This is a genomic window from Actinomycetota bacterium (assembly GCA_014360645.1).
In the GTDB taxonomy this organism is placed as follows: domain Bacteria; phylum Actinomycetota; class Geothermincolia; order Geothermincolales; family RBG-13-55-18; genus Solincola_B.
The window spans coordinates 286,507-330,306 of the sequence record JACIXD010000001.1 but is presented as its reverse complement, the minus strand read 5'-3'; the positions used below and the strand labels follow the sequence as shown (position 1 = coordinate 330,306).

The 43,800-nt window shown below is 65.5% G+C and carries 38 protein-coding genes (1 of these 38 only partly in view); 5 read left to right on the top strand and 33 right to left on the bottom strand.

Translation table 11 applies throughout. From position 1 onward, the window contains the following. The 10 genes from H5T74_01455 to H5T74_01410 form a co-directional block, all read right to left on the bottom strand. Window positions 1-1,567: hypothetical protein (locus H5T74_01455; GenBank protein ID MBC7229042.1), on the bottom strand; the 1,567-nt coding region annotated here is incomplete at its 3' end. A gap of 160 nt (window positions 1,568-1,727) precedes the next feature. Next, a complete protein-coding gene (locus H5T74_01450; GenBank protein MBC7229041.1) occupies window positions 1,728-2,342 on the bottom strand; it encodes a V-type ATP synthase subunit D in 615 nt (204 codons plus the stop codon). Beyond that, window positions 2,343-3,725 (bottom strand): V-type ATP synthase subunit B, encoded by a 1,383-nt coding sequence (locus H5T74_01445; protein ID MBC7229040.1) that lies wholly within the window; start codon window positions 3,723-3,725, stop codon window positions 2,343-2,345. It lies immediately after the preceding gene. Window positions 3,726-3,775: 50 nt separating this feature from the next. After that, window positions 3,776-5,542 carry a V-type ATP synthase subunit A gene (locus tag H5T74_01440; GenBank protein ID MBC7229039.1) on the bottom strand — a complete coding sequence of 589 codons (1,767 nt, stop codon included), beginning with the start codon at window positions 5,540-5,542 and terminating at the stop codon, window positions 3,776-3,778. A gap of 79 nt (window positions 5,543-5,621) precedes the next feature. Further along, window positions 5,622-5,948 carry a hypothetical protein gene (locus H5T74_01435; GenBank protein ID MBC7229038.1) on the bottom strand — a complete coding sequence of 109 codons (327 nt, stop codon included), beginning with the start codon at window positions 5,946-5,948 and terminating at the stop codon, window positions 5,622-5,624. A 20-nt stretch (window positions 5,949-5,968) separates the two neighbouring features. After that, window positions 5,969-7,084, bottom strand: coding sequence for a V-type ATPase subunit (locus H5T74_01430; GenBank protein MBC7229037.1), 1,116 nt, complete (start codon window positions 7,082-7,084; stop codon window positions 5,969-5,971). After that, window positions 7,081-7,704 carry a hypothetical protein gene (locus H5T74_01425; protein MBC7229036.1) on the bottom strand — a complete coding sequence of 208 codons (624 nt, stop codon included), beginning with the start codon at window positions 7,702-7,704 and terminating at the stop codon, window positions 7,081-7,083. Before H5T74_01425 ends, H5T74_01430 begins: the two co-directional genes overlap by 4 nt. Before the next feature lie 18 nt (window positions 7,705-7,722). Further along, the gene (locus H5T74_01420; GenBank protein ID MBC7229035.1) at window positions 7,723-8,226 is read right to left on the bottom strand and encodes a V-type ATP synthase subunit K; all 504 of its coding nucleotides are present in this window, start codon (window positions 8,224-8,226) and stop codon (window positions 7,723-7,725) included. 12 nt (window positions 8,227-8,238) lie between these two features. Next, window positions 8,239-10,218 carry a V-type ATP synthase subunit I gene (locus H5T74_01415; GenBank protein MBC7229034.1) on the bottom strand — a complete coding sequence of 660 codons (1,980 nt, stop codon included), beginning with the start codon at window positions 10,216-10,218 and terminating at the stop codon, window positions 8,239-8,241. 32 nt (window positions 10,219-10,250) lie between these two features. Further along, window positions 10,251-10,574 carry a hypothetical protein gene (locus tag H5T74_01410; protein ID MBC7229033.1) on the bottom strand — a complete coding sequence of 108 codons (324 nt, stop codon included), beginning with the start codon at window positions 10,572-10,574 and terminating at the stop codon, window positions 10,251-10,253. A gap of 449 nt (window positions 10,575-11,023) precedes the next feature. Here H5T74_01410 and H5T74_01405 point away from each other — a divergent pair, with 449 nt between their 5' ends. Further along, window positions 11,024-11,194: a transposase gene (locus H5T74_01405; protein ID MBC7229032.1), complete on the top strand. Its 171-nt coding sequence runs from the start codon at window positions 11,024-11,026 to the stop codon at window positions 11,192-11,194. A 99-nt stretch (window positions 11,195-11,293) separates the two neighbouring features. Here H5T74_01405 and H5T74_01400 read toward each other — a convergent pair whose 3' ends face one another. The 10 genes from H5T74_01400 to H5T74_01355 all read right to left on the bottom strand — a co-directional run bounded on the left by H5T74_01400 (window position 11,294) and on the right by H5T74_01355 (window position 21,386). Continuing rightward, a complete protein-coding gene (locus H5T74_01400) occupies window positions 11,294-11,950 on the bottom strand; it encodes a TrkA family potassium uptake protein (protein ID MBC7229031.1) in 657 nt (218 codons plus the stop codon). After that, the gene (locus H5T74_01395) at window positions 11,947-13,380 is read right to left on the bottom strand and encodes an NAD-binding protein (GenBank protein ID MBC7229030.1); all 1,434 of its coding nucleotides are present in this window, start codon (window positions 13,378-13,380) and stop codon (window positions 11,947-11,949) included. The genes H5T74_01400 and H5T74_01395 overlap by 4 nt, the downstream gene beginning before the upstream one ends. Before the next feature lie 9 nt (window positions 13,381-13,389). After that, complete coding sequence (locus H5T74_01390) at window positions 13,390-14,058, bottom strand: NAD-binding protein (protein MBC7229029.1); 669 nt, start codon at window positions 14,056-14,058, stop codon at window positions 13,390-13,392. 4 nt (window positions 14,059-14,062) lie between these two features. Then, window positions 14,063-14,713 (bottom strand): TrkA family potassium uptake protein, encoded by a 651-nt coding sequence (locus H5T74_01385; GenBank protein ID MBC7229028.1) that lies wholly within the window; start codon window positions 14,711-14,713, stop codon window positions 14,063-14,065. A 123-nt stretch (window positions 14,714-14,836) separates the two neighbouring features. Beyond that, window positions 14,837-17,626 carry a cation-transporting P-type ATPase gene (locus H5T74_01380; protein ID MBC7229027.1) on the bottom strand — a complete coding sequence of 930 codons (2,790 nt, stop codon included), beginning with the start codon at window positions 17,624-17,626 and terminating at the stop codon, window positions 14,837-14,839. A 248-nt stretch (window positions 17,627-17,874) separates the two neighbouring features. Further along, entirely contained in the window at window positions 17,875-18,996 is a 1,122-nt protein-coding gene (locus tag H5T74_01375; protein ID MBC7229026.1) for a CoA protein activase, read from the bottom strand. After that, entirely contained in the window at window positions 18,993-19,979 is a 987-nt protein-coding gene (locus H5T74_01370; protein ID MBC7229025.1) for a hypothetical protein, read from the bottom strand. The genes H5T74_01375 and H5T74_01370 overlap by 4 nt, the downstream gene beginning before the upstream one ends. A 67-nt stretch (window positions 19,980-20,046) precedes the next feature. Then, complete coding sequence (acpP, locus tag H5T74_01365; GenBank protein MBC7229024.1) at window positions 20,047-20,292, bottom strand: acyl carrier protein; 246 nt, start codon at window positions 20,290-20,292, stop codon at window positions 20,047-20,049. A 204-nt stretch (window positions 20,293-20,496) separates the two neighbouring features. Beyond that, window positions 20,497-20,811, bottom strand: a complete 315-nt coding sequence (locus H5T74_01360; protein MBC7229023.1) for a hypothetical protein — start codon at window positions 20,809-20,811, stop codon at window positions 20,497-20,499. Further along, window positions 20,808-21,386, bottom strand: a complete 579-nt coding sequence (locus tag H5T74_01355) for a sigma-70 family RNA polymerase sigma factor (GenBank protein MBC7229022.1) — start codon at window positions 21,384-21,386, stop codon at window positions 20,808-20,810. Before H5T74_01355 ends, H5T74_01360 begins: the two co-directional genes overlap by 4 nt. 207 nt (window positions 21,387-21,593) lie before the next feature. Between H5T74_01355 and H5T74_01350 the strand changes: the two genes are divergently transcribed. The 3 genes from H5T74_01350 to recO are packed head-to-tail and all read left to right on the top strand — an operon-like array spanning window position 21,594 to window position 23,465. Then, entirely contained in the window at window positions 21,594-21,824 is a 231-nt protein-coding gene (locus H5T74_01350) for a hypothetical protein (GenBank protein ID MBC7229021.1), read from the top strand. Between the two features lie 11 nt (window positions 21,825-21,835). Continuing rightward, complete coding sequence (locus tag H5T74_01345; protein ID MBC7229020.1) at window positions 21,836-22,600, top strand: isoprenyl transferase; 765 nt, start codon at window positions 21,836-21,838, stop codon at window positions 22,598-22,600. Between the two features lie 7 nt (window positions 22,601-22,607). Next, window positions 22,608-23,465 carry a DNA repair protein RecO gene (recO, locus tag H5T74_01340; GenBank protein MBC7229019.1) on the top strand — a complete coding sequence of 286 codons (858 nt, stop codon included), beginning with the start codon at window positions 22,608-22,610 and terminating at the stop codon, window positions 23,463-23,465. 467 nt (window positions 23,466-23,932) lie between these two features. On the opposite strand, the gene deoC is transcribed toward recO, so the two are convergent. The 11 genes from deoC to H5T74_01285 form a co-directional block, all read right to left on the bottom strand. Continuing rightward, entirely contained in the window at window positions 23,933-24,685 is a 753-nt protein-coding gene (gene deoC, locus H5T74_01335) for a deoxyribose-phosphate aldolase (protein ID MBC7229018.1), read from the bottom strand. Window positions 24,686-24,707: 22 nt separating this feature from the next. Then, a complete protein-coding gene (gene mgtE / locus H5T74_01330) occupies window positions 24,708-26,057 on the bottom strand; it encodes a magnesium transporter (protein ID MBC7229017.1) in 1,350 nt (449 codons plus the stop codon). 31 nt (window positions 26,058-26,088) lie between these two features. Beyond that, a complete protein-coding gene (gene era / locus H5T74_01325) occupies window positions 26,089-26,985 on the bottom strand; it encodes a GTPase Era (GenBank protein MBC7229016.1) in 897 nt (298 codons plus the stop codon). 144 nt (window positions 26,986-27,129) lie between these two features. Then, window positions 27,130-28,305, bottom strand: coding sequence for a rod shape-determining protein RodA (gene rodA, locus H5T74_01320; GenBank protein ID MBC7229015.1), 1,176 nt, complete (start codon window positions 28,303-28,305; stop codon window positions 27,130-27,132). A 13-nt stretch (window positions 28,306-28,318) separates the two neighbouring features. After that, on the bottom strand, window positions 28,319-30,271 hold the full coding sequence (mrdA, locus tag H5T74_01315) for a penicillin-binding protein 2 (GenBank protein MBC7229014.1): 1,953 nt from the start codon (window positions 30,269-30,271) through the stop codon (window positions 28,319-28,321). 25 nt (window positions 30,272-30,296) lie between these two features. After that, on the bottom strand, window positions 30,297-30,797 hold the full coding sequence (mreD, locus tag H5T74_01310; GenBank protein ID MBC7229013.1) for a rod shape-determining protein MreD: 501 nt from the start codon (window positions 30,795-30,797) through the stop codon (window positions 30,297-30,299). A 7-nt stretch (window positions 30,798-30,804) separates the two neighbouring features. Beyond that, complete coding sequence (mreC, locus tag H5T74_01305) at window positions 30,805-31,668, bottom strand: rod shape-determining protein MreC (protein MBC7229012.1); 864 nt, start codon at window positions 31,666-31,668, stop codon at window positions 30,805-30,807. Between the two features lie 17 nt (window positions 31,669-31,685). After that, window positions 31,686-32,699: a rod shape-determining protein gene (locus tag H5T74_01300; protein MBC7229011.1), complete on the bottom strand. Its 1,014-nt coding sequence runs from the start codon at window positions 32,697-32,699 to the stop codon at window positions 31,686-31,688. A gap of 233 nt (window positions 32,700-32,932) precedes the next feature. Next, the gene (gene ndk, locus H5T74_01295; protein ID MBC7229010.1) at window positions 32,933-33,337 is read right to left on the bottom strand and encodes a nucleoside-diphosphate kinase; all 405 of its coding nucleotides are present in this window, start codon (window positions 33,335-33,337) and stop codon (window positions 32,933-32,935) included. Between the two features lie 193 nt (window positions 33,338-33,530). Next, window positions 33,531-34,844, bottom strand: a complete 1,314-nt coding sequence (locus H5T74_01290) for a bifunctional folylpolyglutamate synthase/dihydrofolate synthase (GenBank protein MBC7229009.1) — start codon at window positions 34,842-34,844, stop codon at window positions 33,531-33,533. A 103-nt stretch (window positions 34,845-34,947) separates the two neighbouring features. After that, window positions 34,948-37,581, bottom strand: a complete 2,634-nt coding sequence (locus H5T74_01285) for a valine--tRNA ligase (GenBank protein ID MBC7229008.1) — start codon at window positions 37,579-37,581, stop codon at window positions 34,948-34,950. A gap of 421 nt (window positions 37,582-38,002) precedes the next feature. Between H5T74_01285 and H5T74_01280 the strand changes: the two genes are divergently transcribed. After that, entirely contained in the window at window positions 38,003-38,341 is a 339-nt protein-coding gene (locus H5T74_01280; GenBank protein MBC7229007.1) for a hypothetical protein, read from the top strand. A 54-nt stretch (window positions 38,342-38,395) separates the two neighbouring features. Here the strand turns inward: H5T74_01280 and H5T74_01275 are convergent, their stop codons facing one another. Beyond that, window positions 38,396-42,208, bottom strand: a complete 3,813-nt coding sequence (locus tag H5T74_01275) for an IPT/TIG domain-containing protein (protein ID MBC7229006.1) — start codon at window positions 42,206-42,208, stop codon at window positions 38,396-38,398. Window positions 42,209-42,583: 375 nt separating this feature from the next. Further along, window positions 42,584-43,800 carry the 3' portion of an ATP-dependent Clp protease ATP-binding subunit ClpX gene (clpX, locus tag H5T74_01270; GenBank protein MBC7229005.1) on the bottom strand. It continues 46 nt past the right edge of the window, so 1,217 of the gene's 1,263 nt are visible here — the last part of the coding sequence; its start codon lies off the right edge, out of view; it ends in the stop codon at window positions 42,584-42,586.

Sequence of the window (43,800 nt, the reverse complement as noted above, 5' to 3'; positions counted from 1 at the left end):
CGGAGAGGATGCCGTCGAAGAAGTCGCTCTTTTCCAGGATGGACGTCCGCTCCCCCAGGGCGTAGTCCACCACCGCGTCCACGGAGGCGAGGTTGGGGCCGGCGGGGTTGTTGTAGAGGAAGCGGAAACCCTCGTCCTCCCCCACCTCGAGGACGTTATCTCCGGAGTGGCAGGCCAGGACCACGTTCAGGCCGTCACTGCCCTGCGGTTCGAGGTCGAAAGCGGCGTCGAACCCGGAATAGCCGCGCGGCACAAAGGTGTAGACGGGTTGGGAGCGGACCTGCGGAAAGCCCTGCGGAGGACTCCAGATCCATCCCGTATCTCCGATATCGCGATAATACCAGTTCACGCGCTCCGGCTCACCCACCGCCACCGCTTCCCAGAACTCGAAGAAACGCGAGTTGTTATCGGGGTTGACGTGGTTCTCCTGACCGTAGGTATAGCGCGAGGCGAACTTGTAACCCCGGGATCCCTTGAGGGAACGCGGAGATTTTTTACCCACGTTATCGTCCTTGTGTGTCCGCGCCAGCAGCAGCTCTCCCCTCACGGGCGTCTCACCCTGGTTGGCGAGGGAGATATCCAGGTAGAAGAAAGGCGCGGTGGATAGCTTGACCTCCCCGGGATAGAATGGCGCCCGTATGGTGACGGTGGCGGCGAAGGGCAATGCGGGGTCCCGGCAGGTATAGGAGACCCCGGTGAGGGTGAGCTCCTGGTCGATGGCGGAAAAAACGGGGTAGCGGTCGGTGAAGGGAAGGCACCTGATGTCTCCCTCCTCGTCCCGGAAAGCGATCACCAGCTCGGAAAGGTCGTCGGTCCAGGTCCCCAGGGGCGACTGGCGCCAGGCCAGGAGCTGGGGCGCCGGGTTGACCATGAAGCGGGACCCGAAACGGCCGAGGACCACCTCGAACAGGTCCTGTTCCCGGGAAGGCGAAAAACGAAGCGGGTAATGCGTCCAGTGGCGGGACTCGCCGGTGTCGATCTCGAGGTCCTTGGTCCCAGGGGCGCTGAGCCGGATGTGGCTTACCAGAGCCAGCCCTTTCTCCGCCTTGAAGCGCAGGTCCATGATGCCGCCGGGCGCCTCCACCGCAGGGATGGTGACCTGGTAAGCCAGTTCCTTCCGCGCCCTGGCGCAGAGGTCCACCGACCTCATGCCGGGAAGCGTGGCGCCGTTGCAGGAGACGTCGAAAACCCTCAATCCGGGGAAGGTGTGAGCATACTCGATGAAGCTGAGCTCTAGGTCGTAAGCCGTCTGCGTGAGCCCCGCGATGAGGTAATGGAAATCCTCTCCTTCGCGCACGGTACGAAACTTGTATTCCGCCTTGGTGCCTTCGTCGAAACCCCGCAGCGGTCGTCCCTCCAGAGTAACGGGCCAGGAGTTCCCCTGCAGCTCGATGATCACTCCCCCTTGGTAGGACAGGGGCCGCGATACCTCCTCCTCATCGCTCCCCCACCCGCTGTTGTGGATGAAGAGGATAGGGTACAGCGCGAGGATCCCCACCAGGATGAGGGCTATTCCCAGCCTGCTGGCTTTTACGGCGAAGTCCTGCTCTCTGTGAATATCTCCCATGAGCCTCGATCGCGAACCAGTTTTTTCTAGCCATTACCGGCAACATCATAAATCGTCCGCGCATACCGAACCCTTTAGCGGAGCGCGGAAAAGGCCTCCGGCGGCCTAGGCCGGAAGAAGGATGAGAAGGTGTCCCATGTCCGGGGCTGACCCCACTGTTTTATTGCATGCTCTTGATCTTCATGAGCTGGGTGCGGTAGGAGCGCTCCATCTCGTCGAGCTTCATGGTGATATAGACCACCGTCTCCTCGAGGGACGGGATGAGCACGTACTCCAGGGCGTTCACGCGGCGGCGCGTTCTTTCGATCTCGTCCGCCAGCAGCTTGAGGTTGTTCTCCAGTTCCGCTAGCGTAAGCAGCGACGGCATGAGCTCGCGGTAGTGCTGCAGGGCGGCGTCGAAGGCCATGGGGGCGGTGGAGAGGCTGTAGCAGTCGTACCCCCCCTCCTGCCTCAGCTCGAAATGCGGCACCTTCACGCCCACGATGTTCTCCCTGCTCACGTCCACCTCCAGGGTGGCGGGGCTCAACGCCAGGGATTCCCGCACCTCTTCCGTGGTGACCTCGGAGCGGGCGATGGAGAAGATGGTGTAGGCCTCGGCGAGCTTCTCCTCCACCTGGTCGCGCAGGGCGCCGCATTGCTTCACCAGGGACATGAACTGCTTCATGAGCTCGTCCAGCTTGTCCTTGAGCAGCTTGTGGCCGCGCCTGGCTATGGCCGCGCGCTTGCGGAGCTTGAGGAGCTCCATGCGGTTGGGGTTGACGTTTATGCGCGCCAATTAACCCGCCACCTCCGCCTTCATGTAGCGCTCTATCTGCTCCTCCTTGACCCTCTTCAGTTCAGAGCGCGGCAGGATCCTCAGCAGGTCCCAGCCGATGGAGAGCGTCTCCTCGATGCTGCGGTTCTCGTACTCTCCCTGGCGGATGAAGCGCTCCTCGAACTCGTCGGAGTACTTGACGAACAGCTTGTCCTCCTCGGAAAGGGCGGCTTCGCCCAGGATGATGGAGAGCTCCCTCGCCTCCTTGCCCCGCGCGTAGGCGGCGAAAAGCTGGTTGGAGAGCCCGGAATGGTCCTCGCGGGTCTTTCCCTCCCCGATGCCCTTCTCCTTGAGGCGGGAGAGGGAGGGCAGCACGTCCACCGGCGGATAGATGCCCCGACGGTGCAGGTCGCGCGAGAGGATGATCTGCCCCTCGGTGATGTACCCAGTGAGGTCGGGGATGGGATGGGTCTTGTCGTCGTCGGGCATGGAGAGCACCGGGATCTGGGTGATGGATCCCTTGGCGCCCTTGATCCTTCCCGCCCGCTCGTAGATGGTAGCCAGGTCGGTGTAGAGGTAGCCCGGATACCCCCGCCTTCCCGGCACCTCCTTGCGCGCCGCCGAGATCTCGCGCAGAGCCTCGCAGTAGTAGGTCATGTCGGTGAGGATGACCAGCACCTGCATGTCCTGCTCGAAGGCGAGGTACTCGGCCGCGGTGAGGGCCATGCGCGGCGTGGCTATGCGCTCGATGGCGGGGTCGTCCGCCAGGTTGATGAAGAGCACCGAACGCTCCAGCGCCGCCTGGTCGCGGAACTCGCGGATGAAGAAGTCCGCCTCCTCGAAGGTGATGCCCATGGCCGCGAAGACCACCGCGAACTCCTCGCGCTCGCCCAACACCCCCGACTGGCGCGCGATCTGCGCCGCCACGCGGTTGTGCGGCAGGCCCGCCCCGGAGAATATGGGCAGCTTCTGTCCCCTCACCAGGGGGTTCAGGCCGTCGATGGAGGAGATGCCGGTCTGGATGAAGTCGGTGGGAAAGTCGCGCGCGTAGGGGTTGATGGGGTTGCCGTTGATATCCAGCCTCTTCTCGGGCATCACCCGGGGACCCTTGTCCAGAGGCCTGCCCAGGCCGTCGAAGACGCGGCCCAGGATGTCCCTGCTCACCGGCAGCTCCAGGCTCTTGCCCGTGAAGCGCACCCTGGTCTGGGCCACGTTGAGGCCGCTGGTGGCCTCGAAGGACTGCAGCAGCACCACGTCCTCCTCCACCTCCAGCACGTTCCCGTAGCCCACCGACCCGTCGGGGAACTCCACCTCCACCAGCTCGTTGTATTTGGCGCCCTCCACGCCCTCCATGAGGATGAGGGGCCCCACGATCTCCCTTACCGTGAAATACTCTTTGGCCATTGTCTGGGCTCTCCTTCCGGTCCGCCTTGCTCACGCGCGCCCGCGGCGCGTCACGGCTGTCTCACCTCGGAGGCCGCGCCCGAGAGCTGCTCCTCGACCTCCTGCTCCAGTTTGGCAAATCTATCCAGATCATCCTCGGGGATGAACTTGGCCCGCGCGATGCTCTCCTGCACCGGCAGGTCCATGAGCTCGGCGATGGGCCTGCCCTTCTCCAGCTCGCGCATGGCCACGGCATGGAACTTCATGATCAGCTTCAACATCAGGAACTGCTTGCGCAGAGAGGTGAAGGCGTCCGCGTCGTCGAAGGCGTTCTGGTGCAGGAAGTCCTCGCGCAGGGATTTCGCCGTCTCCATGAGCAACCTCTCCTGGTCGGAAAGGGCCTCCACCCCGATGAGGCGCACGATCTCCTGCAGCTCTGCCTCCCGCTGCAGGACGGCCATGGCCTCCTCGCGCAGGCGCGCGTATTCCTCGTCCACCTCGCGGTTCCAGAACTTCTCCGTCTGGTCCAGGTAGAGGCTGTAGCTGTTCAGCCAGCTTATGGCGGGGAAGTGGCGCGCGAAGGCCAGACGGTCCTCCAGGGACCAGAAGACCTTGACCACGCGCAGGGTGGCCTGGGTCACCGGCTCCGAGAGGTCCCCGCCGGGGGGCGAGACGGAGCCGATGGCGCATATGCTGCCCTCACGCCCGTCGCTTCCCAGACAGACCACGCGTCCCGCCCGCTCGTAGAAGGCGGCCAGGCGGGTCCCCAGGTAGGCTGGGTAGCCCTCCTCGCCGGGCATCTCCTCCAGGCGACCCGAGATCTCCCTCAGGGCCTCCGCCCAGCGGGAGGTGGAGTCGGCCTGCAGGGTCACGGCGTATCCCATGTCCCGGTAGTATTCCGCCAGGGTGATGCCGGTATATACCGAGGCCTCGCGCGCGGCCACCGGCATGTTGGAGGTGTTGGCGATGAGCACGGTGCGCAGCATGAGGGGCTCTCCCGAATAGGGGTCCAGGAGCTCGGGGAACTCCAACAACACGTCGGTCATCTCGTTGCCGCGCTCGCCGCAGCCCACGAAGATGACGATCTGGGAGTTGGCCCACTTGGCGATGGCGTGCTGGAGCACCGTCTTCCCGGAGCCGAAGGGGCCGGGCACGCAGGCAGTACCGCCCTTGGCGATGGGGAAGAAGGTGTCCACGATGCGCTGCCCGGTGACCAGGGGCTCCACGGGCGGGCGCTTTTCCCGGTAAGGCCGCGGCAGGCGCACCGGCCACCGCTGCATCATGGTCACTGGCACCTCTCCGGAGGGGGTCTGCACAGCCGCCACAATATCCTCCACCGTGAACTCCCCCGCCTCTATGTGGGATATCTTCCCTTGTACCCCCTTGGGCACCATGACGCGGTGGACGGCCACCTTGGTCTCCTGCACGGTGCCGATGATATCCCCGGGCACCACCTCGTCCCCCACCTTCATAACGGGCTCGAAGGCCCACTTGCGGTCGCGCGACAGCCCCGGCTCCTCCACGCCCCTGGCCACGTAGTTGCCGTGCTTGGCCATGATCACATCCAGCGGCCTCTGCACCCCGTCGTAGATGGAGGCGAGCAGGCCGGGCCCCAGCTCCACGCTGAGGGGCTCCCCGGTGGTCACCACCTCGTCGCCGGGCCCGATGCCCGACGTCTCCTCGTAGACCTGTATGGAAGCGCGGTCACCCCGCAGCTCGATGATCTCCCCCATGAGGCGCTCACTGCCCACCTTCACCAGGTCGTACATCTTGGGATCGGGCAATCCCCTCGCCACCACCAGGGGGCCCGCCACCTTGACCACATAGCCTTCGCTCATCTCCCGCTCCTCGTCTTTTTCTTCCGGTCGTCCGCCCCGCTTCCCGGCAGGAAAAAAGCGGGGCTCGCGCCGCAATGCCTCAATCCAGCGTCGAACCCAGGGCCTTGACCACCCTGGCCTTTATCCCCGCCCTCGCCAACCCCAGCGAACCGCTCACGGCGGGCACCGCCATGATGACCGGCAGGCCGCCCTCGCCGGGAAATCCGGGCACCTCATCCAAAAGCACCCGGTAGACCGGCTCGGTGATCATCACCAGGGCGTAACGGTCACGCGGCAGAGATTCCCATATCGCCGGCCCCTCCTCGGGGACGTCCGCGATGTAGGTCTCCACACCCACCGCCTTGAAGCCGATGGCCGAGGTCAGCCCCCCGATCATCGCCACCTTCAGGCCCTCTGCCTCCAACACTGCACCGGCCTTTCTTGCTCCTATTCCATGTACAGCTTCCGCAACATCTTTTCGATGGCCTCGGGCGGGATGTTGTGCAGCTTCGCCACCAGGATGATGCGCACCATGAGCGTCTCGTTCTCTCTCGCCCTGATGTAGGCGAAGACCGGCTCCGCGCCCACCGCCACTCTCTTGAACCCCCGCACCATCTCCATGAGCTGGTCGTCGCTGCGACGGTCGAACTCCGTCAGCCTCACCACGTACTCCTCGTCCTCCACCAGCTCCAATAACCGTGAATAATACTGGATTCCCTCCAGCTTCTTGACCATGTTCTCGGGAGCATCGACGTAGATATCGCTCAGGGTGTTCACCTCTATGAACCCGCCTCTCGCCAACATGTTCCGGACGTATTCCCTGTCCTTGGAAAGGATGCGCGCCCTGATGAGCACCTTGAGGTTGGCGAGGTCTATGGAGGCGCGCGCGAAATCGACGAGGAATGGGCTGCCCTCGCGCCCGGCCAGGAACAGCCGGTGCTCCAGGTAGCGCCGATCCACCGCCGTGTCCAGCTCCTGGGGCGTCTCCCAGCCCCGCGCCAGCTCCTCCACCGTCTCCTTATACGGCCACGGCAGGAGGTAGGGGTTCTCGAGGCCCGTGCGCAGGTCCTCTATCGCCACAAGGCCCAGCCCCTCCAACAGGCCTTCCGGCTCCCCTCCGGTCCTCTGCGACTTGAGCAACGCCTTAAGGTTGTGGAAGTCGAAGCGGCACCGGAAGAACGCCATGATGAAGGAATCGCGGGGCAACGCTTTCTCGAGCGTCTCGTAGGTGTCGCGCAGGAAGGCCTCGAGGCCGGCGTTGACGTCCCCCGCCAGCCTCGCCTCCCGCAGGTAACCTCCGATGGGCGTCTCGTCGAGGATGTGCAGCGCCTCCTCGTAGTCCGCCTCTACCAGCCTCTCGATATGCTGGGAGGTCAGCATCTGGGTCTCCAGGACCCTGATCATCCCCACGGCGCGGCCATAGCGCGTGACCTCGCTGAAAGGGCGGATGCGCCGCAGGCCTATGGTCAGAAAAGACGGCCGCTCCCGCGTCTTCCCCTCGCGGAAGTGCGGCAGCACCCCTTTCTTCAGCGGGTTCATGTCCGCCAGGCCCGGAACGTTCACTCGCCTTTACCCCTTTTCGCCGTATCGCCGAAGAGGATGTCCAGCAACTCCTCCTCGCTCCTCTCCCTCACCTCGCGCAGCAGCGCCTGCAGGGAGAGGTTGTTGGCATACTTGTCGCCTTTCAGGATCACCCCGCGGCTGAATTCCGCCTCTTTTTCCGAGAGGGCCAGCCCTTTCCGTGTTCCCCTTTCACGCAGCGCGGCGTTGACCTCGTCCAGCAGGCCCCCGGCGAGCAGCGAGCGGTCGTAGGGGGCGGCGATGACCTCGTCCACGCCCTCGCCCGCGTGCTCCAGGATCACCCTTTTCAGCCAGGCGCGGTAGCGCTCCTCCGGCAGGGACTCGAACTCACGCGCCGCGGCGGCCAGGGCTTCCTCGAAGAGCTCCTCCTGGGTCGAAAGATAGGCGGCGCGGCCCTCCGCAAGGGCCTCGCTCATGATCCTGGTCCGCTCGCGCTCGCCCCGCCGGCGGTATGACGAGCGTATGTCTTCGGCGGACCGCAGGGCCTCCTCCTCGCCTTCCCGCAGGATCCTAGCCGCCTCTTCCTCAGCCTGGGCGAGGATCTCCTCGCCCTCCGTCCGGGCGTCGGCGGCTATCCTTTCCAACAGCTTATCCAGGGACATCAAGCCCTCCTCGGCTGCCTATCCGGGATAAGCCGGCCTGATGACCACGAAGAAGAAGAGTATGGTCACGATGAGCGAGAGCACCGCGTAGGTCTCCACCAGCGCCGGCAGCACCAGGGCGCGTCCCATCTCCTCGCGGCGCTTGGCCACCATGCCTGAGGCCCCGGCCGCCGTCAATCCCTGGTAGGCGCCGGACACGAAACAGACGAACGCCACGGGCAGGCAGGCGAGAAAGATCTGGAAACCCAGCGTGCCCGTGAGGGCATCCCATCCCGCCGAAGGCTTCATCACGAACGCCACCAGCACCCCGGTGATGAAGCCGTAGATGCCCTGGGTGCCCGGTATGACCACCAGGGGCAACATGGGCCCGAAGTAATCGGGTTTCTCGGTGAGGATGCCGCCGGCGACGTTGGCGACATAAGTGATGCCCATGGCCGAGCCCGAGCCCCCGCCGATCACCGCCACCGCCGCTCCCAGCAGCGCCCACTGCAGGCCGGTCAGACCTCCGAAAGTCTCTACCATATCTACCTCCCTCTACCGGTCCTCGACCACCACTCGGTTTGTCCGCAAGGCGAGGGGCGCGAAGGGCTCGCCCCCGTCCTCGTAGAACTTGCCGAAGAACTCCACGTATTGCAACCTCAGGGGATGCACGAAGGCGCTGAGGAAATTTATGGCCAGGTTGAAGAGGTGTCCGCCCAGCAGGATCACCGCCAGGAAGACCACTCCCAGCACGGGTATCCCCCAGGTCATGGCGGCCATGCGGTTGACCACGCTCCCGATGGCCACCGTCGCCAGCCCCAGGGCATAGAGCCTGAGGTAGGAGGCCACGTCCCCTATGGTGCTCGCAAGCAGGCCGTACATGTTGTAAAGGCCGCCGAAGAACTTCCCCGCCAGGCTCCTGCTGGCGATGTTGGAGAGGAGGATCACCCCCGCGGCGCCCGCGATCATGATGTACATCCCCGCCATCCGCAGCGCGTCGACCTTGATGCCGGCCCCCACCGCCATCACCGCGATCCCCAGCCAGAGCAGCAGGGTGGTCCCCTGCTCGCAGAAGCCCGTCCATGGCGAGTTGTGGCGCATGTTGTCGTACATCTCGATGGCCACCCCGATGGAGATATGGATAAGGCCCAACGCCGCGCAGACGAGCATGATGGGTATGGGGTCGTTGAGGATGTCTAGGGTGCCGGGGAACTTCAGGAAGCCCGGCAGCGACTCCCCCTCGATGCCGAAGTAGCCCCGCGTGAAGATGCCCACCAGGATGGTGGCCACACCGCAGTACATGAAGAGGCGGAAGAACCTGCGCGCGTTCTCGCTCACGTCGAGTTTCTTCAGGGCCAGCCAGAAGGCCAGGGTGAGGATGATGCCGTAGCCCACGTCCCCTATGCACATGCCGAAAAAGAGGATGAAGAACGGCGCCACGAAGGGAGTGGGGTCGGTCTCGCTCATCCCCGGCAGTCCGAAGAGGTTGATGAGGGTCTCGGCGGGCTTGATGCGCCTGCGGTTCACCAGCAGGGTGGGCACGACCTCGCCCTCTCCCGGGGGCTCGAAATCCACCTCCACGGGGTAGCCCAGCTCCTCGAGCCCCCGCCGCATCTCCTCCATGCGGGCCTCCTCCACCCAGCCCCGGAGGGCCACGACGCGCCGCGTGTGCAGGAACTTACCCTTGACCTCCTCCTTCTGCAGGAGGTTTTCCAGATATTCCTTGAGGGCCAGGAGCCTGGGCTTGATGGGAGAGCGCTCCTTGACCGCCTCCTCCAGTTCCCGCCTCCTCTCCCGCGCCTTTTCCAGTTCCCCGCTCGTGAGGGAGATCTCCTGCGGAACCGTCCCCTCCCTCTCGCCTAGCTCCACGCGCTCCAGCTCCAGCTCGGAGGCGATCGTCGAGAACTCCGCGGCATCAACGCGGTGGACTGCGGCCGCCAGGTATATTCTCTCCGCCCTCCTTTCCAGGACCTCCCAGACCGCGAGCGGGCAACGCTCCTCCATCTCCCTCTCCCAGTCGCCGAGGGCCAGGTGGGGCAAGATGCCGAGGTGGAGCTCCACCGTCTTAAGGCCGCGGGCCACCGAGAGCGGGAATTCGAACTCCTTCCAGGGAGCGAGGACCTCCAGGTCTCCCTCCAGGCGGGAGATCTCCGATTCCACCTGGCGCAGCTCTACGTCCAGCTCCTCCAGCTCTCGGTACAGGGTGGGGAGGTCGATCTCCTTTTCTACCGTGAGGAACTCCTCCAGGGTGAGGTGCACCTTCTCCTGGAGAAAACCGGAAATGAGACCGGTCTTGGCCTCCTCGAAGCGCTCGAAGAGCTGGAGGATGAACTCCGTCCTCGCCAGCGCCAGACGCAACTGGCGGGTATCGGGCTCGAAGGGTACGATGTCCAACTCGGGAGCGGCCTCAACGGCCTCCTCTTCGCCCATCTCCACCAGGTGGACGGCTCCCATGCGGTGCAGCCGGTCCACCAGCTCCTCCCTCGCATAGACGGGCGCCAGCACCGAGATCTTCTGCATTCTGGCTATGGGCATGCCGGACTCCCTCTATCCAGAAATAACCAGCCCTATCCGCCCTCTTCCAGCCTCTCCACGATGAACCTCACCGCCGCCTCTTGCCTCGAGGCCACCGCCTCCCGGAGGGCGGCGGCGTCTTGCCCGTATCTTTCCCTGAGCCCGCGGGCGTCTTCTTCCGCCTCCTCGATGATTCTCTTCATCTCCGCTTCGCCCTCGGAACGGGCCCTGGCCTCCGCCTCCGCCCTGGCCTTCGCCGCCTTCTCCCGGGCCTCGGATATCACCGCCTCCGCCCGCCTGCGGTAGTCCTCGAGCGTTTCCGCGGCCTCGTCCTCGGCCTTCTTCACCCTCGCCAGCTTATCCGCCATGGAGCCCATCTCGACCGCCTTCCCGACCCGGACGACCTTGCACCACGAGGTACGATCCGTATCTTTCCCGCCTCACGGCGCGGGCCGATCTCCGCCACGCTCCTCCGCCCGCGCGCACCGGTGTTACCCTACGATAAATTTTTCGGGGCCTGAAAAAATATTTTAGGCCGCGCTAATTTTATATTCTCCCCTGCCTGTTTTCAAGCAAACGAATTGACCCATGACAAATCGACTCGAAAAGGCTTCCTTACCTCAAGATCAAAGCCCGGTGCCAGAGTGCCCGGTAGTGGCGATAAGGCGAAAGCCCCCTAGCAAAACAAGGACCACCGTTCCATCCTTTTCTCAAGTGTAAGCTGTGAGACAAAGGAGAGGCACGATGGTCAACCCCACTGCGGACCTCGTGGAGTGGTTGCAAAAGAAGCCGGAGGAAGCGGATACGGACCTACCTAAGAGAGGTGATGAGCTTGATGGCGGGCATACCCATGGACGCCGAGGTGGCTGCCATCTGCGGGGCGAAGTGCCGGGAGAGATCGGAGAAGCGCGTGAACTCGAGGAACGGGCATCGGCAGCGGCGCCCTCGGTCCAGCGGGGGTGAGCTTGCGCTCGCGGGGAAGAACGGGTTTCTGTAAAACCGTCGGCCCCGGAGGATGCCGTCGGGTGGAGAGGACGGGCTTGAGCCCGCGGGGGGAACTGGGCATCCGCAGAACCCTAGTCCCTTGAATTTGCCGTCAGGTGGTGAGGATGCGCTTGAGCTCGCCCTCCAGCTCGGGCTCGGTCACCGCGATGACCGTGTCTCCCGGCTGCAGCATCGAACTCCCCTGGGGGATGATCACCTCATCCCCCCTGAGGATGGACACCAGCACACATCCCGCGGGAAGCCCGAGCTCCCGTAAGGGCACGCTGCACGAGGAGCAGCGGTCCTCGGGGAGGTCCAGTTCCACCACCGCCAGCTTGCCCTGCTTCAAAGTGTGGAGGGTGATGATGTCCCCGATAGTGGTCCGCTCCTCGATGAGCTGGGCGATGACCGTGGTGCTGGAGATGGCGTCCACCCCCAGGAGGTTGAAGATGCGCTCGTTCTTGGGGTTGTTTACCCGCGCCACCGTCCTCGGCACCTGGAAATAGGTCCTGGCCAGCTGGCACGCCACCAGGTTGTCGTCGTCGTCACCGGTGACGGCGGCGAAGACCTCCGCGCCTCCCACGTCCGCCTCCTCCTGGTAGCGCAGGTCGCATCCGTCTCCCTGGATCACCACCGCCGAGGTCTCCACCGCTAGCCTTTCGCACAACTCGCGGTTCCTCTCGATCACCGTCACCTGGTGACCCTTGCCCCCCAGCAGCTCCGCGAGGAAGAAACCCACCTTTCCGCCGCCCATGATCACTATCCTCATAGCCTGCCACCCGCCCTTCGCGTTGAACCCCGGTAGACGCTCCGGGACAGCCGCGCCTTCGCCCTCACGAGGGAAGCCGGTGCCATCCACCCCTCTCCGGTCATCTTCCTCACCCGGTTAACCCTATCCGCCAGCACCGCGGCCACCACCCTGTCTCCCTCTTCCAGCGCCTCGTCGCGGTCGGCAGGCCTCATGGCGCCGTCGCGGCCGATCAACCCCACCCTGAGCAGTTCCTCCCTCTCCAGCCACCCCACCGTTTTTCCGGCCAGGCGGGCGGGGCAGGAGAACTCGGTCACCAGCACGCGATTGTTGGCGGTCCAGGCGACGATGTTGAGCCGGTCCGGAACCATACGCTGCATGAAGCGCTCCGCCAGGATGGAGGTGCCGCAGAAATAGTTGATATCCAGGGCCTGGAAGGTCTTTTCCTTGTCCGGATTATAGAGCCGCGAGACCACCCTCTCCACCCCGAATATCCTCCGCGCCACCTCGGCGGCCATGAGGTTGGTGTTGTCGTAGTTGGTCAGCGCCGCGAAGACGTCCGCCTTCTCGATGCCCGCTCGCTCCAGGACGTCCAGGTCGAAGGCGTAGCCCTTCACCGCATCGCCCTGGAAAGACTTGCTGAGGCGCTGGAAGGAACCGCGGTCGCGGTCGATGACCGTCACGCGGTATCCGTCCAGGGACAGCATCTCGGACAGCTGCGCTCCCACCCGCCCGCATCCCGCCACGATGACCCGCCAGCTCCCGCGTGCACTGGCGGATCGCGCTCCGGGGGCGCCGGCCTCCCTCGTCAGGGGCGCTATCCTCCCCAGGTATGCCCTATCGCCGGCATTCACCGCCATGATCAGGTGGTCCCCCGGCAGGATGCGGGTGTCGCGGGAGAAGAACAGCGGCTTGTCGCCCCTCACCAGGGCCATGAGCCTGGCCGCTCCCGGCGCGCGGAGCCCCTTGATGTCCAAGCGGCCCACCGCACTGCCCGCCTCCAGCTCCACCACTCTCATGCCTCCGGGCCACTCGGCGTGGGTCATCATCCCACCTGCGGTCACGAAGCGGTGGAAGATATCCGCGATTATGGTGCTGCCGCAGATGTAATCGATGCCCATGGTGCGGTAGGTGAGCTCCTTGTCGGGGTTGTAGACCCTGGCGGTCACCCGCGGCACCCCGAAGATGCCGGCGGCTATCTCGGCGGCCATGAGGTTGGTGTTGTCGTAGTTGGTCAGCGCGGCGAAAGCGTCCGCCTCCTCGATGCCCGCCTGCCTGAGGAGCTTCTCGTCGAAGGCGATGCCGGCCATGGTCTCGCCGTTGAAGGAGACCCCCAGTCTCTCGAAGGAGCGGGGGTCGCGGTCGATGACCACCACGTTGTGGCCCTCCAGTGATAGCGCCTGGGCGACCTGGGAACCTACCCTTCCGCAGCCGGCGATCACGGCTCTCATGGGAACCACTCACTCGATACCCAGTGCTTTCCTCAGTTCCTCCACCCTATCCGGCTCGGAGATGAGGAGTATCTTATCGCCTGCGAAGAGGGTGAGGTCCCCCCGGGGGATGAGCACCCGGCGGTCCCTCAGCACCGTGGCCACCAGCGTCTTGGCGGGGAGCTCGATGTCCCTGAGGTTCTTGCCCACCGCCTCGCTTCCCTCCTTTATGACCACTTCCTCCACCACCAGGTTCTCGCGCCTCAGCTTGAGCAGGGTCACCATCTCACCCAGGGTCAGCTCCTCCTGCACCAGCTGCACGATGATGGAGGCGCTGCAGATGGCCTCGTCCACCCCCCATTCCGCGGTGAAGAGCCACTCGTTCTTGGGGTTGTTCACGCGGGCGAAGACCACCGGCACCCCGTACTCGAACTTGGCCAGGTAGGAGATGACCAGGTTGTCCTCGTCGTCCCCGGTGACCGCCGCCACCACGTCCGCCCCCGCCGTACCGGCCGCGTCGAGCACCGAGGGCTCGCACGCGTCGCCGTGTAATATGGACGCGTCCGGGAACCTCTCCCTTAGCTCCCCCACCCGGTCCTGCCGCTTCTCCACCACCACCACCTGGTGATCGTTTCCGAGGGACGACAAGAGGTGAAGGCCCACCATCCCTCCGCCCAACACGATGATGCGCATGGTCATCCCCTCACTTCAGCCCCAGCAGGCGTTCCAGCTTGCCCTGGCTCTCCCTGGCCACCGCGATGTAGAGGACGTCCCCTTCCCTGAAGGCGGTTCCCGCGGTGGCGAGGATGGTGCCCGTGCCCCGGGTCACGCATACCACCTGCACCTCCATGGGCACGTTGAGGTCGGCGGCGTTGCGGCCCGCCAGGTGGGCAGGCAGCTCCAAGCGCACCAGGTCCACCTCCCCGTTGCCGAACTGGTATTCGCTGTCCAGCTCCCCGTGGGAGATGAAGCTCAGCATGCGGTGGCCGGACCACGCCACGCTGGCCACGGTGGGGATGTTCAGGCGCTTGTAGATCTCGGCCCGGCGCGGGTCGTAGATGCGAGTGATGACCCTGGGCACGCGGAAGTGCTCCTTGGCCACCCTGGCACTGACGATGTTGCTGTTGTCGCCGCTGGTCACCGAGGCGAAGGCGTCGGCCCTCTCAATACCCGCCTCCAGCAGGACGTCGCGGTCGAAGACCACCCCTTTCACCTTCTTGCCGGCGAAACCCTCCCAGAGGTTCTCGAAGGCCTCGGGGTCCTTGTCGATCACCGCCACGCTGTGGCCCTCGCGCTCGAGCATATACGCCAGGTATGATCCCACCCGGCCGCACCCGCCTATGACCACATGCATCTGTTCACCCCCTCCTCAACGCATCCCGCGCCCAGAGGTCCGCGGCGCGCGGCGACCTGCGCGCGCCGCCCGCATAATCCGATAGTAGCACCTGGCACGGTAAAAGCCACAGTCCGTTCGAGGTCACGTCTCCGTTCCTTTCTTGCGGCGGCGCAGGTAGGCCCGCAATATCAGCTTGCGTATCTCGTCCGCGAACATGCACAGCGGGATGAAGGGCACCAGGAAAAGCCACTCCGACCAGGAGAGGGGGGCGGTCTCGAAGGCCTTGTTGAGGAAGGGCACATAGACGATGAGGGCCTGCAGGGACAGCTCGCTGGCGATGCCCAGCAGGTAGAGGCGATTGGTGGTGAGCCCGGCGCGGAAGACGGATTCCAGCGTGGTGCGGCAGGCGAAGCCGTTGCCGATCTGGGTCATCACGATCCCGGTGAGGGACATGGTGGTGGCCCTGACGTAGACGAGGGGGTCCGCCTCCTTTATCCTCCACAGTTCCTCGCCCCATTTCCACCCGAAGACCTGGAGGTAACCCAGCATGCACACCAGCGCCTCCAGGGGACCCAGGAACCCGTATGCCCGCAGGAGCACGCGGAAATTCAGCAGGCGCTCCGACATGGGGCGCGGAGGCCTCTCCATGATCCCCGGCTCCGGCCGCTCCGTGCCCAGAGCCAGGGCGGGCAGCAGGTCCGTCCCCAGGTCCACTGCCAGGATCTGGATGATGGTCAGGGGCAGGGGGATCTTGAACATCACGAAGAGGATGAAGGGCACGATCTCCGGTATGTTGGAGGCCAGGATGTAGGTGATGAAGCGCCGGATGTTGTCGAAGATGGCGCGTCCTTCCTCCACCGCCGCCACGATGGAGGCGAAGTTGTCGTCCATGAGGATCATCTCCGCCGCTTCCTTGGCCACGTCGGTCCCGGTGATTCCCATGGCCACCCCGATGTCCGCCGCCTTGAGGGCGGGGGCGTCGTTGACCCCGTCCCCGGTCATGGCCACCACCTCGCCCATGCCCTTCAAGGCCAGGGCGATGCGCATCTTGTGCTCGGGGGAAACGCGCGCAAAGAGCACCTCCTCTCCGCGCAGGTGCTCCACCAGCTCCTCGTCGGACATGTTGTCGAGGTCGAACCCGGTGATGATGCGCGGGGGTCCCTGCACCAGCCCGATACGGCGGGCGATGGACTCGGCGGTGAGCCCGTAATCCCCGGTGATCATGATCACCCTGATCCCCGCGGTACGGCATTTCCTGATCGCCTCCTCCACCTCGGGGCGCGGAGGGTCCATCATGGCCGCCAGCCCCAGGAAGGTCAGCTCGCGCTCGGTGTTCTCCACATCGTATTGCTTCGGCGTATCCGGGAGCTCCCGCCGCGCCACGGCCAGCACGCGCAGGGCGGAGCGGGCGTAACGGTCGTTGACCCCGTTGATGCGGTCCCGGTCCTCGGGGCGCATCTCGCGCACTCCCTCCCCGGTCAGGATATGGGTGCAGCGCTCCACCACCGCCCCGGGCGCCCCCTTGCAGAGGGCCACGCGTCCGGCCTCCCCCTCGCAGACCACGGTCATCATCTTGCGCGTTGAATCGAAGGGGAGCTCGGATACGCGTTTCAGCCTCTCCCCGGCCTCCTCCGGATCCACGCCGCCCTTCTTGCCCACCACCAGCAGGGCTCCCTCGGTGGGGTCACCGATAATGCGGTAAGACCCCTCCTCGTCCCCCGCCACCAGGCGCGAGTTGTTGCACAGCACCGCGGCCTCCAGGAACGGCCGCAGCATCTCCACTTGTTCCCGGGAGAGCTTCTTTTTTTTCTTGCCGTTCCCGTTACCCGCCGTCACGAGGTCCCCCACCGGCGCGTATCCGACCCCTTCCACCGTCACCTCCGACCAGGAGGTCCACAGCGAGCGCACCGTCATCTCGTTCTGGGTGAGGGTGCCCGTCTTGTCGGTGCAGATGACGGTGGTGGAGCCCAGGGTCTCCACGCTGGAGAGCTTCTTCACCAGGGCGTTGCGTTTGGCCATGCGCTGGGTGGCCATGGCCAGGGAGAGGGTGACGGTGGGGAGCAGTCCCTCGGGGACGTTGGCCACGATGATGCCGATGGCGAAGATGAGGTTGTCCGCGAAGGGCAGCCTGACCACGTACTGCCCCAGGAGGAAAAAGATCACGCCCAGGCCCAGCGCCAGCACGGCCACGAACCTGGTGATGCGCTTCATCTGCATTTGGATGGGAGATTCCTCTTCCTCCACCGACTGGGTCATGGCAGCGATCTTCCCGAACTCGGTGTCCATGCCCGTGGCGTAGGCGATAGCCCGGCCGGTCCCTATGGCCACCGTGGTCCCCATGAACACCAGGTTGAGGATGTCGGTGCGGGACAGGTTCTCCTCCAGCACGGGGTAGGCGTTACGACGTACCGGTTCCGACTCCCCGGTGAGGGCCGAGTTGTTGGTGCGCAGCTCGGCGGTGCTGATCAACCGGGCATCGGCGGAGATATGGTCTCCCTCGCGCAGGATCATGAGGTCGCCGGGTACCAGGTTGGCCGCCTCGATCTCCTGCTCGGTGCCGTCCCGGATCACCGTGGCCATGGGTGGGAGCATCTTCTTCAGGGCTTCGGTGGCCTTCTCGGCCTTGAACTCCTGGATGAAGGTGAAGATGGCGTTGATGAAGATGACGGCGATGATGGCGTATCCCAGGGCCGCCTGGTCGGCGATGAAGGAGAGCGCGCCCCCGATCCACAGCAGGATGGCGAAGAAGTGAGTGAAATGGGATAGAAGTTTTTTCACGAGAGGCACCCCCCGGACCTTGCGGATCTCGTTGGGGCCGTACTCCTCCAGGCGCCTCGCGGCCTCCTCGCTGCTCAACCCCTGAGGAGAGGTGCCGAGGGCCTTATAGACCTCCTCCGCGTTCAGCCTGTGGATGTTCTCCGCTTCCGGCATGTGCCCTCCGCATCCCTACGGCGGCGGGAAGCCGCCCGAGCCGTGATCGCCTCCGCGCGACATTAAACACGAGATTATTCCCGCCGCCCCCCGGCGTCAAGATGAGCGCGGAAGGCGATATCAGGGATTCAAGAGTGGTCGGTTTACCCTTAGGCCGGACGCCGGGACATCCCGTTCTTCCCGACAGGTGAGCGCAGAGGGCGGGGGCGGCAAAGGCCTGCGGCTCCCGGCGGGGAAGAAAAGTCGCACTACCGCGCCGTAAGAGCTGGCTGCGGCGCGAGCCCGGAGGCGTCCGCACGCGCTCGGCGGCGGAAGCGCGCCAGGTCGGCGAAGGCCTCCAGACGCGTGGCCACCCCGGCCATGCCGGTGAGCTCGTCGATGACCAGGGAGAGGACGGGTATGCCCAAGTCCTGAGAGACCTGGGGCAGGATGCTCTTGGCGATGGTCTCCGGCATGCAGGTGAAGGGCATGAGCTGCACCACCCCATCGAAGCCCAGGCGGTGGAAGAGGATGGTGTCGCCCACGGAGAAGATGCCCTCTCCCCCCACCTTATGGGAGAGGTAGGGAGCGGCCAGGCGCTCGGATCCGTGCTCGTGGTGTCCCAGCACCGGCCTCTCGCCGGAGGGCCGCAGCCAGTCCGTTAGGTAGATGTTGCGCTCCACGTATGCTCCCAGGTCCCCGAGCTGCTCCTCCACATTGAGGTTGAAGTAGGGCTCCAGGACGAGGTAGAACTCCCCCACGATGCCTATCCTTATCTCCTCCCTCTCCACCCGCGGCACCGAGCGCAGGATCGCGAAGGCCTCCTTCTCCACGCGCGCCAGGTCCTGATACGAGCCCGCTTCCCAGACCATGCGGTAGCAGCGCTTCAAGGCCTCCGTGGTGGCGCCTTTCTCGCGGTCAAGCCAGCGCTGGTGCAGAGCCTGTTGCTCCAGGCGGTCGATGAGGTGCGCCTTGTGCAGAGCGAACTTGATGGCGCGGTAGAGGGAGATCCAGGGTCGGCCCTGCTTCAGGCGCTTGAGCCTCTTCAGGGTGAGGGGGATGCGGGAGGGCTCGAACTCCAGCGGCACCATCACGAAATCGTACCCCGCCTCGGCCAGGATGCGGCGCTGGGTCTCGGCGTAGTAGCCGAAACGGCAGGGGCCGCGGCCCGCCACCATGATCAGGGTGTCCGCGCCCGCCTCCAGTGCCTCGATGAAATTCCCCAGAGTGGTCTTGAGAGGAAAGCAGGCGAACTCCGGCCCGTGGCGGGCGCCCAGCTCCAGGGTGCGCTGGGAATTGGGCGGTGGGAGCACGTAGTCCAGCCCCAGCTCCTCGAAAACGCTCCCCAGCACGTACTCCAGGCTGCCCATGTGGGGCCAGGCGATCCTCATACCGCCTCCTCCAACTCCTCGACCTCCCGCCTCTTACGCCTCCACAGCATGTCCACGAAGGCCTCTATACGGGTGAGGAAGCCTCCCTCCCCGGTGTGTTCGTCAATCACCAGGGTGAGCATGGGCACCCCTCCCATGAGGCGGTTCTCCTGTTCGCAGAGCACGCGCACGATGGAATCGGGGCCGCAGGGAAAGGAGATCATGAAGATAATCCCATCAACCAGGCGGTAGCGCGTACAGGCCAGGATAGCCCCCGCCACCTCCTGCTCGTAGCTCCAGTAGATGTCCTTGGGCAGGCGTTTGAGCTCGCGGTCTCGCAGCTTCTCCGGCACCATGTCCGCGGTCATCACGTCCACCCCCATCGCCCCCAACCGCTCCAGCAGAGACATGGTGGTGAAGGTGTCGTAGACGTTGTAATGATGGCCGATGACCCCTATGCGCAGGTCACGCCCCTCGCAGAGCAAGCGGTCCGCCTCGCCCTTCAGCGCTCCCCGGTGATCGAGGCCCAGGGTCAGGCGTTCCAGGTAGAGGAGGTGCTCCCTCCAGGCGGTGATCCCGGCGGCGATGATGCGCCGCGGATCGGAGGTGAAGATGCGCCCCAGGGAATAGACGGCGCGGTAGTTGTGCCACAGACCCGACTGGAAATCTATGGTGGGCGAGATGACGGGCACCGCGCCGCCCGCCGCCGCCCTCGCCATGTCCGGCAGCCCCAGCATCTTGGGACAGGTGTGGGTGCGCCTCTTCACGCTCACCAGGCGGGGCACGAAGAGGGCGTCCACCTTTTCCCTCAAAGCGAGGACGTGACCGTAGAAGACCTTCACCGGCAGGCAGCTCTCGTTCTCCGCCTTGCTCACCCCGGAGTTGAGGATGGAGCGGGTGGTCTCGCCCGACTCAACCACCTCGGCCCCCAGGGCGTGGAGGAAGGAGTTCCACAGCCTGCCGTAACGGTAATAAAGAAGCCCGCCAGGGATCCCGACCCTCATGCTCTTAACCCGCCATCTATCCGGAAACGCCGCGGCGCCGCGCCGGCACCGCCGCCCGAACGCCTCCTCAAGTCGCCGCCTTCGCCAGGATGAGGTCCACGGCGTCCCCCACGGTGAGGATCTCCGCCGCCTCCTCGTCGCTCACCTTGAAGCCGTACCTCTTCTCCATCTCCAGCAGCAGCTCCACCAGGTCCAGGGAATCCGCCTCCAGGTCCTCCTTGAAGCGCGACCCCTCCTCTATGTCATCCTCGCGCAGCTCCAGCGCCTCCGCCAGCGCCGCGCGTACCACCCTGAAGACCTCCGCCCGCTCCATATCTTTCCCGTTTCCTCCTCCATGCCTTCCCGGACCGCCGACCTATGCGGGTTATACCCCATGGGCGGCAAAACCACAAGCGCCGTCAGATCAGCTTTTGACCCCGGGACGCAGGACTCCTTCCCCGCCTCCCGCCGGAACAGGGCATACCGCGGCGCCCTCCCCGTACCGGGAGAGACGCCGCGGCGCCGCGGCCCGCCGCCCTCAGGCCCCCACGGGAATCACGCGGCGGCGGTGCACCAGCTTGCCGATGGCGTAGGCGGCGACGCCCAGGAAGGGAAGCGCGGAGCAGATGGCGCCCCCGATGATCACTCCCCTGCGCGAGAGGTGCCCCCGCGCCTCACGCTCCGGGTCGAAGAGCTCCCGCGCCCCCATGCTCACGCACAGCTCCTCCAGGCGGCGGGCGAACTCGGCACCCGGGTCCACCGGGCGCAGGTGTTCCCTGACCATCCTCACCGTGTCCCGGTAGCGCAGCCGCCGCCCCCTCGCGCGCCTCGACGCTTTCTCTTCACCGCTCATCGCCCTACCTCCTTCTCGGAAAGGCTGCGGTGCAAACTCAAAAGGGAGCGGTGGACGAGCACCTTGACCGCCCCGGTGCTCTTCCCCATGATCTCCCCGATCTCCTTGTGCTTCAGTCCCTCGGCGTAGCGCAGGATGAGCGCCTGCTGCCTCTCCTCCGGCAGCTCCCGCAGAGCGGCCTTAAGCGCCTCGATCTCCGCCTCGCGCTCCAGGCCCTCATCCGGGGAAGGGGAGGGGTCGGGAAGCGGCTCCGCGCCCTCCAGGCCCACCATGCGCCGGCGTTTGCCGTTACGGTGCCAGTTGGCCACCAGGTTGTGGGCGATGCGCAGCAGCCACGCCGAGAAGGGTATGCCGCGGTCCTGATAGCGCTCGAGGTGCACCAGGGCGTGAAGGAAGACGCTCTCGGTGATGTCCTCGGCGTCGTCCGCGTTCCCCACGCGGTAATAGACGTAGGTATAGACCTTCCTCAGGTACTTGGCGTAGAGGGCCCCGAAGGCCTCGCGCTCTTCCTTGGCCCTCCGCACCAGTTCCGCGTCCTCGTGGCGGATGCTTCCCTCCGCTTCCCTTCCGGTCAAACTCCACCTCGCCTCGCCAGGCCGCGCCCGCGGCCGCGGTCCCATACCGGTAATTATAAACACGCGGCGGCGGGCATGGTTACCCCGGCGCTTACCCGCGCGGTGGCGGTGTGGTAGCATTCAGGTAAAAGGTCCTCCCGGGCGAGGAGAGGGGAATGGCTCCGGCGCCCCCTGCCCGGGACGCGGGGAAAGCCTCAGGAGGTCAGCATGGGAAACGTTCCCGGCGCGTACTGTCCCTTCCGCGTCTCCTCCATCGTGGGGGCGCTCTCCCCCTGCAACGACGAGTGCGCCCTGTATATACCCACCTCCAAGATGCCCCCCCAGAAGAGCTGCGCCGTGTCCATACTGGGCGTCTACGCGCTGCAGAGGATCATCTTCAAGCAGCAGGACGGGCAGGACCAGGCCGCCGAGGGAGGGGCGCCCGGGCAGGAGAGGTAGGGATGGCAGGAATGAAGAGGGCACCGGGGGAGGCGGTCGATATGGCGGAGGATGTCACCAGACCGGATGGAGCGCTGCCCAACCATGTGGCGATCATCATGGACGGCAACGGGCGCTGGGCGGAACGCCGCAACCTGCCCCGCATCGCCGGCCACAAGGCGGGGGAGGAATCCATCACCGACATCGTCAGGGCGGCCTCGGAGTGGGAGCTGGGTGCCCTGACCCTCTTCGCCTTCTCCACCGAGAACTGGAACCGCCCCGAGAACGAGGTAAGATTCCTCATGAGCTTCAACCGCAACCTCCTCAACAAGCGTATAGAGGAGTTCCACGCCCGCAACATACGCATACGCCATGCGGGGAGGCGCGACCGCATCCCCGCCTCCACCCTCAGGGCCATCGACAACGCCGTGGAGCTCACGCGCGAAAACACCGGCCTCTCCCTGAACATCGCCTTCAACTACGGCGGACGGGCGGAGATCGTGGACGCCGTGCGCAGGCTCTGCGAGGACGCGGTCCGCGGCGCCGTGGACCCCGCCGGGCTGGACGAGGAGGGGTTCCGCGCTTATCTCTACAACCCCGAGGTGCCCGACCCCGACCTCCTCATCCGCACCGCGGGGGAGATGCGCATCAGCAACTTCCTCATCTGGGAGTTGGCCTACACGGAGATCTACGTCACCGAGGTGCTGTGGCCGGATTTCCGACGCCGGCACCTCGCGGAGGCGATCAGGGAATATCAGTCGAGGGAGCGCCGCTTCGGCAGCATTAAGGAGGAATAGGGCGCCTTTGGCCACCTTCAAGGATGAGGCCATCGTCCTGAGGGCCTTTGACCTCGGCGAGGCCGACCGCATCATCTCCCTCATCACCTCCGCCCACGGCCTACGCCGCGCCGTGGCCAGGGGTATCAAGCGCACCAGGAGCAAGTTCGGCGGGCGCCTCGAGCCCTTCACGCAGGTCCGCGCGGTACTGCACGAGGGGCGGAACCTGGACACGGTGGTGCAGGCGGACGTGGTGCGCACCCACGCCGCGCTGCGCGGCGACTACGCCCGCTTCCTCTACGGGGAGGCCATGCTGGAGCTGATCGAGAAGTCGCTGCAGGAAAGGCAGGAGGTGCCCCGGCTCTTCGACATCCTCCGCGTGACCCTGGACGTGCTCGAGGGAGAGGTGGCCGAGCCCCCCCTGCTGCTGGCCGCCTTCGCCCTCAAGGTCTGCGCCCTCATCGGGTACCGCCCCCACCTCGACTGCTGCCTGCACTGCGGGCGCGAGGTCACCGGGGGCCAGGTTTTCCTGGACCTCGCGGAGGGAGGGGTGGCCTGCCCTCGCTGCCGCCCTGCGCGAGGGGAGCGCGTCCACCTGCGCCCGGAGGCCCTGGACCTGATGCGCGGGCTGATGCGCGCGGAGATGGCCGCGGTGGCGCGCATGGGATGCATCCGCCCCGAGACCGCCAGGGAGGCCCTCACCGCCTCCCTCGGCCTGGCGGAGGCCTTCCTGGAGCGTCCGCTGAGGGCGCGGGGGGTGATCATGCGCCACCTCGCCGGGGATGCGCGGCGCCCCTGCACGGCCTCCGGCGCGGGGAACGCGCGGGGAGGGCTTCCTCATCCGTCCGCGGACCCGGAGGGAGAAAAAAAACGTAATCCCAGCTAGATTACTATTGACGTATTAATACCGTAGTAGTATTCTTATAAATGACCCCAAGGAGCTGGAGGTGAGGCCAGCGGGGGCGACCGGAGAGATGAACCGGAAGGCGCAAGCCGGAAGGGGAGGCTCGAAGGGAGTTCTCGAGGAAGCGCCAAAGGTTACTTGGGGTCACCCCTTTCTATGAACGCCCGACAAAGGCTGCGAACCCCGACTTGCCCTCAACCGGAGGTCGCCCTGGTCAGCTTCTTGACCCCTTTTGCATGAATAACTGGCGGTGGCATTAACTCCTGATGGCGACCGCGACCTCCGGCTTCCCTCAACCACAAGGTTATCCGAGGTCACTCCAAAATGAACGCCCGTGGATCCATGCCCGCAGCGGCCCTACCGGCATGAGAGCTCGTTCTCCTGTGCGCAAGGAATGATGTCGGCGAACGTGCTTCCGGGCGCGGCGGGAGATCGCGCTCGCGGGGCCGTCAGCCGGAGCGCCAGCGGAGCAGGCGCAGGTACTCGGCCAGGATCTCCGCAGCGGCGCTGGTCCCGATGCGGTTGGCGCCCGCCTCCACCATCTCCACCACCTGGGCCAGGCGCCGTATGCCGCCGCTCGCCTTGACGCCGAAGCCCGGCCCCACCGTCTCCCGCAGGAGGGCCACGTCCTCCGCCCGCGCTCCCCCGGGGCCGAACCCCGTGGAGGTCTTCACGAAATCCGCGCCCGCCTCCACGGCGATGAGGGCGCCCCTGCGCATATCCTCAGGGCCGAGGTAGCAGGTCTCCAGGATGACCTTGACCACGATATGTCCCTCGCCCTTCGCGGAATCATAACGCCGCGCAAGCCGCACCACCTCGCGGATGTCCTCGCTGACCCTCTGATAGCGGCGCGAGCGCAGGGCGGAGATGTTCACCACCATGTCCAGCTCCCTGGCCCCGTGCTGCAGCGCGAACACCGCCTCCGCCTTCTTGGCGTCGGTGGAGGCATAGCCGAAGGGGAAGCCTATGGGCGCCCCGGGGCTGGTCGGGCTCCCCTCCAGCTCCACCCGGGCCATGGGCAGGTAATAGAGGGGCACGAAGGCGCACCTGAAAGCGGCGTCCGCCGCCTCGCGCAGGAACTCCAGGTAGTGGCGCTCCTCCGCCTCCGGCCTCAGCATGGTGGCGTCGATGAAATAAGCCAGGCTCCCCGCGTCCGGGAAGATGTGTAGGACCTCGTCCCTGACCGCTTCTTCCTCCGCCATCACCCACCTCGCCGCCGGTCCGTCATATCAACGCCATCCCGATGAGGAGATAGACCGCCAGCCCCAGGATGTCCATGAGGGTGGCCAGGAAGGGCTCGGAGGCCTTCGCGGGGTCCCCCCGCAGGGCCTTGAGCAGCAGAGGCAGGACGCTTCCCACCAGGGCAGCGAAGAGGACGGTGCAGGCCATGGCGATCCCCACCACCATCCCCAGGCGGGCGCTGTCTCCCACCGAGCGGGCGAACAAGGAGATCAGCGTCCCGCTGGCCGCGGCTATCCCCAGACCGATGAGCAGCTCGTTGAGGGCGCTCGCCGCGAACCTCCTCCCGCCCTCTCCCCCTCCGAGCACCTCCACGGTCATGCGGGTGGCGCTCTGCAGGGACACCGTGCTTCCCATGGACAGGATGGCGGGGATGAAGAAGACCAGCGCGATGTGCGCCCGCATGGTGGCGGAGTACGCCCTCAGGAGCCCCCCCGCCACCAGCAGCTCCAGGGCCAGGGCGATGATCACCCAGGGAAGCCTGCCGATGACCGCCGCCAGGAAGGGGTTGCGCTCCCTCCCCTCCTCCGCCTCCCAGGTCCCCGCCAGGCTGTAGATGTCCTCCTTGGCCTCCTCCTCGATGACGTCCATGACGTCGTCCACGGTGACGATCCCCAGCATCCTCCCCTCCCCATCCACCACGGGGACCGCCAGCAGATCGTAGCGGTCGATGAGGGCGGCCACCTTCTCCTGGTCCTCCTCGGGGCCCACGGTGATGAGGTTACGGTGCATGATCTCCGCCACCGGGGTCTCGGGATCGGCGATGATGAGCTCGCGCAGGGAGTTGACGCCGCTGAGGCGTCCTTCCATATCCTGGTAATATACGTAGTAGACCATCTCGATGTTCTCGGGAACCTCGCGCAGACTGTCCAGCACCTCGCCCACGGTAAGCGTATCGCTGAGGCGCATGGCCTCGGGGGTCATGAGCCCGCCGGCGGTCTCCTCGCCGTGGGCCATGAGGCGCCGGAGCTGGCCCGCCTTGTCCGGGCTCATGCCGGAGAGCAGTGCCTCGGCGGTCCCGGGGGGAAGGTCCGCCAGGAGGTCCACCGCGTCGTCGGGGGGCATTTCGGCGATGATGCGGGTGGCCAGGCCCCTGGCGAGGCCTTGCAGCACCTCCACCTGTCCCTCCTCGGACATCTCGGGCAGGGCCTCCGAGGACTCCTCCACGTCCCAGGCCCGGAAGATGCGCAGACGGTCCTCGTAGGGGAGGCTCTCCAGCACCTCCGCGGCGTCGGCGGGCTGCAGGCCGTCCAGCAGGGCAAGGGCGGCCGCCATCTTCCCCTGGGAGAGGAGATCGCCCAAGCTCTCGCCCAGCACCCTGTTCCTGTCTTCCATGAGCAACCCCCGCTCGTCCGCGCCCCTGCCCTCAGTATCCCAGCCTTCGCACCATCTGCGGCCTTTTCGCCCAGTCCTTCTCCACCGCCACCTTGAGCTGAAGGAACACCTTTTCTCCCAGCAGCGGCTCGATCTCCGCGCGCGCCCGGCTGCCGATGTCCTTGAGCATGCGGCCTCCCTTTCCGATGATGATGCCCTTCTGCGACTCGCGTTCCACGTAGATGACCGCCTCGATATATACCAGGTCCCTGTCCTCCCGGCGCTCCATCTCCTCCACCACCACCGCCACGCTGTGGGGTACCTCCTCCCGCGTGAGCTGCAGCACCTTCTCGCGTATGAGCTCCGCCACGATGAAGTTGACGGGCTGGTCGGTGACCATGTCCTCGGGGTAATATTTCGGGCCCTCGGGGAGAAGCTCCACGATGCGCTCTATGAGCGCGTGCACGTTCTCTCCCGTCTTCGCCGAGAGGGGGATGATGTCCGTGAATTCCCCCAGTTTCGAGGCCACCGCGAGCTGCGCCTCCACCTGATCCCGGGTAAGGCGGTCGATCTTGTTCAGCGCCGCCACCACCGGCGTCTCCAGCTCCTCCAGCTCCCCGGCGATAAAGAGGTCTCCCCTGCCGATGGTCTGGGTGCCGTCGAGGATGAAGACCACCGCGTCCACCTCCTCGAGGGTCTCCCGCACCGCCTTGTTGAGCCTCTCTCCCAGGGCGTTCTTCGGCTTGTGAAAGCCCGGGGTGTCCACGAAGACGATCTGTGCGTCCTCGCGCGTGAGCACGCAGCGGATCTTGTTCCGCGTGGTCTGGGGCTTCTCCGAGATGATGGCCAGCTTGCGGTGCATGAGGTTGTTGAGCAGCGTAGACTTTCCCACGTTCGGACGGCCTACCAGGCCGACGAAACCGGACCGGTACGGGCTTCCCTCCTCCAAGCAACCCCCTTCCCTCGCCCGGCGCCTGAGCTCCCAGGCCCGGGGTCCTGTCCTCTCGCGGCCCTCGCTCGGGCGCGGTGCGAGATCGATGACTTCTTTCGATAATACCGCATCCGAGCCCTCCCCGCGGCGCTGCCCCTGTAGCTATATCTGGGAGAACCTTCGCATCTGGATGTTGGTGAGCAGCCCCACGCAAGCCAGGCTGACGATGAGGTTGTTGCCGCCGTAGCTGATGAAGGGCAGCGGGATCCCGGTGATGGGCATGATGCCCATGGTCATGCCGATGTTCACCACCATCTGGAAAGCGAACATGCTGACGATGCCGAAGGCGATCATGGTGCCGTAGAAGTCACGCGAGTTGCTGGCGATGCGCACCGCCCGCCACATGAAGAGGCAGAACACCCCCACGAGGAGCAGGGCTCCCAGCATGCCCAGCTCCTCCCCGACCACCGCGAAGATAAAATCCGTGTGGTGGGCGGGGATGAAGTTGAGGTTGGTCTGGGTCCCCTGCATCAGCCCTTTCCCCACCAGCTGTCCCGACCCTATGGCTATCTTGGACTGCAGGAGGTGGTAGCCCGCCTCCTGGATATTGGAGCCCTGGCGCAGGAAGGCCACGAAGCGCTCCACCTGGTAGGGCTTGAAGACCTGGAAGACGAACCCGAAGACGAAACCCATGACCCCCGCACCCACCAGGCCCAGCCAGTAGCGCATGCGGCATCCCACCAGAAAGAGCATGCCCAGCAGGATGGCGGCGAGGACCAGGGTGGTGCCCAGGTCGGGCTGGAGGAAGATCAGGAGCATGTAAGGCACGGCCCAGGCCACGGGGATGATGAAGCTGCGGAAGGAATCCGGATCCGCCTTGTTGTCCGAGAAAAAGTTGGCCAGCACCAGCACCAGCACCAGCTTGCAGTACTCCGAGGGCTGGAAGTTGATGAACCCCAGCGAGATCCAGCGCGAGGATCCCATGACCCTCTCGGTGAGCAGCACGGCCATGAGCAGCACCAGGAAGAAGCCGTATACGAAGGGGCTGGCGACCTTGAGGCGGCGGTAATCGAAACTCATGAGCACCCCCATGAGCACCAGCCCGATGAGCAGGTTCACCGCCGTGCGCAACACGTAGTAGGTGGGGTTGCCGGGAATATCGTCGCGGGTGGCGCTGTACTGGATGAGCATGCCGAAACCCACCAGGAAAAAGGTGACGGCGAGCAGGGTCCAGTCTACGTGACGGAGGGGCAGGCCGCTCAGGCGGCGGGCGACCTCGTCCGTCTGCCTCCTCTCCGTCACCTTGGGGGCGAGAACCCTTCCCAGCCTCTGCGGCATGCCTTCCTCCCCCCTAGTCTCCCACCGGCCCGACCTGTCCCTGGCCCGGCTCGATGCCGTAGATGTATTCCAGGATGCGGCGCGCCACCGGGGCGGCCATGGCGCCCCCGAACCCGCCCTCCTCGATCATCACCACCACCACGTACTGGGGATCGTTGGCGGGGGCGTAGCATGCGAACCAGGCGCAGGGCTGCTTCCCCTGCACCTCCGCCGTGCCCGTCTTGCCCGCCACCGGCACCGCCTGGAGCGGAAAACCCTGGAAAGCCCCCGCCGCGGTGCCCTCCCCCGAGGTGACGCCCGCGAGGGCGGAGCGGATCACCGCCAGCTTGTCCCTGTCCACGTGCACGCCCAGGACGTTGTCGGCGCTGGTGATGTCGCCGATCATCTGGGGCTGGTTGACCTCCACCGTCTCTCCCTGCCAGGTGATGATCTCCTTGCCCACGTGGGGACGGTAGAAGGGACCGCCGTTGGCGATGGCCGCGTACACGTTGGCGAGCTGCAGGGGAGTCACCAGGACGTCTCCCTGTCCCACCGCCAGGTTGACGGTGTCCCCGGGATACCAGCGCTGGTAGTCCGGGTTGCCCTGGTTGAACTCCCACTTCCACTGCGGCGTGGGCACCCGTCCCTCGAACTCGTTGGGCAGGTCCACGCCGGTCTTGGACCCTAGCCCGGCCAGCCTGGCGTAGTCCTGCAGCTTCGTCACCCATCCCTCCCGCTCGCGGTTCTCGTATATGGAATAGCCGAGGTCGTAGAAGACCACGTCGCACGACTCCACGATGGCGTGGATGAAGTCGACGGCCCCGTGCTTCCCCCAGCAGGTCTTGGGGAACTGCGCGAACTCGCCCCGGTTGAAGACGTGGTTGCAATAGAAGGGCGAATATGCCGTCACCCCCAGGTCCTGCAGCGCCGCCATGGCCGTGATCACCTTGAAGGTGGAGCCGGGAGGGTACTGCCCCACGATGGCGCGGTTGTTGAGGGGATAGTTGTTGGCGGGGTCGTTGAGGATCGCCCACTCCTTCTCGTCGATGCCCCCCACGAAGTTCTCCAGGTTGAAGGTGGGCTCGCTGGCCATGGCAAGGATCTCGCCGTTGCGCGGGTCGAGGACCACCGCCGCCCCCGCGGGGGCGGAGTAATTCCTGCCCCGCTCGCGGTCGAAGTAGGTGCGCGCCTTCTCCATGCCCTCGCGCAGGGCGGCCTCCACCGCTTTCTGCAGCTCCTTGTCCAGGGTGAGGATGACCGTCTTCCCGGGCTGGCGCTCCTCCTCCCCCAGCACGCGCAGGGGGTTTCCCGAGGCGTCCACCTCCACGATACGCTTGCCGTCGATGCCGCGCAGGGTGTCCTCGTAATAGGCCTCCACGCCCGAGGTGCCCACGATATCCCCCGCCTTGTATCCCTTATCCCTGAGCACCTGGAGCTGCTCCTTGCTGATCTCGCCCAGGTAGCCGAGCACGTGCGCGGCCAAGGTCTCCTCGCCCTCGTAGTATTCGCGCACCGGCATCTCGTCCGCCTCCACCCAGGGGAAGTCCACCTGCCTCTCCGCGATGAAGAAGTACACCTCCGGGTCCACGTCCTTCTTGATGAGCACCGGCTTGTGGGGCTGTACCTCGTTCCCCTGCAGCTTCCCGAGGATCTCTTCCGGCTCCATGTCCAGCAGCGCCGCCAGGCGTGCCACCTCCCCTTCCTTGTCCTCGAGCTTCTCGAACTCCGTGGGGAGCACGAAGATGGAAAGGGCCTGGCGGTTGATGACCATCTCCCGGTTGTTGCGGTCGAGGATGTTGCCACGGTTGGCCTCCAGGGGAACCTCGCGGATGCGGTTCCCCTCGGCCATCACTTTGTAATGCTCTCCCTGCACCACCTGCAGGAACCACAGCCGCACCACCAGCACCGCCACCAGCGCCCCCAGGAACATGATGAAGAGGGTGAAGCGGTGTACCATCGCTCCCTGCTGCTGCGGATTGGCGGGCATGGTCTTTCTGCCTCCCTCCCGGCGATCACTGGAACATGAGGGACCTCTCCTCGCCCAGGGCGAAACGCCCGATCACCGGATAGACGGCCAGGGTGATCAGGGCGTTGTAGAGGGCGAGGCCGGCGATGATCCCGAAGCTGAAAGGCGGGCGGTCCTCCAAGCCCACCATGGCCCAGGTGGCGAACTTCACCAGCTCGTGGAGGAAGGAGGCGAAGAACACGATGACCATGGGCCAGGCCACGGACTTGGAGATGATGCGCTGGCGGAGCTCGCCGCCGAAATAACCGATGACGGTCTTGGCAAAGGCGCCGACGCCGAGCACCGCGGTGGAGAATACGTCCTCCAGCAGCCCGCCCCAGAAACCGAACAACGCCCCCTGTCCCGGGCCCTCGAAAAGAGCCCAGCACACCGTGACCACCAGGAGCACGTCCGGCCTCACCGTCCCGATGGCGATCTCCGGCGCCACGGTGAGCTGCACCAGCAGCGCCAGAACCAGCACCACGAAGAAGATCAACCGTCGGTGCACGACATCCTCACTCTCCCCTTGCCGCCTCGAGGGGCTCGGTACGCGGCAGCGGCGAGACCACCACCATCACCCGGTTCAGGCGGGTAAGCCTGGCGCGGGGCTCGATGATGATCCCTACGGAGAGGTCCGCCCTGCGCTCGCTGATCTCGGTTATGGTTCCGACGGGGAGCCCCGCCGGACAGGTTCCCCCCAGCCCGGAGGTGACCACCAGGTCCCCCGTCCTCACCTCCGCGTCCTGGTTGAGCAGCTCCAGCCGCACCCCGCTCCTGCCCTCTCCCCGCAGCACTCCCAGCTCGCCGTTGGTCTGCAGCATGGCGCCCACGGAGCTCTTCTCGTCGGTGATCAACTGCACCACCGACGCCTCGGAGGTGCAGAGGATTATCCTCCCCGCCAGGCTGCCGTCCTCGCTCAGGACGGCCATGTATTCCCGCAGGCCGTCGGAATAGCCCGCCCCTATCTGGATGGTCTGCTCCCAGATGTCCGGGTTGGCCCCGATGACGTCCACCACCAGGAACTCGAACTCGGGGTTGTTCTCCTTTACCGTGATCATGCTCCTGAGCTCCCGGTTCTCGAGCCTCAGGGCCTCCAGTTCGTCCACCCTCTCCTGCAGGTCCCGGACCTCTTCCCGCAGGCGGTCGCGCTCCCCCCTGGCCCTCCCCATGTCCAACACGAAGGATATGCCGTCCTTCACCGGGCTCAGCACCTTGCTCATGCCCTTCTGCAGGGGGGAGACGATGTCCAGGGAGAGGCGCTGCAGGCGGTGGAAGATGCCGTCTCCGCTCTCCCGGGAATAGACGGTGACCAGGAGGACACAGATGACGACGAGGGTGATCACCAGCGCGCGCTGCCTGCGGTTATGTCTCTCGATCATGATCGTCCGGCCCCGGTTCAATGCCGGGACGAGGAGATCAACACCTTTTTCATGATCTCGAACTCCTCGAGGCACTTCCCGGACCCCAGGGCCACGTCGGACAGCGGCGAGCCGGTGACCTCCACCGGCATGGCCGTCTCGTGGCGCAGCCTCTCGTCGAGTCCGGTCAGCAGGGCCCCTCCTCCCGTCAGCATTATCCCCCGGTCCATGATGTCGGAGGCCAGCTCGGGGGGCGTCTTGTCCAGGGTGGTCTTCACCGCTTCCACGATGGCGGCGATGGGCTCTTCGATGGCCTCTCTTATCTCCTCCGCCATCACCACGATGGTCTTTGGCAGGCCGGTCACCAGGTCCCTACCCCTTATCTCCGCGTTGACCTCGTCGTCCACGGGGAAGGCCGACCCGATCTGGATCTTGAGCTCTTCCGCAGTCCTCTCACCGATCATGAGGTTGTATTCGCGCTTTATGTAATTGATGACCGCCTCGTCCAGCTCGTCGCCACCGATACGCACGGACTCGCTGGTGACGATCCCCCCCAGGGAGATCACCGCCACCTCGGTGGTGCCGCCCCCGATGTCCACCACCATGTTGCCCGTGGGCTCGTGGATGGGAAGGCCGGCCCCGATGGCGGCCGCCATGGGCTCCTCTATGATATAGGCGGCCCGGGCTCCCGCCTGGATGCAGGCCTCCTCCACCGCTCGCTGCTCCACCCCCGTGGTGCCCGAAGGCACGCATACCACCACGCGCGGCCGAGCGAACAGCCTCCTCTTGTGGACCTTCTGGATGAAATAGCGCAGCATCTTCTCGGTGACGTCGAAGTCGGCGATCACCCCGTCCTTGAGGGGCCTCACGGCCACGATATGGCCGGGGGTGCGCCCGATCATGCGCTTGGCCTCAGCCCCCACCGCGAGGATGGCCCCGTTGGAGGTGTTGATGGCCACCACCGAGGGCTCGTTGAGTACTATGCCCTTCCCGCGCACGTAAACGAGGGTGTTGGCCGTCCCCAGGTCTATGGCCATGTCCCTTCCCAGCATCTCCCACGAGGAGAACATGCGCTTCACCCTTCCGTCACATTAGTTGACGGCCCGAAGGCCGCCTTCAGCGTACGGGAATATTCTATCATACACCAGGTGGCAAGCCCGTCGGCGGCCGCGGGCCTCCTTTCCGTCCCGGCGCGGACTCCGCTGCCGCCCGAAGCAAGACCTTCCCGCCCACGGCATGGACGACCCGGCGTGCCGGGAGGTTCCGCCGCCGGCCGCCAAGGGATTCAGAGATCGGGGAAAAAGATGCCTATCTCGCGCGCCGCGCTCTCCGGGCCGTCGGACCCGTGCACGATGTTCTCGGTTATCTCCACCGCGAAATCCCCCCTGATGGTCCCCGGAGGCGCCTGCTTGGGGTCGGTGGGGCCCATGAGCTTGCGCACCTGGGAGATGGCCGACTCCCCCTCCAGCACCATGGCCACCACCTCTCCGGAGGTGATGAAGGAGAGAAGTTCCGGGTAGAAGGGCTTCTCCACATGCTCCGCGTAGTGGCGCGCCGCCAGCTCCTCGTCCACAACCAGCATGCGCATGGCGGCTATGCGCAGCCCCTGGCGCTCGAATCGCGAGATGACCTCACCCACCAGTCCCCTCCGCACGCCGTCGGGCTTGACCAGCACCAGCGTCCTTTCTATGGACATCCTTACCTCCATCTCCGTTTGCGGGCCCTGGCCTCGAGGGCCGGATCCTTTCACCTTGCCGGTCCCCGGTCATCCGTGCCTCAAGACCCGGGATATGAGGCCTGACCTTCTCCTTACTTCATGCCCCCCTGTTCCTTCTCTTCCTTTTCCCGTTCCTTTCCCCTATTCCTCATCAAGTCTTCATCCCCTATTCAGGCTTCATCCCCATAGCGGTCCTTGCCTCGCCCACGGTGTAGAGCGACCCCGTCACGCATACCAGGTCGCTCACCGCGGCCAGGGTGCGCGCGAGCCTGACCGCCTCCCCCACCGATTCCACCACCACGCAGTCCTTCCCGAGCTCCTTCACCATCTCGGCGAGGCGGTGCGCAGGCGTCGCCCGCTCGTCGGCGCTCTGGGTTACCACCACGGTATCGGCCAGGGGAAGCAGCAGCTCCAGCATGGCGCGGGCGTCCTTGTCCGCGAGGATGCCCACCACCAGGATACAGCGCTCGTAGTCGAGGTCGTTGGCCAGGACGTGCGCCAGGCGGGCGGCCCCGTCGGGATTGTGGGCTCCATCCAGGAGCACCAGGGGATCGCGCGACACCACTTCCAGGCGCCCGGGCGACTTCACCCGCCGCAGCCCCGCCTCCACCTCGGTGGAGGAGAGGGCGGCCAGGGTGCCCGCATAGCATTCGCAGGTCGCAACAGCGCAGGCGGCGTTTACCGCCTGGTGGTCGCCCAGCAGGGGCAGGAAGAGCTCGGGGTACTCGCGCAGCAGACCCCTGATGCCCACCGCCTGCCCGATCTTCCCCGTGTCCACGCCGTAGGTGAGGTTGTAGAGAAGGGAGAAGTCGCGGCCGAAGAGCTTGAGGTTGCTCCTCTTCTCCTCACAGGTGCCGGCGATGATCTCCAGCGCCCCGGGGTCCCCCACCGCGGAGATCACGTAGCTGTCCTCCTTGATGATCCCCGCCTTCTCCCAAGCGATCTTCTCCAGCGTGTCTCCCAGCTCCGCCACGTGGTCCAAGGCCACGCCGGTGATCACCTGCAGCCTCGAGTCCACCAGGTTGGTGGCGTCCCACCTCCCCCCCAGTCCCACCTCGATGACCCCCACGTCCACCTTGCGCTGGGCGAAATAGAGGAAGGCCATAGCGGTGGTGATCTCGAAGTAGCTCAGCGGGTCTCCCGTCTCGCGGTCCGTCTCCTCCACCAGGGGGATCACCCTCTCCAGGGTGGAGGCGAAATCGCGCTCGGTTATGGGTCTACCGTCCACGCATATGCGCTCGGTGACGCTCTGCATGTGCGGCGAGGTGTAGCGCGCCACCCTCCTCCCCCCCACCTCGAGGATGGAGGCGACCATGCGCGCCACGGAGGTCTTGCCGTTGGTGCCGGTGATGTGGATGGAGGGGAAGGAGAGCTGCGGGTCTCCCAGCTTGGCGAGGAGCACGCGGATGCGGTCGAGGCTCGGCTTGATGCCGTGCATGGCCGACTTCGCCAGGTACTCCTCCGCCGCCGCAAAATCCATTTCTCCCCCTACGGGATCAGGCCTTCGGCCTTGAATATATTGCTATATATTTCCATAGCCCTATCCACGCCCCGTGATCCTTGCCGCCGTCGATGATCAAGGGTCACAGACCCGATCCCTCGATGATCTTCAGCTGTTCGCGCAGCTTCTCCACCTTGAGCCGGGCGTCGGCCAGTCTGCGACGCTCTTTGCGCACCACCTCCGGGGGGGCCTTGGCCAGGAACTGGTCGTTGGAGAGCTTGGCCTGGAAGCGACTCGCCTCCTCCTCCAGCTTCGCGATCTCCCGCCTTATCCTGTCCGCTTCCTCCGAGAAGGCCCCGCCCGCCAGGGGCAGGAACACCTCCACCCCCGCCGCAATCCCCCGCGCGTAGGAGGCGGGGTCCTCCACCGCCTCCACGATCTTCAGGGAGGAGAGGCGGGCTTGGGAGGTAAGATATTCCATGTGCCCCTCCAGCAGCGCGCGCTTCCCCGCCTCCAGGGGCACGACCAAGGCCGCGGTGCGCGCGTGGGGGCGCAGTCCCATCTCCGAACGCAGGCGGCGCATGCAGGTGATGACCTCGCGCAGTGCGTCCATCTCCTCCTCGGCCGCCCCATCCAGCAGCTCCGGGCGCGGCTCGGGCCAGGGAGCCACCACCAGCGACTCTCCCTCGTGGGGCAGGCGCTGCCAGATCTCCTCGGTGATGAAGGGCATGAAGGGGTGCAGCAGCCGCAGTGCCCGCTCCAGCACCGTCCACAGCACATACTGCGCGGTCCTTCTCCCGACGGGGTCCTCCCCGTAAAGGCGCAGCTTGGAGAGCTCCACGTACCAGTCGCAGAAGTCGCTCCAGAAGAACTCGTAGAGGGCGCGGCAGGCCTCGCTGAAGTTGTAGGCCTCGCAGTAGTCGTCGACGGCGCAGATGAGGCGGTTGAGGTCAGAGAGTATCCAGCGGTCGGCCAGAGTCAGCTCGAGCTGTCCCTCCTCCACCGCCGCGGGGTCGAAGTCCTCCAGGTTCATGAGGGCGAAGCGCGAGGCGTTCCAGATCTTGTTGCAGAAGTGTCGGCTGCCCTCGATCCTCTCCTCGGAGAGGAAGACGTCCCGCCCGGGGACGGCGATGTGCCCCAGGGTGAAGCGCAGGGCGTCGGCGCCGTACCGCTCGATGACCTCCAGGGGGTCGATGACGTTGCCCGAGGACTTGCTCATCTTCTTCCCCGACTCGTCGCGGATGAGGGCGGTGACGAAGACGTCCCGGAAGGGCACGTCCCCCATGAAGTGGATGCCCAGGAACATCATGCGCGCCACCCAGAAGAAGATGATGTCGAAAGCGGTCACCAGCACCGAGGTGGGATAGAAGTAGGACAGCTCAGGTGCGTCGTCGGGCCAGCCCAGGGTGGAGAAGGGCCAAAGCCCGGAGGAGAACCAGGTGTCCAGCACGTCGGGGTCCTGCTCCAGCTCTCCCCCGCAGGGGCACCGCTCGGGGTCCTCGCGGGAGACCACGACCTCGCCGCATTCCCGGCAGTACCAGGCGGGGATACGATGCCCGAACCAGAGCTGGCGCGAGATGCACCAGTCGCGGATGTTGTACATCCAGTCGAAATAGATCTTCTCCCAGCGCGCGGGGATGAAGCGAGTGCGGCCCTCCTCCACCGCCCGGATGGCCGGCTCCGCCAGCTCCTTCATGGCCACGAACCACTGCCTGGAGAGGTAGGGCTCGATGACCGTGTGGCAGCGGTAGCAGTGCCCCACGGCGTGGAGGTGGGTTTCCACTTTCTGGATGTAATGCATCTTCTCCAGGTCGCGCACCACCGCGTTGCGCGCCTCGTAGCGGTCCAGGCCCGCGTAGGGGCCTCCGTTCTCGTTCACCACCGCCTCGGGGGTGAAGATGTTGATCTCCTCCAGGCCGTGCCGGCGCCCCATCTCGAAGTCGTTGGGGTCGTGGGCGGGGGTCACCTTCACCGCCCCGGTGCCGAACTCGGGGTCCACGTACTCGTCGGCGATGATGGGCAGTTCCCTCCCCAGCAGGGGGAGTAACGCCGTCTTCCCCACCAGGTGGCGGTAGCGGTGATCGCGGGGGTTCACCGCCACCGCGGTGTCGCCGAGCATGGTCTCGGGGCGGGTGGTGGCGACGTGGAAGAAGTCCTCGGAGTCCTTGACGTCGTAGCGGATATACCACAGCTTGCCCTCCAGGTCCTCGTGCTCCACCTCTATGTCGGAGATGGCGGTGAGGCAGCGCGGGCACCAGTTGACGATGTAGTACCCCTGATAGATGAGGCCCTCCTCGTAGAGGCGCACGAAGACCTCGCGCACCGCCCGCGAGCAGCCCTCGTCCATGGTGAAGCGCTCCCGCTGCCAGTCGCAGGAGCACCCCATGCGCTTGAGCTGCCTGATGATGGTGCCCCCGTACTTCTCCACCCACTGCCACACCCGCTCCAGGAAGGCCTCACGCCCGATCTCCCAGCGGGTGGTGCCCTCCTCGGCCAGGTTGCGCTCCACCACCGCCTGGGTGGCGATGGCCGCGTGGTCGGTGCCCGGCAGCCATAGGGTCTCGTAGCCCTGCATGCGCCTGCGGCGCACGATGAAGTCCTGCAGGGAGTTGTTGAGGGCGTGCCCCAGGTGCAGGGACCCGGTGACGTTGGGCGGGGGGATGACGATGGTGAAGGGCTCCCTGCCCGGGTTCACCTCGGCATGGAAGTAGCCCCTCTCCTCCCAGAAAGCGTACCATTTCTCCTCCACCGCGGCCGGGTCGTAGGCCTTCGCCATTCCGCCTTCGGGCGCCGCGGATCCTTTCCCGCCCGGACCTCTTTCCACGTGTCCCTCTCCCGGTCTTCCTGAGATGCTGCGAACGCTATATCTCAATGCATGCTAAAAAGCGGCCCCGCCTTTGTCAAACCTGCGAGGCGAGCCCGGCACAGAAGTAATTACATAATTATATATTGAAGCCGCCCTTTGTCATCACCGACGGCGGGAACAGAATCAGGCGTGAGAGGACTCTCGCAAGCGATGGAGGGAGGAGGGGCGATGGCGGACGGCAGCATTATTATGCTGGGTTCCATTGTTCTCCTCGCCTGGCTGAGGGCCTTGAGATACCGGATAAAGGCCAGGTTGGCCCCTTGATGGTGACATCGGGTTAGGATATCCTCTTCGCAACGGCATATCCTGTACATAGCGGAAGGGGTCTCGTTTGGGCCTGGCGGCGCTGATCGTCTTTCTCTCCTCCCTGTTGGTGGGGATCCTCTCCCTGGTGGTGCTGGCCTGGTCGGCGCTGGGCGTGTGGCGTACCGTCCGTTACGGCTATAAGGACTTCCGGGCCTGGTCGGAGTTCTTCCGCGGGTACCTGGAGGACCTCCAGGCGGTCTCGGGAGCGATGCAAGAACGGGCGCGCTCCATCTCCTCCCACGCGGCCGCGGTCAGGGAGGGCGTGGACGATATCCAGGACACCCTGGAGGAGCTGCGCGACCACCCCCTGCTACGCGCCTCCCGCTTCGCCGCCCGCTTCCGCCGGCAGGCCTTCAGGGCATGAAAGCCTGCGCGGGCCGGGTGCCCCGGCGGCGAGGCCTTGACCTACCCCGCCGCCTCAAGGCGTATATCCCACCGAGTCGTGGGCCCAGGTGTCGCCGTTCCCGTACATGGCGCGCTCGCAGATGACGTCCCCTCCCTCGCTCACCACCTTGGTGGAGACGTTCCAGTCCGTGACCAGCTCCCCGAGGTTGAAGGAGTGGCGGGAGTTGCCGGGTATCTCGAAGTCCTGGGGCCCGTCCACCTTGCCGCCGGAGGTCATGAAGGTGAGGTCCACCTTCACCGGGCCGTCGTTGGGGTTCTGCACCAGCACCCAGGTCTTCATGCCCCCCTCGGTGCAGCCCTCGGCGAGGTACCAGACGGGGGCGGGCGCGGTCACCCCGATGGAGTCGTGGGCCCAGGTGTCGCCGTTCCCGTACATGGCGCGCTCGCAGATGACGTCCCCTCCCTCGCTCACCACCTTGGTGGAGACGTTCCAGTCCGTGACCAGCTCCCCGAGGTTGAAGGAGTGGCGGGAGTTGCCGGGTATCTCGAAGTCCTGGGGCCCGTCCACCTTGCCGCCGGAGGTCATGAATATGAGGTCCACCTTCACCGGGCCGTCGTTGGGGTTCTGCACCAGCACCCAGGTCTTCATGCCCCCCTCGGTGCAGCCCTCGGCGAGGTACCAGACGTTCGCCGCCTTCCAACCGATGGCGAAGGGGGAGAGGGAGGTGACCTCGCCGGTGATGCGGTCCTGCGCGGTATCCACGCTCCTGGTCACGTCGACCCACTCGCCGCCCTCCCGGTGCAGCATGCGCAGGCTCTTCTCCGGCACGGTGAGGGCGGCCTCGTCGTACGGGAGGGTGACCAGGATGGTGCCGGTGTAGGTGGCGGTGGTGGTGATGTCGTAGCAGCTTCCTCCCAGGATATGGTAGTTTGCCACGCTGGGGTCGGGCTGGGGCGTGGCGGTGGTGTTGCCGCCCCCGCTAACCCCGGAGAAGGCGGCTTCCACCCCGCCCCCCAGGTCCACCTCCACGTCCGAGCCCGCGGGGGTGTTGCCCCCGCTCCCGCCGGAGGTCACGGTGAAGCCTCCGACCAGGGTGGCTTCCTTGTTTTGGGAGTTCTTGACCACCACGTCCCAGGCTCCCGTGGCCGCTCCTGAGGGGATGGGCAGGTTGCAGGTTATCCTGGTGGGGCTCTGCGCCGTGACCCCGGTAGCGGTGATGTCGGGCTGGCCCGTCCTCTTGAGCTTCACCGTGAGGGTGCCGTAGAAGCCCGATCCCACGAGGTCGGTCACCGCCACGCTGCTCCCCTGCGCCCCGCTGTTGGGGGTGATGGAGGTCACGGTGGGAGGCGGGTTGCCGAACACGGTGAAGGCCACCCCGTTGGAGGTCCCCCAATCGGTGATCACCTTGACGTCAACCGTGCCCGTCGCGCCCGCCGGCACCTTGGCCCTGATAAGCGTGGCCGACCAGGAGGTGTACTCGGTGGCCTGCACGCCCCCGAAAGAGACGTAGGAGTCCCAGCGGGAGGCGCCGAAGGCGGTGCCGGTGATGGTCACCTCCGTGCCCGTATGTCCGTTCGAGGGTGAGAGGGAAGCTATGGCGGGCGCGGCCGAGTTGATGGCAAAAGCCCCTGGCTTGGTCACTTCCTGGTTATCCTGGTTCCTGAGCAGCATGTCGTAGGTGCCCGGCTTGCGGTTGGCGATGAGATTAAGATCGCAGGTGATGGTGGTGTCGCTTTGCACCGCGATATTGGTGGCCCAGATGGCGTTCTGGCCCGGGTCGGACCCCAGGATCGCGATAAACGGAGATCCCCAAAAGCCGGTTCCAGATATGGTGACCGTGACGGTGGTACCGAGCACGCCCCAGTCCGGGGTGACGCTGTCGATGGTCGGCGCCGGCAGGCCCCCGGTGACCATGAAGCACCCGGCCTTGGTCCCGCTCTGGCCGTCGGGGTTCACCACCGTGACGTCCCAGGGCCCCGAGTAAGCGTCTGGGGGTATGTCGAATGTGCATTTTATCTTGGTGCCGCTGTAGACGACGACGCTTTTGGCCGAGATATCCGGCTGGCCGCTCCTTGTGAGCTTGACAGTTGGTTTGACGGCGGGTGTGTACCAGAAACCGGTGCCGGCCAGGTCGCTGATGTTCACGGCGGTCCCCCTGGCCCCGTAGCTGGGCGTTATGGAAGCGATGGTGGGAGGCGGCGGGGGGTTCTCCACGATCCTGAAACCCCAAAAAGTGTTCTCGTAATCGTCGGGGCTTGGATCCTTGACATACACTTCCCAGAAATCCAGTGTGGCGCCCTCCGGCAGGTGGAACCTGCAGCTGATGTGGTAGAGGTCGTGCACCACGACATCGGCGGCGTCGATGGTCGTCTCTCCGAGCTTCAACTTCACGTCAGGTTTCTCCCCCACCTTTTCCCAAAAACCGTAGCCATTGATGTCGACGTCGTAGGTATTCCCCCGCATGCCCCAATCGGGGGTGATGCTCTTGATCTTGGGAAGGGGGTAGATGATCGCGAAGTCCGACAGCGAGGTGACCCGGCCGGAAATCACATTGTTCTCCGTGTCCACGCCGGTGGTGACGTCCTCCCATCCGCCGCCGGTCTTGTGCAGCAGGCGGTACCCTTCCTCGTCAAACCCGTAATCGTCACCATAGGACAACCTGACCTCGGCCGTCCCCGAAAAGGACGCGCTGGTGGAGATGTCATACCATCTCACGGGTAAGTGGTAGTCGAACTCCTCGCCGGTGGGTTCTTCTGTCGGCGACTTGATGGTGTTCCCGGCCGCGGTCACGCTGGAGAAGGTGATGGAATCCCCGCCCCCCAGGCCCACGGTGATATCGCTGCCCTCCCGGGTGTTGGCCTGCACCAGGCGCAGGACGGTCCCCTTCGTCCCCACCGCCCAGGCGTGGGTGGGGTCCACGACGTAGACGCTCTTCAGGTGCTCGCCGGTGGGGACGTACATGCGGGTCCAGCTCTCGCCGCCATCGGTGGTCTTGATGATGGCTCCGTACGAGCCCACGGCGAAGGCCATGACGGGGCTCAGGGCGCAGATGTCCTTGAGGCCATCGACGCCGTCCGGCGCTGTGTAAACCTCCCAGTTGTCCCCTCCATCCGCGGTCCTTATGATCTTGTTTCCCCCCACCGCCCAGGCGTTGTTGGAGTCCAGCGTCCAGCAGCCCCTGAGCTCCTGGGTGCCCAGGCCATCGGGGGTCATGAAGTTCCAGCTGGAGCCGTCCCAGTGCGCGATCCATCCTTTGAAGGAGATGCTGCCCACCGCCCAGATGTTGTTCGAGTCGGTGGACTCGACATCGTAGCAGCTCCCCGCGTTTCCGTACACTTGGCTCCAGTCCGCGCCCCCGTTGAAGGTCTCCCTGATGAAACAGCCCCCACCACCATAGAAGTTGCCGGCGGCCCAGGCATGCAAGGAGCTGGTGGCTTCCAGGTCCGCCTGGTTGGGCTGGCTGTAAGCATATACCCAGCTGCCGCCGCCGTCGGTGGTGATGGCCACGTCCTCTTCCCGGTTATGCACGCTGCCCACCCAGACCGTCTGCGCGTCCACCACCGATATATGCTCCGTCCAGCCGAAGCCCGCGGCAAGATCGATGATCTGCCAGTTATCTCCATAGTCGGTGGTCTTGATGACCTTGCCCGGGGTATTGTCGATGACCGCGTATGCCGTGCTCGTGCCGGCGGCCTCGATCTGCTCCACATCCAGGGCGGATATGCCGGCCGGAGCGCAGGGCTCCCAGACCTCGCCGGGCACGGTGACATCACCGTAGAAGCCTTTCCCGGCCCCGATGGCCGCCGCCCCTCCGGGAGAGGGGGCCGCCGCCGCGAAGGGCACGGTCATCATAAGCAGCCCCATGGCCAGGACGAACGCGGGCACGCCAAAGCGCCTTGTTGCTCTTGATCTTTTCATTTCCCCCCCAAAAATCCCTAGCCCTGAGAACATCCCGGCGCATGGGTGCCACGAGCCCTTAGGGCTGCTGCCGGCTTTCCCTTATCGGTGGATATGCATTTAATATATCAAATATAATATTTGTTTACAACGCGGTCAATAACGCGGTAACGGGGGGCCGCCGGGGGCATGCCGAAGAGGGCTTGCCGTTTGGCTGGAGTCATGGGCAGTCAGGCTCAATGCGACGAGGCGGGCGCACGGAGATCGCCGTTCCTGAGCAGACAGCTCATCGCCACGATGTCATGCAAGGGCTCGCCATGACGCCTGATGGGGAGAGGACGCCACCTGCCAGAGCGGGAATGGTCAGGCGCTCTCCTCGTCCTTGTAGTCGCCGGCCGAGGTCACCAGGGTGGGCTCGATGCCCTTCTCGATAGTGTCCTTGGTCACCACGCAGCGGATGATGTCGTTGCGCGAGGGCAGCTCATACATCACGTCCAGGAGGCACTCCTCCATGATGGCGCGCAAACCCCGCGCCCCGGTGGTGCGCTGCATGGCTTTGCGCGCCACCGCCCGCAGCGCCCCCTCGGTGAAGCGCAGCTCCACCCCGTCGAACTCGAAGAACTTCTTGTACTGCTTCACCAAGGCGTTCTTGGGCTGGGTGAGGATGGAGACCAGGTCCTCCTCGCTCAGTCCGTGGAAGGCGGCGATCACCGGCAGGCGCCCCACGAACTCGGGGATGAGGCCGTACTTGAGCAGGTCCTCGGGCATCACCTGCTCCAGTATCTCCCCGATCTCCTTGTCCTCGCGCCGCTTGACGTCCGCGCCGAAGCCCACTCCCTTCTTGCCGATGCGGTTCTCCACGATGTTCTCCAGCCCCGCGAAGGCGCCTCCGCAGATGAAGAGGATGTTGGTGGTGTCGATCTGGATGAACTCCTGGTGGGGATGCTTGCGCCCTCCCTGGGGCGGCACGCTGGCCACCGTGCCCTCGAGGATCTTGAGCAGCGCCTGCTGCACACCCTCCCCGGAGACGTCGCGGGTGATGGAGGGGTTCTCGGACTTGCGGGCGATCTTGTCCACCTCGTCGATGTAGATGATCCCCGTCTCCGCCCGCTTGACGTCGTAGTCCGCCGCCTGGATGAGCTTGAGGAGGATGTTCTCCACGTCCTCGCCCACGTACCCGGCCTCGGTGAGGGTGGTGGCGTCGGCGATGCAGAAGGGCACGTTGAGCACCCGCGCCAGGGTCTGGGCCAGGAGGGTCTTGCCGCAGCCGGTGGGGCCGATGAGGATGATGTTGCTCTTCTGCAGCTCCACGTCGTCGTCGGAGTAGCTCCCCACCTGGATGCGCTTGTAGTGGTTGTAAACAGCCACCGAGAGGATCTTCTTCGCCTTGTCCTGCCCGATGACGTAATCGTTTAGGAAATTGTAGATCTCCGCCGGCTTGGGGAGCTCCTCCAGGCGCAGCTCCGGGGTCTCGGAGAGCTCCTCCTCGATGATCTCGTTGCACAGGTCTATGCATTCGTCGCAGATATACACCCCGGGACCGGCGATCAGCTTCTTCACCTGCCGCTGGCTCTTGCCGC

What these genes read in the sequence shown, in the direction of transcription:
- H5T74_01445 (MBC7229040.1), bottom strand. Translation starts at nt 3,725, where the DNA reads ATGGCCAAAGAGTATTTCACGGTAAGGGAGATCGTGGGGCCCCTCATC.
- H5T74_01440 (MBC7229039.1), bottom strand. Translation starts at nt 5,542, where the DNA reads ATGAGCGAAGGCTATGTGGTCAAGGTGGCGGGCCCCCTGGTGGTGGCG.
- H5T74_01425 (MBC7229036.1), bottom strand. Translation starts at nt 7,704, where the DNA reads ATGTCCCTGGATAAGCTGTTGGAAAGGATAGCCGCCGACGCCCGGACG.
- H5T74_01420 (MBC7229035.1), bottom strand. Translation starts at nt 8,226, where the DNA reads ATGGTAGAGACTTTCGGAGGTCTGACCGGCCTGCAGTGGGCGCTGCTG.
- H5T74_01415 (MBC7229034.1), bottom strand. Translation starts at nt 10,218, where the DNA reads ATGCCCATAGCCAGAATGCAGAAGATCTCGGTGCTGGCGCCCGTCTAT.
- H5T74_01410 (MBC7229033.1), bottom strand. Translation starts at nt 10,574, where the DNA reads ATGGGCTCCATGGCGGATAAGCTGGCGAGGGTGAAGAAGGCCGAGGAC.
- H5T74_01405 (MBC7229032.1), top strand. Translation starts at nt 11,024, where the DNA reads ATGAGCTTGATGGCGGGCATACCCATGGACGCCGAGGTGGCTGCCATC.
- H5T74_01400 (MBC7229031.1), bottom strand. Translation starts at nt 11,950, where the DNA reads ATGAGGATAGTGATCATGGGCGGCGGAAAGGTGGGTTTCTTCCTCGCG.
- H5T74_01395 (MBC7229030.1), bottom strand. Translation starts at nt 13,380, where the DNA reads ATGAGAGCCGTGATCGCCGGCTGCGGAAGGGTAGGTTCCCAGGTCGCC.
- H5T74_01390 (MBC7229029.1), bottom strand. Translation starts at nt 14,058, where the DNA reads ATGACCATGCGCATCATCGTGTTGGGCGGAGGGATGGTGGGCCTTCAC.
- H5T74_01385 (MBC7229028.1), bottom strand. Translation starts at nt 14,713, where the DNA reads ATGCATGTGGTCATAGGCGGGTGCGGCCGGGTGGGATCATACCTGGCG.
- H5T74_01380 (MBC7229027.1), bottom strand. Translation starts at nt 17,626, where the DNA reads ATGCCGGAAGCGGAGAACATCCACAGGCTGAACGCGGAGGAGGTCTAT.
- H5T74_01375 (MBC7229026.1), bottom strand. Translation starts at nt 18,996, where the DNA reads ATGAGGATCGCCTGGCCCCACATGGGCAGCCTGGAGTACGTGCTGGGG.
- H5T74_01370 (MBC7229025.1), bottom strand. Translation starts at nt 19,979, where the DNA reads ATGAGGGTCGGGATCCCTGGCGGGCTTCTTTATTACCGTTACGGCAGG.
- acpP (MBC7229024.1), bottom strand. Translation starts at nt 20,292, where the DNA reads ATGGAGCGGGCGGAGGTCTTCAGGGTGGTACGCGCGGCGCTGGCGGAG.
- H5T74_01360 (MBC7229023.1), bottom strand. Translation starts at nt 20,811, where the DNA reads ATGAGCGGTGAAGAGAAAGCGTCGAGGCGCGCGAGGGGGCGGCGGCTG.
- H5T74_01350 (MBC7229021.1), top strand. Translation starts at nt 21,594, where the DNA reads ATGGGAAACGTTCCCGGCGCGTACTGTCCCTTCCGCGTCTCCTCCATC.
- H5T74_01345 (MBC7229020.1), top strand. Translation starts at nt 21,836, where the DNA reads ATGAAGAGGGCACCGGGGGAGGCGGTCGATATGGCGGAGGATGTCACC.
- deoC (MBC7229018.1), bottom strand. Translation starts at nt 24,685, where the DNA reads ATGGCGGAGGAAGAAGCGGTCAGGGACGAGGTCCTACACATCTTCCCG.
- mgtE (MBC7229017.1), bottom strand. Translation starts at nt 26,057, where the DNA reads ATGGAAGACAGGAACAGGGTGCTGGGCGAGAGCTTGGGCGATCTCCTC.
- rodA (MBC7229015.1), bottom strand. Translation starts at nt 28,305, where the DNA reads ATGCCGCAGAGGCTGGGAAGGGTTCTCGCCCCCAAGGTGACGGAGAGG.
- mrdA (MBC7229014.1), bottom strand. Translation starts at nt 30,271, where the DNA reads ATGCCCGCCAATCCGCAGCAGCAGGGAGCGATGGTACACCGCTTCACC.
- mreC (MBC7229012.1), bottom strand. Translation starts at nt 31,668, where the DNA reads ATGATCGAGAGACATAACCGCAGGCAGCGCGCGCTGGTGATCACCCTC.
- H5T74_01300 (MBC7229011.1), bottom strand. Translation starts at nt 32,699, where the DNA reads ATGCTGGGAAGGGACATGGCCATAGACCTGGGGACGGCCAACACCCTC.
- H5T74_01290 (MBC7229009.1), bottom strand. Translation starts at nt 34,844, where the DNA reads ATGGATTTTGCGGCGGCGGAGGAGTACCTGGCGAAGTCGGCCATGCAC.
- H5T74_01285 (MBC7229008.1), bottom strand. Translation starts at nt 37,581, where the DNA reads ATGGCGAAGGCCTACGACCCGGCCGCGGTGGAGGAGAAATGGTACGCT.